Origin of the sequence: Paracoccus sp. S-4012, from assembly GCF_009674885.1 — a bacterium.
Lineage (GTDB): Bacteria > Pseudomonadota > Alphaproteobacteria > Rhodobacterales > Rhodobacteraceae > Paracoccus.
Map to the genome: position 1 here is coordinate 499,058 of NZ_WKKA01000001.1, position 55,256 is coordinate 554,313.

56 protein-coding genes (2 of these 56 running past the window's edge) are annotated in these 55,256 nt (G+C 71.2%); 34 read left to right on the top strand and 22 right to left on the bottom strand.

The window, feature by feature from the left end:
• Positions 1-108, bottom strand: the start of a protein-coding gene (locus GI374_RS02460; RefSeq protein WP_154335407.1) for an alpha/beta hydrolase. The gene continues 675 nt to the left of window position 1, outside the view; 108 of the gene's 783 nt are visible here — the first part of the coding sequence; the start codon lies at positions 106-108; its stop codon lies beyond the left edge, outside the window.
• Positions 109-154: 46 nt separating this feature from the next.
• Here GI374_RS02460 and kynU point away from each other — a divergent pair, with 46 nt between their 5' ends.
• The 10 genes from kynU to GI374_RS02510 all read left to right on the top strand — a co-directional run bounded on the left by kynU (position 155) and on the right by GI374_RS02510 (position 8,905).
• Positions 155-1,345, top strand: a complete 1,191-nt coding sequence (gene kynU, locus GI374_RS02465; protein WP_154335408.1) for a kynureninase — start codon at positions 155-157, stop codon at positions 1,343-1,345.
• 4 nt (positions 1,346-1,349) lie between these two features.
• Positions 1,350-2,183: a BadF/BadG/BcrA/BcrD ATPase family protein gene (locus tag GI374_RS02470; protein WP_154335409.1), complete on the top strand. Its 834-nt coding sequence runs from the start codon at positions 1,350-1,352 to the stop codon at positions 2,181-2,183.
• Positions 2,180-3,298: an N-acetylglucosamine-6-phosphate deacetylase gene (nagA, locus tag GI374_RS02475; RefSeq protein WP_154335410.1), complete on the top strand. Its 1,119-nt coding sequence runs from the start codon at positions 2,180-2,182 to the stop codon at positions 3,296-3,298. Before GI374_RS02470 ends, nagA begins: the two co-directional genes overlap by 4 nt.
• Positions 3,299-3,338: 40 nt before the next feature.
• A complete protein-coding gene (locus tag GI374_RS02480) occupies positions 3,339-4,709 on the top strand; it encodes an MATE family efflux transporter (protein WP_154335411.1) in 1,371 nt (456 codons plus the stop codon).
• A gap of 27 nt (positions 4,710-4,736) precedes the next feature.
• The gene (locus GI374_RS02485; RefSeq protein WP_154335412.1) at positions 4,737-4,973 is read left to right on the top strand and encodes an Lrp/AsnC ligand binding domain-containing protein; all 237 of its coding nucleotides are present in this window, start codon (positions 4,737-4,739) and stop codon (positions 4,971-4,973) included.
• A 142-nt stretch (positions 4,974-5,115) separates the two neighbouring features.
• On the top strand, positions 5,116-5,532 hold the full coding sequence (gene rsfS, locus GI374_RS02490) for a ribosome silencing factor (protein WP_154335413.1): 417 nt from the start codon (positions 5,116-5,118) through the stop codon (positions 5,530-5,532).
• Between the two features lie 10 nt (positions 5,533-5,542).
• Positions 5,543-6,010, top strand: coding sequence for a 23S rRNA (pseudouridine(1915)-N(3))-methyltransferase RlmH (gene rlmH / locus GI374_RS02495; RefSeq protein WP_154335414.1), 468 nt, complete (start codon positions 5,543-5,545; stop codon positions 6,008-6,010).
• 57 nt (positions 6,011-6,067) lie between these two features.
• Positions 6,068-7,261, top strand: coding sequence for an MFS transporter (locus GI374_RS02500; RefSeq protein WP_154335415.1), 1,194 nt, complete (start codon positions 6,068-6,070; stop codon positions 7,259-7,261).
• Entirely contained in the window at positions 7,251-8,285 is a 1,035-nt protein-coding gene (locus GI374_RS02505) for a glycosyltransferase family 4 protein (protein WP_154335416.1), read from the top strand. The genes GI374_RS02500 and GI374_RS02505 overlap by 11 nt, the downstream gene beginning before the upstream one ends.
• The gene (locus GI374_RS02510; RefSeq protein WP_370515099.1) at positions 8,282-8,905 is read left to right on the top strand and encodes a glycosyltransferase family 29 protein; all 624 of its coding nucleotides are present in this window, start codon (positions 8,282-8,284) and stop codon (positions 8,903-8,905) included. The genes GI374_RS02505 and GI374_RS02510 overlap by 4 nt, the downstream gene beginning before the upstream one ends.
• 48 nt (positions 8,906-8,953) lie before the next feature.
• On the opposite strand, the gene GI374_RS02515 is transcribed toward GI374_RS02510, so the two are convergent.
• Complete coding sequence (locus GI374_RS02515; RefSeq protein WP_154335417.1) at positions 8,954-9,952, bottom strand: DUF808 domain-containing protein; 999 nt, start codon at positions 9,950-9,952, stop codon at positions 8,954-8,956.
• Positions 9,953-10,103: 151 nt separating this feature from the next.
• Between GI374_RS02515 and cobS the strand changes: the two genes are divergently transcribed.
• On the top strand, positions 10,104-11,075 hold the full coding sequence (gene cobS / locus GI374_RS02520; protein ID WP_154335418.1) for a cobaltochelatase subunit CobS: 972 nt from the start codon (positions 10,104-10,106) through the stop codon (positions 11,073-11,075).
• A gap of 105 nt (positions 11,076-11,180) precedes the next feature.
• Here cobS and GI374_RS02525 read toward each other — a convergent pair whose 3' ends face one another.
• Positions 11,181-11,726: a hypothetical protein gene (locus GI374_RS02525; protein ID WP_154335419.1), complete on the bottom strand. Its 546-nt coding sequence runs from the start codon at positions 11,724-11,726 to the stop codon at positions 11,181-11,183.
• Between the two features lie 209 nt (positions 11,727-11,935).
• Entirely contained in the window at positions 11,936-12,535 is a 600-nt protein-coding gene (locus tag GI374_RS02530) for an NADPH-dependent FMN reductase (protein ID WP_154335420.1), read from the bottom strand.
• Between the two features lie 82 nt (positions 12,536-12,617).
• Between GI374_RS02530 and GI374_RS02535 the strand changes: the two genes are divergently transcribed.
• Positions 12,618-12,998 (top strand): helix-turn-helix domain-containing protein, encoded by a 381-nt coding sequence (locus GI374_RS02535; protein WP_154335421.1) that lies wholly within the window; start codon positions 12,618-12,620, stop codon positions 12,996-12,998.
• On the opposite strand, the gene GI374_RS02540 is transcribed toward GI374_RS02535, so the two are convergent.
• Positions 12,983-13,465 carry a hypothetical protein gene (locus GI374_RS02540; protein ID WP_154335422.1) on the bottom strand — a complete coding sequence of 161 codons (483 nt, stop codon included), beginning with the start codon at positions 13,463-13,465 and terminating at the stop codon, positions 12,983-12,985. The two genes, GI374_RS02535 and GI374_RS02540, sit on opposite strands and share 16 nt — an antisense overlap.
• A gap of 130 nt (positions 13,466-13,595) precedes the next feature.
• Here GI374_RS02540 and cobT point away from each other — a divergent pair, with 130 nt between their 5' ends.
• The gene (gene cobT / locus GI374_RS02545) at positions 13,596-15,464 is read left to right on the top strand and encodes a cobaltochelatase subunit CobT (protein ID WP_154335423.1); all 1,869 of its coding nucleotides are present in this window, start codon (positions 13,596-13,598) and stop codon (positions 15,462-15,464) included.
• Positions 15,465-15,479: 15 nt separating this feature from the next.
• Here the strand turns inward: cobT and GI374_RS02550 are convergent, their stop codons facing one another.
• Entirely contained in the window at positions 15,480-15,695 is a 216-nt protein-coding gene (locus tag GI374_RS02550) for a DUF2945 domain-containing protein (RefSeq protein WP_154335424.1), read from the bottom strand.
• 19 nt (positions 15,696-15,714) lie between these two features.
• Here GI374_RS02550 and GI374_RS02555 point away from each other — a divergent pair, with 19 nt between their 5' ends.
• From GI374_RS02555 to GI374_RS02575, 5 genes are all read left to right on the top strand, one after another.
• Complete coding sequence (locus GI374_RS02555) at positions 15,715-16,242, top strand: DUF488 family protein (RefSeq protein WP_154335425.1); 528 nt, start codon at positions 15,715-15,717, stop codon at positions 16,240-16,242.
• Between the two features lie 60 nt (positions 16,243-16,302).
• On the top strand, positions 16,303-18,111 hold the full coding sequence (locus tag GI374_RS02560) for an aminopeptidase P family protein (RefSeq protein ID WP_154335426.1): 1,809 nt from the start codon (positions 16,303-16,305) through the stop codon (positions 18,109-18,111).
• A 207-nt stretch (positions 18,112-18,318) separates the two neighbouring features.
• Positions 18,319-19,698 (top strand): FAD-binding oxidoreductase, encoded by a 1,380-nt coding sequence (locus GI374_RS02565; RefSeq protein ID WP_154335427.1) that lies wholly within the window; start codon positions 18,319-18,321, stop codon positions 19,696-19,698.
• Positions 19,699-19,796: 98 nt separating this feature from the next.
• Positions 19,797-20,588 (top strand): GH25 family lysozyme, encoded by a 792-nt coding sequence (locus GI374_RS02570; protein ID WP_154335428.1) that lies wholly within the window; start codon positions 19,797-19,799, stop codon positions 20,586-20,588.
• Entirely contained in the window at positions 20,552-21,232 is a 681-nt protein-coding gene (locus tag GI374_RS02575; RefSeq protein WP_370515100.1) for a CPBP family intramembrane glutamic endopeptidase, read from the top strand. Before GI374_RS02570 ends, GI374_RS02575 begins: the two co-directional genes overlap by 37 nt.
• Here the strand turns inward: GI374_RS02575 and GI374_RS02580 are convergent.
• Positions 21,202-22,482: a cyclopropane-fatty-acyl-phospholipid synthase family protein gene (locus tag GI374_RS02580; protein ID WP_154335429.1), complete on the bottom strand. Its 1,281-nt coding sequence runs from the start codon at positions 22,480-22,482 to the stop codon at positions 21,202-21,204. The two genes, GI374_RS02575 and GI374_RS02580, sit on opposite strands and share 31 nt — an antisense overlap.
• A gap of 153 nt (positions 22,483-22,635) precedes the next feature.
• On the opposite strand from GI374_RS02580, the gene aspS (GI374_RS02585) reads away from it, so the two are divergent.
• From aspS (GI374_RS02585) to GI374_RS02615, 7 genes are all read left to right on the top strand, one after another.
• Positions 22,636-24,408 (top strand): aspartate--tRNA ligase, encoded by a 1,773-nt coding sequence (gene aspS / locus GI374_RS02585; protein ID WP_154335430.1) that lies wholly within the window; start codon positions 22,636-22,638, stop codon positions 24,406-24,408.
• Positions 24,409-24,457: 49 nt separating this feature from the next.
• Positions 24,458-25,852: a DUF1800 family protein gene (locus GI374_RS02590; RefSeq protein ID WP_154335431.1), complete on the top strand. Its 1,395-nt coding sequence runs from the start codon at positions 24,458-24,460 to the stop codon at positions 25,850-25,852.
• Between the two features lie 8 nt (positions 25,853-25,860).
• Positions 25,861-27,015: a DUF1501 domain-containing protein gene (locus tag GI374_RS02595; protein ID WP_154335432.1), complete on the top strand. Its 1,155-nt coding sequence runs from the start codon at positions 25,861-25,863 to the stop codon at positions 27,013-27,015.
• 115 nt (positions 27,016-27,130) lie between these two features.
• Positions 27,131-28,165 (top strand): type III polyketide synthase, encoded by a 1,035-nt coding sequence (locus GI374_RS02600; protein WP_154335433.1) that lies wholly within the window; start codon positions 27,131-27,133, stop codon positions 28,163-28,165.
• Positions 28,162-28,650 carry an isoprenylcysteine carboxyl methyltransferase family protein gene (locus GI374_RS02605; RefSeq protein ID WP_154335434.1) on the top strand — a complete coding sequence of 163 codons (489 nt, stop codon included), beginning with the start codon at positions 28,162-28,164 and terminating at the stop codon, positions 28,648-28,650. Before GI374_RS02600 ends, GI374_RS02605 begins: the two co-directional genes overlap by 4 nt.
• A gap of 57 nt (positions 28,651-28,707) precedes the next feature.
• Positions 28,708-30,480 (top strand): aspartate--tRNA ligase, encoded by a 1,773-nt coding sequence (aspS, locus tag GI374_RS02610; RefSeq protein ID WP_154335435.1) that lies wholly within the window; start codon positions 28,708-28,710, stop codon positions 30,478-30,480.
• A gap of 6 nt (positions 30,481-30,486) precedes the next feature.
• Entirely contained in the window at positions 30,487-31,173 is a 687-nt protein-coding gene (locus GI374_RS02615; RefSeq protein ID WP_154335436.1) for a GNAT family N-acetyltransferase, read from the top strand.
• Positions 31,174-31,175: 2 nt separating this feature from the next.
• Here GI374_RS02615 and GI374_RS02620 read toward each other — a convergent pair whose 3' ends face one another.
• The gene (locus GI374_RS02620; RefSeq protein WP_154335601.1) at positions 31,176-31,898 is read right to left on the bottom strand and encodes a response regulator; all 723 of its coding nucleotides are present in this window, start codon (positions 31,896-31,898) and stop codon (positions 31,176-31,178) included.
• A gap of 143 nt (positions 31,899-32,041) precedes the next feature.
• On the opposite strand from GI374_RS02620, the gene mce reads away from it, so the two are divergent.
• The gene (mce, locus tag GI374_RS02625; protein WP_154335437.1) at positions 32,042-32,446 is read left to right on the top strand and encodes a methylmalonyl-CoA epimerase; all 405 of its coding nucleotides are present in this window, start codon (positions 32,042-32,044) and stop codon (positions 32,444-32,446) included.
• Entirely contained in the window at positions 32,446-32,718 is a 273-nt protein-coding gene (locus GI374_RS02630; protein ID WP_154335438.1) for a DUF1467 family protein, read from the top strand. Before mce ends, GI374_RS02630 begins: the two co-directional genes overlap by 1 nt.
• Here GI374_RS02630 and GI374_RS02635 read toward each other — a convergent pair.
• Complete coding sequence (locus GI374_RS02635) at positions 32,672-33,382, bottom strand: EI24 domain-containing protein (RefSeq protein WP_370515102.1); 711 nt, start codon at positions 33,380-33,382, stop codon at positions 32,672-32,674. The genes GI374_RS02630 and GI374_RS02635 overlap by 47 nt on opposite strands.
• Before the next feature lie 4 nt (positions 33,383-33,386).
• Positions 33,387-33,956, bottom strand: a complete 570-nt coding sequence (locus tag GI374_RS02640; protein ID WP_154335439.1) for a nitroreductase — start codon at positions 33,954-33,956, stop codon at positions 33,387-33,389.
• 93 nt (positions 33,957-34,049) lie between these two features.
• On the opposite strand from GI374_RS02640, the gene GI374_RS02645 reads away from it, so the two are divergent.
• Complete coding sequence (locus GI374_RS02645) at positions 34,050-34,298, top strand: DUF167 domain-containing protein (RefSeq protein WP_154335440.1); 249 nt, start codon at positions 34,050-34,052, stop codon at positions 34,296-34,298.
• Here GI374_RS02645 and GI374_RS02650 read toward each other — a convergent pair.
• The gene (locus tag GI374_RS02650) at positions 34,295-34,546 is read right to left on the bottom strand and encodes a hypothetical protein (RefSeq protein ID WP_154335441.1); all 252 of its coding nucleotides are present in this window, start codon (positions 34,544-34,546) and stop codon (positions 34,295-34,297) included. The two genes, GI374_RS02645 and GI374_RS02650, sit on opposite strands and share 4 nt — an antisense overlap.
• Positions 34,547-34,683: 137 nt before the next feature.
• On the opposite strand from GI374_RS02650, the gene GI374_RS02655 reads away from it, so the two are divergent.
• On the top strand, positions 34,684-35,418 hold the full coding sequence (locus GI374_RS02655) for a M48 family metallopeptidase (RefSeq protein ID WP_229582457.1): 735 nt from the start codon (positions 34,684-34,686) through the stop codon (positions 35,416-35,418).
• A gap of 108 nt (positions 35,419-35,526) precedes the next feature.
• Positions 35,527-35,862, top strand: coding sequence for a hypothetical protein (locus GI374_RS02660; protein WP_154335443.1), 336 nt, complete (start codon positions 35,527-35,529; stop codon positions 35,860-35,862).
• A 9-nt stretch (positions 35,863-35,871) separates the two neighbouring features.
• Here the strand turns inward: GI374_RS02660 and ilvN are convergent, their stop codons facing one another.
• The 3 genes from ilvN to GI374_RS02675 all read right to left on the bottom strand — a co-directional run bounded on the left by ilvN (position 35,872) and on the right by GI374_RS02675 (position 39,190).
• Positions 35,872-36,429, bottom strand: a complete 558-nt coding sequence (ilvN, locus tag GI374_RS02665) for an acetolactate synthase small subunit (protein WP_154335444.1) — start codon at positions 36,427-36,429, stop codon at positions 35,872-35,874.
• Positions 36,430-36,442: 13 nt separating this feature from the next.
• Positions 36,443-38,206 (bottom strand): acetolactate synthase 3 large subunit, encoded by a 1,764-nt coding sequence (locus GI374_RS02670; protein WP_154335445.1) that lies wholly within the window; start codon positions 38,204-38,206, stop codon positions 36,443-36,445.
• Between the two features lie 156 nt (positions 38,207-38,362).
• Positions 38,363-39,190, bottom strand: a complete 828-nt coding sequence (locus GI374_RS02675; RefSeq protein WP_154335446.1) for an arginyltransferase — start codon at positions 39,188-39,190, stop codon at positions 38,363-38,365.
• Between the two features lie 176 nt (positions 39,191-39,366).
• Here GI374_RS02675 and GI374_RS02680 point away from each other — a divergent pair, with 176 nt between their 5' ends.
• Positions 39,367-42,171 carry a glutamine-synthetase adenylyltransferase gene (locus tag GI374_RS02680; protein WP_154335447.1) on the top strand — a complete coding sequence of 935 codons (2,805 nt, stop codon included), beginning with the start codon at positions 39,367-39,369 and terminating at the stop codon, positions 42,169-42,171.
• 14 nt (positions 42,172-42,185) lie between these two features.
• On the opposite strand, the gene GI374_RS02685 is transcribed toward GI374_RS02680, so the two are convergent.
• Complete coding sequence (locus GI374_RS02685) at positions 42,186-44,252, bottom strand: glycosyltransferase (RefSeq protein ID WP_229582459.1); 2,067 nt, start codon at positions 44,250-44,252, stop codon at positions 42,186-42,188.
• 58 nt (positions 44,253-44,310) lie between these two features.
• Positions 44,311-45,474: a glutamine-hydrolyzing carbamoyl-phosphate synthase small subunit gene (gene carA / locus GI374_RS02690; RefSeq protein WP_154335448.1), complete on the bottom strand. Its 1,164-nt coding sequence runs from the start codon at positions 45,472-45,474 to the stop codon at positions 44,311-44,313.
• A 117-nt stretch (positions 45,475-45,591) separates the two neighbouring features.
• Here carA and GI374_RS02695 point away from each other — a divergent pair, with 117 nt between their 5' ends.
• Together GI374_RS02695 and GI374_RS02700 are read left to right on the top strand one after the other, a co-directional pair.
• On the top strand, positions 45,592-46,062 hold the full coding sequence (locus tag GI374_RS02695) for a GatB/YqeY domain-containing protein (protein WP_154335449.1): 471 nt from the start codon (positions 45,592-45,594) through the stop codon (positions 46,060-46,062).
• Complete coding sequence (locus tag GI374_RS02700; protein WP_154335450.1) at positions 46,062-46,250, top strand: DUF3008 family protein; 189 nt, start codon at positions 46,062-46,064, stop codon at positions 46,248-46,250. The genes GI374_RS02695 and GI374_RS02700 overlap by 1 nt, the downstream gene beginning before the upstream one ends.
• A 36-nt stretch (positions 46,251-46,286) precedes the next feature.
• Here GI374_RS02700 and GI374_RS02705 read toward each other — a convergent pair whose 3' ends face one another.
• From GI374_RS02705 to GI374_RS02730, 6 genes are all read right to left on the bottom strand, one after another.
• Entirely contained in the window at positions 46,287-46,823 is a 537-nt protein-coding gene (locus tag GI374_RS02705) for an adenine phosphoribosyltransferase (protein WP_154335451.1), read from the bottom strand.
• Positions 46,820-47,419, bottom strand: a complete 600-nt coding sequence (locus GI374_RS02710) for a flavin reductase family protein (RefSeq protein WP_370515104.1) — start codon at positions 47,417-47,419, stop codon at positions 46,820-46,822. The genes GI374_RS02705 and GI374_RS02710 overlap by 4 nt, the downstream gene beginning before the upstream one ends.
• 68 nt (positions 47,420-47,487) lie before the next feature.
• Positions 47,488-49,467, bottom strand: coding sequence for an ATP-dependent zinc metalloprotease FtsH (gene ftsH, locus GI374_RS02715; protein WP_229582462.1), 1,980 nt, complete (start codon positions 49,465-49,467; stop codon positions 47,488-47,490).
• 125 nt (positions 49,468-49,592) lie between these two features.
• The gene (locus GI374_RS02720; protein ID WP_154335453.1) at positions 49,593-50,921 is read right to left on the bottom strand and encodes an aspartate aminotransferase family protein; all 1,329 of its coding nucleotides are present in this window, start codon (positions 50,919-50,921) and stop codon (positions 49,593-49,595) included.
• On the bottom strand, positions 50,918-52,438 hold the full coding sequence (locus GI374_RS02725; protein WP_154335454.1) for a trimethylamine methyltransferase family protein: 1,521 nt from the start codon (positions 52,436-52,438) through the stop codon (positions 50,918-50,920). Before GI374_RS02725 ends, GI374_RS02720 begins: the two co-directional genes overlap by 4 nt.
• Before the next feature lie 90 nt (positions 52,439-52,528).
• The gene (locus GI374_RS02730; protein ID WP_154335455.1) at positions 52,529-53,512 is read right to left on the bottom strand and encodes a LysR family transcriptional regulator; all 984 of its coding nucleotides are present in this window, start codon (positions 53,510-53,512) and stop codon (positions 52,529-52,531) included.
• Positions 53,513-53,651: 139 nt separating this feature from the next.
• On the opposite strand from GI374_RS02730, the gene GI374_RS02735 reads away from it, so the two are divergent.
• Positions 53,652-55,256: the 5' portion of an FAD-dependent oxidoreductase gene (locus GI374_RS02735; protein ID WP_154335456.1), read on the top strand. It continues 789 nt past the right edge of the window; 1,605 of the gene's 2,394 nt are visible here — the first part of the coding sequence; the start codon lies at positions 53,652-53,654; the stop codon falls past the right edge of the window.

A 55,256-nucleotide genomic window follows, 5' to 3' on the forward strand; every position in this document is an offset into this window, starting at 1 on the left:
CTGGCGGAAGGCGGCGGCGTCGCGCTCCCACCGCGCCGGGAACTCGGCCCCGCCCGCGATATGCTCACTGTTGCGGTATTCGTCGTCCCAGTCGGTGATCGCTTCCATCAGGCCCGTTCCATTGCTACGCCTCGCGTCGAAACGGAGGCCCCAGATGACGGACTTTAGCCAGACGCGCGCGCTGTTCCATATCCCGGAGGGCGTGACCTACCTCGACGGCAACTCGCTCGGGCCGATGCCGCGCACGGCGGCCGCGCGGGCGAAGGCGGTGATCGAGGCGGAGTGGGGCGAGCGGCTGATCCGCGGCTGGAACGATGCCGGCTGGTATGTCCAGCCCCGGCGCGTCGGCGACCGGATCGCGCGGCTGATCGGGGCCGGCGCGGGCGAGGTCGTCATGGGCGACACGCTGACGGTGAAGGTGTTCCAGGCGGTCAGCGCCGCGCTGCGTCTCGCGCGGGAGGGGCGGCGGGTGATCCTCTCGGATTCGGGCAACTTCCCGTCCGACCTCTACGCCGCGGACGGCCTCGCGCGGGCGGTCGGCGCGGAGCTGCGGGTGGTCGAGCCGGAGGCGGTCGAGGGCGCCATCGGCGACGATCTCGCGGTGCTGATGCTGACCGAGGTGGATTATCGGACCGGGCGACGGCACGACATGGCCGCTTTGACGCGAAGGGCGCATGAGGCGGGCGCCCTGACGGTCTGGGACCTCGCCCATTCGGCGGGCGCGGTGGACGTGGACCTGACCGGCGCGAATGCCGATTTCGCGGTCGGCTGCACCTACAAGTATCTCAACGGCGGCCCCGGTGCGCCCGCCTTCATCTGGACCCACCCGCGCCATGCGGATGCCGCCCAGCCGATCTTGCAGGGCTGGATGGGCCACGACGCGCCCTTCGCCTTCGACCTCGACTACCGCCCGGCAGGCGGGATCGAGCGGATGCGGGTCGGCACGCCGCCGGTGATCGGCATGGCCGTGCTGGACACCGCGCTGGATGCCTTCGACGGCGTCGATATGGCCGCGATCCGCGCCCGCTCGATCGAACTGACGCAGCGCTTCATCGCCGGTGTCGAGGCCGCCTGCCCCGAGGTGACGCTGAACTCCCCCCGCGAACCGGCCGGGCGCGGCAGCCAGGTCAGCTTCCGCCACCCCGAGGCCTATGCCGTCATGCAGGCCCTCATCGCCCGCGGCGTGATCGGCGACTTCCGCGCGCCGGACGTGCTGCGCTTCGGCTTCACCCCGCTCTACATAGGCGAGGCCGAGGTGGACCATGCGGTTGCGGTGCTGCGCGAGGTGCTGGAGGGCCGCGAATGGGACCGGCCGGAATACCGCAGCCGCAACGCCGTGACCTGAGGCAATGGAGCTTCTCCTCGGCCTCGACGGCGGCGGCAGCGGCTGCCGGGCGGTGGCGGCGGACCGCGCGGGCCGGGTGCTCGGCCGGGGCGAGGCGGGGCCGGCGAACATCATGTCCGATCCCGAGGGCGCGCGGGCGAGCATCATGGCGGCCGCCGGTCGGGCACTGGGCGGACGCGATCCCGCGCGGGCGGCGGCGTGCCTCGGGCTCGCCGGGGCCAACATGTCGGGCGCGCGCGAGTGGCTGGCGCCGCTGCTGCCGTTCGGGCGCTCGCGCGTGGTGCATGACGCGGTGACATCGGTGGCCGGCGCGCTCGGCCCCGCGGACGGGATCGTGGCCGCGCTCGGCACCGGCTCGATCTTCGCCCGCCAGTTTGGCGGCGAGGTCGTGACGCTCGGCGGCTGGGGGATGGTGCTGAGCGACGAGGCGTCGGGCGCATGGCTGGGCAAGCGGTTTCTGGCGCAGGCGTTGCGGGCGGGCGAGGGGCTGGCGCCGCAGGGGCCGCTGGCAGATGCGCTTGTCGCGGAGATGGGCGGCCCGGCGGGGGTGGTCGGCTTCGCCCGGACCGCCACAGGGGCGGAGTTTGCCGCCCTGGTGCCGCGCATCGCGGCTGCCGTGGACGATCCCGCGGCCGAGGCCGTGCTGGCCGAGGGGACCGGCCATGTGATCGCGGCGGTCGAGCATCTGCGCGGAGGCCGGGCGCTGCCGGTCGTGTTCCTCGGCGGCCTCGGCCCGCTCTATGCCGCGCGTATCGCGGGGCGGTGGGAGGTCCGCGCGCCGCTCGGCACCGCGCTCGACGGTGCGCTGCGACTGGCCGCGGCGCTGGCCGGGCCATGATCCTGCGCGGGGCGCGGCTCTTCGACGGCACCGGCTTCCGCGACGGTCTGGCGCTGGCGGTCGAGGGCGACCGGATCGCGGCGCTGCGGGAGGATGACGGTGCGGGCGAGACGCTGCCCGGCGGCATCTTGGCGCCGGGCTTCGTGGACCTGCAGGTGAATGGCGGCGGCGGGAGCATGCTCGACGGCGCGGCGGATGCGGAGCGGATCGCCACGATCTGCGCCGCCCATGCGCGGCTGGGGGCGACGGGCATAATGCCGACGCTCATCACCGACACGGCTCGCGCCACCCGCGCCGTGATCGAGGCGGGGATCGCCGCTGCCGAGGCCCGCGTGCCGGGCTTCCTGGGCCTGCACCTCGAAGGCCCGCATCTCGACCGCCGCCGCGCGGGCGCGCATGATCCGGCGCTGATCCGGTCCATGACCGGGTCCGACCTCGCCCTCTACCGCAACGCCGCCCGCCGGCTGCCCGCCCTGATCGTCACCCTTGCCCCCGAATCCGCCACGCCCGGGCAGATCGCCGCGCTGGCCGAAGCGGGCGCCATCGTCAGCCTTGGTCACAGCGATTGCACCGCGGCCGAGGCCGAGGCCGCCTTCGCCGCTGGGGCGACGATGGTTACCCATCTCTTCAACGCCATGAGCCCGCTCACCCACCGCGCGCCGGGGCTGGTCGGCGCGGCGCTGGACGGAGCGGCCGACTGCGGGCTGATCGCGGACGGCCTCCATGTCGATCCGGTGGCGCTTCGCATCGCGGTCGCGGCCAAGCGCCGGGGCCGGATGTTCCTCGTCTCCGATGCGATGGCCGTGGCCGGAACACACCTTGATGGCTTCACCCTGGGCGGCCGCCGCATCCTCCGATCCGACGGCCGACTGACGCTTGAGGACGGCACCCTCGCCGGGGCCGACCTGACGCTGCCGCAGGCGGTCGCCCTGATGGTCCGCGAGGGTGCGGCCGCGCCCGAGGCGGCGCTGGCCATGGCCTCCCGCATCCCCGCCGACGTCATCGGCCGCGCCGACCTCGGCCGCCTCGCGCCGGGCGCGCGGGCCGATCTGGTCTGGCTCGGTGACGACCTGAGCCTGCGCGGCGTCTGGCAGGGCGGGGGGCGGCTCGTCTGAGCGGCTGGCCTTGACCCCGCCGCCCGGCTAGAGCGCCTCCATGCGCCACCTCCGCCCCCACGTTTTCGCGCTGATCGCGCTCGCCCTGCCGCTGATCGGGGCGAACCTCGCGCGCGTCATGATCGGCGTCACGGACACCCTCATCGTCGGCCGCTACGGGGTCGAGGCGCTGGCGGCGCTGGTGCTGGCGACCTCCTACCACTTCATCCTGTTCATGCTCGGCTCGGGCTATGCCATCGGCCTCATGGGCGTCCTCGCCGCGGCGCTGGCGCGGGGCGACGAGGTCGAGGTGCGGCGCGCGACGCGCATGGCGCTGTGGATTTCGGCGCTCCATTCGCTCGCCGTGCTGCCGCTGACCTGGTGGTCGGGACCGATCCTGCTCGCGCTCGGGCAGGAGCCGCGGGTGGCGGAGCTGGCGCAGGAGTTCCTGCGGATCTACGGTTTCGCCACCGTCCCGCTGCTCTGGGGGATGGTCCTCAACAGCTATCTGGCGAATTTCGGCCGGGCCAATGTCGTGCTGTGGGTCACGCTGGCCGGGCTGCCGCTGAACGTGCTGCTGGTGCTGGCGCTGGTCTTCGGCCGCTGGGGGGCGCCGCAGCTGGGGATCGCGGGCGCGGCGATTGCGGGGCTGATCGTCAACTGGCTGATCGTCGCCGCCTTGTTCGCCTATGCCGTCTGGCTGCCGAAGGCCCGCCGCTTCGAGTTGATGCGAAACCCGTGGCGGCCCGACTGGCCCGCCTTCCGGCAGGTCTTCGCGCTCGGCCTCCCGGTCGGGCTGACGCTGGTGGCCGAGACCGGCATGTTCACCGGCGCCAACGTGATGATGGGCTGGCTGGGGCCGACGCCGCTCGCCGCGCACGGGATCGCGCTGCAACTGTCGAGCCTCGCCTTCATGGTGCATCTCGGCCTCGGCAGCGCGGCCACGATCCGCGTGGGCGAGGCGGCGGGCCGCGGCGACACGCAGCGGATACGCGATTCGGCCTGGGCGGCGATCGTCCTCTCGGTCGCGGTGTCGTCCACGGCCGCGGCAGTCTTCGTGCTGGCGCCGCGCTTCCTCGCCGGCCTCTACCTCGAAGAGGTCAACCCGGCGACCCCGGCGATCATGGCGCTCGCGGCGACGTTGATGCTCTGGGCGGCGCTGTTCCAGCTCGCGGACGGGCTTCAGGCGCTCGCGCTCGGGCTTTTGCGTGGGGTGCAGGACACGCGGGCGCCGATGCTGATCGCCACCATCGCCTACTGGGTCGTGGGCCTGCCCGTGGGCTACATCGCCGCCTTCCCGCTCGGCTTCGGACCGCAGGGCATCTGGTTCGGGCTGCTCCTCGGCCTCGCGGTGGCGGCGGTGCTGCTGATGCGGCGCTTCTGGGGCGGGCTCTCGCGCGGGGGCTGGACCCTCGCGGGCAGCGCGGCCTAGTCTCGGCCCACCGCCAAGGAGGCATCGATGCGCCCCGTCTTCGTCCAGTTCCGCTGCGCCCCCGGCAAGACCTACGAGGTCGCCGACGCCATCTACGAGCGCGAGGTGGTGTCCGAGCTCTACTCCACCTCCGGCGACTGGGACCTGATCGCCAAGGTCTACATCCCCGAGGGCGAGGACGTGGGCCTCTACCTCTCCGAGCGCCTGTTCGGGATCGAGGGCATCCAGCGGACGCTGACCACGATGACCTTCCGCACCTTCTGACGCGCTTCAACGGCGCGATTTCAACCGCCGGCATTGAGATGCCGCCGCGCGGTGTTACATTGGGGGTATCCCCTGCGCCGGGGGCACATGGCCGGCGCGATGATCGGAGGATCGACCCCTGAACGGATCCGTCACGCCGGCGCTGCAGCCGGCCGCGACCGAAACCCCCGCGCCGCTCTCGAGCGACGAGCTGCTGACGCGGGTCCTTTCCTCTCTCGACGACGACAAGGCCGAGAACGTGGTCGCCATCGACCTGCGTGGCCGCTCGGCCATGGCCGATCACATGGTGATCGCCTCGGGCCGCAACGCGCGCCAGGTGGCCTCGATCGCAGACAAGCTGGTCGAGCGGCTGAAGATGGCGACCGGCCATACGGCTCGCGTCGAGGGCAAGGAGGCTGGCGACTGGGTGCTGGTGGACGCCGACGACGTGATCGTCCACGTCTTCCGCCCCGAGGTGCGCGAGTTCTACCAGCTGGAGAAGATGTGGATGCCCGCCGACGCGCTGGCCCAGCTTCGCCAGTCGGCGCCTGCGGGCGGGGCGAACGCCGTCCCCGCCTGAGCCGCGTCGCATGCGCCTGACCCTCGCCGTCGTGGGCCGGCTTCGCGCCGGTCCCGAGGCGGCGCTGGTCGGTGACTATCTCGACCGCTTCGCCCGCACCGGGCGGCCGCTCGGCCTGCCCGTCGTCATGGTGGCCGAGGTCGAGGACCGCCGCGGCGGCGGCATGGAGGCCGAGGCCGCTCTGCTGACGCGCGCCATCCCACCGGGTGCCGCTCTCGTGACGCTGGACGAGCGCGGGCTGTTGCTCTCCTCCCCCGACTTCGCGGCCCGCCTCGCGAGCGCCCGCGACAGCGCGCGCGACCTCTGCTTCGTCATTGGCGGCGCCGACGGCCTCGCCCCAGCGATCCGCGCCCGCGCCGACTGGTCGCTCAGCTTCGGGCCGATGGTCTGGCCGCATCTGCTCGCCCGCGTGATGCTGGCCGAGCAGCTCTACCGCGCCGCCACGATCCTCGCCGGCTCCCCCTACCACCGCGCCTGATCCCCTTGCACTCGGCCCTCTGCTGTCCCAAGCCTCGAGCGGGACCGAGGGACATCCATGCGCGCCATGACGATCGGCCTCGCCGCACTGACGGCGGGCTATGTGCTGAGCCAGTTCTACCGGGCGTTTCTGGCGGTGCTCGCCCCGACGCTGGAGGCCGAGCTGGGGGCCACCCCCGGCGATCTCGCCATCTCCTCGGGCATGTGGTTCATCGCCTTCGCGGCCGCGCAGCTGCCGATCGGCCGCGCGCTCGACCGGGCCGGGCCACGGTGGACGGCCTCGGGCCTTCTGGGCCTCGGCGGGGCAGGCGGGGCGGCGGTCTTTGCCCTCGCCACCGCGCCCTGGCACCTGCATGTGGCGATGGCGCTGATCGGCGTCGGCTGCGCGCCGGTGCTGATGGGGGCCTACTACCTCCTCGCCCGCGCCTGGCCGCCCGAGCGCTTCGCGGCCCTCGGCGGCGCGGTCGTCGGCATCGGCTCGCTGGGCAACATCCTCGGCGCCTCTCCGCTGGTCGCCACGATCGAGATCCTGGGCTGGCGGGAGACCCTCTGGTGGCTCGCAGCCGTTACGCTGGCCATCTCCGCCGTCATCGCCGCGGTGGTCCGCGACCCGCCGCGCGCCCACGGCGACCGTCCTGCGGGAAACCTGGGCGAGCTTCTGCGCTTGCGCGGCCTCTGGCCCATCCTGCCCATCCTGTTCGTCGGCTACGCCGCCTCCGCCGCCATCCGCGGCGTCTGGGCGGCGCCGTATCTGGAGACGGTCTACGGCGCCTCCGAGGCCCTGATCGGGCAGGGCGCGATGGTCATGGGGCTGGCGATGGTCGCGGGCAACTTCCTCGTCGGCCCCGCGATACGGCTGGCCGGCACTCCGCGACGCGCCGTGATCGTGGGGTCCATCGGGGCCATCGCCGCCTTGGTCGTGCTGTGGCTGGCGCCGGATGCGGGGCTGGGCGCGGCCTTCGTGCTGCTCGCGGTGCTGGGGCTCTCGGGCATGAACTACGCCCTCGTGATCGCCCACGGCCGCGCCTTCCTGCCGCCGCATCTGCTGGGCCTCGGCATGACCTTCCTCAACATGGTCTCGATCGCGGGCGTGGGCGTGCTGCAGTTCGCCAGCCGCCCGGTCTATGGCGCGGCGATGGCCGAGGCCGGGCCGGTCGCGGCCATTTCGCAGGTGTTCCTGCTGTTCCTCGTGCCCTTGGTCGTCGGCTTCTGCCTCTACCTGCTCTCGCGCGAGCGCCCCGATGGACCCTGACGCGGTCGAGGTCATCGCCCCGAACCTCAAGCGCCGGTTGAGCGGCGTGACCGCGACCGTGGTCCGGCTGCTGCCGGCGCAGGCGCGGATGATCGGCATCGTCGGCACCGGGCCGGGCCTGCCGCCGGGCCTGCCGCATCTGCCGCTGGCGCAGGTGGCGCGGCTGCCGCGGAACCGCTGGCGGGTCTGGCACGCGCGGCGCAACAGCGAGATGGCCATGGGGCTGATGCTACGGGACGTGCTGCGGCTGCCGCTGAAGCTGGTCTTCACCTCGGCGAGCCAGCGGCGGCACACGGGCTACACCAGGGCGCTGATCCGGCGCATGGATGCGGTGGTGGCGACCTCGGCGCGTTCCGCGGCCTATCTCGAGCGCCCGGCCCGCGTGATCCACCACGGCATCGACACGGACGAGTTCCGCCCCGACGCCGACCGCGCCGCCCTGCGCGCCCGGCTGGGCCTGCCGGACGGCGTGCTGGTTGGCTGCTACGGCCGCATCCGGGCGCAGAAGGGGACGGATGTTTTCGTCCGCGCCATGCTGGCGCTGCTGCCCTCGCGGCCCGCGGTCACGGCCCTCGTGATGGGCCGCTCGACCGAGGGGCATGGCGGTTTTCTCGACGGGCTGAAGGCTGAGATTGCGGTGGCGGGGCTGACGGATCGCATCCGCATCCTGCCCGAGGTGCCGGTGGACGCGATGGCCGACTGGTATGCCGCGCTCGACCTTTACGTCGCGCCCCAGCGATGGGAGGGCTTCGGCCTGACGCCGCTCGAGGCAATGGCCTGCGGCGTGCCGGTGGTGGCAACGCGGGTGGGCGCCTTCGAGGAGTTGGTGGCCGGGGGCGAGACCGGCGCTCTGGTCCCGCCCGACGATCAGGCGGCCATGGCGGCCGCCATTGCTGCATGGCTGGACGATCCCGCCGGGCGCGAGGTCGCCGGTCGCGCGGCCCGCGCGCGCGTGGAAAACGGCTTTCGGATCGAGGATGAGGCCGCGGCCCTCGTCGCCCTCTACCGCGAGCTTCTGGCGTGACCCGCCTTGGTTTCCATCTCGCGCGGCTGACGCGCGACGAACGCGCGCTCGCCGGGTTGTCGGCACCGCTCGCCGATCTCCGCGCGGAACTCGACGGCAAGCGCGTGGCGCTCATCGGCAACGCCCGCGCCCTTGCCGGAACCCGCCAAGGCGCCGAGATCGACGCCCATGACGTCGTGATCCGCATCAATCGCGCGCCGATCCCGTCGCCCGAGAGCCACGGCACCCGCACCGACTGGCTGGGCCTCGGCATCAGCCTGCCCGCGGAGGACCGGGCCCGGCTCGCGCCTCGACGCAGCCTCTACATGGCGGCCAAGCGTCGGCACCTCGACTGGTGCACCGCCTCCTCGTCCGGCTTCTACCTCCACCCGCGCTCGGCCGTGGCCCGGCTTGCCGCCGCCCTTGGCGCGAAGCCCACCACCGGCGCGCTGCTGATCGACCTGCTGCTTGCCAGCCCGCTCGCCGCCCTCGACCTCCACGGCTTCGACTTCTTCGCCTCGCGCTCCCTCTCCGGCCGCCGCAGCGCCGCGCAGGTGCCGCACGACTTCAGCGCCGAGGCCACCTGGGTCGAGCGCCTCATCGCCGCCGACCCAAGGCTGCGCCTCCACCCTTCGCCTTGATCCAAATATCCTCCGGGGGTCCGGGGGTGGAAAACCCCCGGCTTCGCCTCACGCCTCGCGGCGGCGCCCGAAGAGGCCCTTCACCGCCCCCATCGCCGGCACGATGGTCGCCTGCGCCACCGGCAGGATTATCCATTGCGAGAGCGGGATCAGGATCATCCCCAGGATCAGCCCGAAGATGCCGTCGAAGAAGGCGGTCACGAACCAGCGGACCAGCCCGCCCGGCAGCGCCGGCAGCAGTTGCGCGGCCAGCACGGCCCGGTCGTGGATGCCCTGATAGGGCTGGTGGATGCCCAGCTCGTGCAGCCCGTGGATCACGATGTTGCCGCCGACCCAGATCATTGCCGCCGTGCCCACGATCATCAGCACGGTCATGAAGCCCGGCATGAACTTGACGATCCCGCGGCCGAAGCGCGCAAGCCCGCCGCCGCGCTGCGCCAGATGCATGCCGAAGTCGTCGGCTTTCACGACGAGCGCGACGAAGCCATAGACCGCCGCCGTGATCGCCACCGCCACCAGAAAGAGCGTCATCGCCTTCATCAGAAGGCCCGCATCCAGCGGGATTGTCGAGAGCGCGATGGTCATGATCTCGGCCGAGAGGATGAAGTCGGTCTTGATCGCGCCGGCGACCTTCTCCTTCTCCAGCTGGGTCGGATTGCCGCCGCCCTGATAGTGATCCATCGCATCATGCGGGGGCGAGAGGGCGTGATAAACCTTCTCGGCCCCCTCGAAACACAGATAGCCGCCGCCGAGCATCAGGAGCGGCGCGATGGCCCAGGGCGCGAACTCCGACAGCAGCAGCGCCACCGGCAGCAGGATCACCACCTTGTTGAAGATCGAGCCCTTGGCGATCTTCCAGACGATCGGCACCTCGCGGCTGGCGTCGAAGCCGTGGACGTATTTCGGCGTCACCGCCGCGTCGTCGATCACCGCGCCCGCCGCCTTGACCCCGGCCTTGGTCGCGCCGGCCGCCACGTCGTCCACCGAGGCGGCCGCGATCTTGGCGATCCCCGCCACGTCGTCGAGAAGCGCGATCAGTCCGCTCATGCCGTCTCCCCCGGGGCCGCGCCCGCTTGTCCCTGCGAACGCGCGGCCCCGCAAGTGGTTCGCTGAGCCCGCGGAAATCGCACCCGCCGCTCGCCTTGCACCCACCCCGCCGATGCTCCATCTAGCGGGGGTTCTTTCGAGGGGGCCGCAGATGCTCGACGCGCAAGCCAGACCGACCGAGGAAATCGACCTGCGCGAGGTCTTCGGCCTCGAGTCGGACATGAAGGTCAAGGGCTTCGCCGCGCGCGCCGAGCGCGTGCCGGACATCGATCCGACCTACAAGTTCGATCCCGACACCACGCTCGCGATCCTCGCCGGCTTCGCCTACAACCGCCGGGTGATGATCCAGGGCTATCACGGCACCGGGAAATCCACGCATATCGAGCAGGTGGCCGCGCGGCTGAACTGGCCCTGCGTGCGGGTGAACCTCGACAGCCACATCAGCCGCATCGACCTGATCGGCAAGGACGCGATCAAGCTGGTGGACGGCAAGCAGGTCACGCAGTTCCACGAGGGCATCCTGCCCTGGGCGCTGCGAAACCCGGTCGCCATCGTCTTCGACGAATACGACGCCGGGCGGCCCGACGTGATGTTCGTGATCCAGCGGGTGCTGGAGCATGACGGGCGGCTGACGCTGCTCGACCAGAACGAGATCATCACCCCGCATCCGAGCTTCCGGCTGTTTGCGACCGCCAACACCGTGGGCCTCGGCGACACAACCGGCCTCTATCACGGCGTCCAGCAGATCAACCAGGCGCAGATGGACCGCTGGTCACTGGTGGCGACGCTGAACTATCTCAGCCACGACGCCGAGGTGGCGATCGTGCTGGCCAAGGTGCCGCAGATGAACACCGAGAAGGGCCGCGCCACGATCTCGAGGATGGTGACGCTGGCCGACCTGACGCGGACGGCGTTCATGCAGGGCGATCTGTCGACCGTGATGAGCCCGCGGACGGTCATCACCTGGGCCCAGAACGCGCGCATCTTTGACGATCTGGGGTATGCCTTCCGGGTGACGTTCCTGAACAAATGCGACGAGCTGGAGCGGCAGACGGTGGCGGAGTTCTACCAGCGTCTGTTCGACGCGGAACTGCCGGAGAGCATCGCGGCGCGGGCGAAGTAGAGCCTCGCCCGCGCCGGATTTCGTCCCATCCCGAGGATGCTGCGGATCTCGGGGTCACTTTGGGACCGGTTGTATGCGGAAGCCTGCAACCGTTGGGGCCGAGCGTCAGTGCGCCGAGTTGGTCTCCCTGATCATCTCGTCGGCGGCGGTTCCCGCAAATCGGGCATGGCGAGGCGCTTCGTTCAGGATGGCGCGCGCCTCGGCGGCGTAGCCGTTGCCATCGTGATCCGAGAAGACTCGCGACAGCCGCAGGACGGTGCCGAGGCTCAGCGTCGCTGCATCCACGTCGCGAATGCCCGCGGCTCTCAGGTTCCGGTCGGCCCCGGCGATGAGTTGAGCCGCATGCGCGCTCTCCCCGGCCGGCCTGCCGAGGCGGGCATTCCGGGCAGACCGCTCGATGATGGCCCTGGCGGCGTCGTTCCGTTCGACGGCGCTACCGGACACATGGAGGATGGCGTCGAGTTCGGCCATCTGCGCAGAGGTGAGCGTCGAGAGGTCGTTTGCATCGACATCTGAGCTCAGCAGCTGGTTCCGGGCCGAGTTGCCCAGACCCAGATAGGCCATGCCGTCGGCGAAGCTCGGCGCGGCCGCAATCCCGGTGGCGACGGCGGCGGCCATCGCCAGGACGGAAGATTTGAGAAAGATGTTCATCTGAAGCCTCTTGGACTGATGTCCGTTTCGCATTTCGGGCGATGCTGCCCACGCCGCTGTCATGCGCGCGACTCGTGGATGCGAACGTGGTAGCGACCGTGGAATGCGAAGGCTTCGAGCGTGTTTTTTGCCCGGCGGTCGGTCACGACCGCTGCGCACCGTCGGGCATTGCGCACCCATCTGCGCAATGCCCTCCCGTCAAGCCAGGCTTACGCCGCCTGCTGCAGCTCCTGCCGCGCCGGCTTCAGCGTGCGCGCCCACCAGCTCAGCTCCTTCAGCGTGCCCTGAAGCGCGTTCTCGAGGTTGGCCTCGATCTCGCTGATCGGGGCGTTCGAGCCGAGCGGGTGGACCTTGAAGAAATCCGCGCCGCCGATGTGGATCGCCGAGCGGATCGGCACCATCTCGACCTCGACCGCGATGGCGCGCAGATGCTCGAGCGCGCGGGTGCCGCCCATCGAGCCGTAGGCGAGCGCCGTCATCGGCTTGCGGTTCCATTCGACGAAGGCCTGGTCCATCGCGTTCTTCAGCGCGCCGGTGATCGAGTGGTTGTATTCCGCGACGAGGAACACATAGCCGTCGAAGCTGGCGACCTTCTCCTGCCAGGCGACCGCGCGCGGATCGCTGGACGGCATCCAGGCGGTCGAGGCGGCCTCGTCGAACAGCGGCACCTGCTCCTCGGCGAGGTCCACGAGTTCGAAATCGAGTTCGGGGTGGTTCTTCACCTTCTCCATGAACCACGCGGCCGGCTTGTCGGAGAAACGGGTCTTGCGGGTGGAGCCGATGATGACGGCGATGCGGGGCTTGGACATTCTCTCTCTCCGTAACTAGGTATGGCTTCGATACCTGGAGCGAGTTAGAGAGCAAGGCAGGAGGCCGCAAGAGGGCACCCCGATGAAACCCACAGACACGCAGGACATCGCCACCTGCCAGCGGATCAGCGCCATGCTGAGCCGGATCGGCGACAAGTGGACGCTGCTGATCGTGCGCGCTTTGGGCCGCGAGCCGATGCGGTTCAATGCGCTCAAGCGCGAACTGGGCAGCATTTCGCAGAAGATGCTGACGCAGACGCTGCGCAACCTCGAGCGGGACGGGATGGTCAGCCGCACGGTGACGCCCTCGACCCCGCCGCAGGTGGAATACGCGCTGACGGCGATGGGGCACGACCTGTTCCGCCCGATCGCCGCGCTGGCCGAGTGGACCTGGACTCATGCCGACGCAATCGAGGCAGCGCGGGCGGCCTATGACGGGCGGAGCGGTCAGGATTTGAGATAGGCCATGAGCTCGGCGTAAAGCGCCGGCGGCAGTCGCTCGGCATTGTCGATGACGAGGCGGCTGCCGGGGGCGAGTTGCGACGGATCTTCGGGAAGGTCCGGCGCCTGGGCGGCAGGCGCCGGCATCGGCAGCGTCGTGCTGGCCGCGCCTTCGGTGAGAATCCGCGGCATCGGCGTGTTCACCGCGTCGCGCAGCGCCCGCTCCTGCGCCTCACGCATGGAAGTCGCGAGGTCCGCCTCGTTGCGCGCATGAAGGTGGCCCAGCTGCGCGTCGAGCTGCGCCTGCACCTGGCTCTGCATCACGGCTGTCGCGTCGGCCAACTGCGCCTGGATGTCCTCGACCCCCTGGATGTAGCCCTCGTTGTAACGCTGCTGCAGCGCCTCGGGGGTGCAGCCGTCGGCCACCGGACCCGTGACTGCGAAGGCGGGGGCGGCGAGGAAGGCGAAGAAGGCGAGCAGAGGGCGCATCATGTGTCCTTTCCGGGCAGACGATCTTTCTGCGGAAGATCGAGACGATCCTTCGCAGATCGTGGGGAACGCGCGGGCGAGCGATGGGTTCGCCCCTCGACAGCCGATCCCCGCCGGGGGAGAATGGGGCATGAAGCAGAGCGACAACCCCGCCGACCCGTTCAAGAAGGCGCTGACCGAGGCCACGCGAACGCTGGCCGAGGAGCGCGAGCTGAACGTCACCTACACGGCCGACCCCTCGGGCGTCGCGGGCGACACCATGCGCTTGCCGCAGATCAGCCGCCGCCTCACGCGCGACGAGATCCTGCTGGCGCGCGGCACCGCCGATGCGCTGGCGATGAAGCTGCGCCACCACGAATCGGCGGTTCACGCGAAATACGCACCGCCCGGCCCGATGGCGCGCGAACTCTACGAGGCGATGGAGACCGCGCGCTGCGAGGCCGTCGGCGCGCGCGAGATGCCGGGCGCGCTCAGCAACATCGACGTCAAGCTGGGCCATGAGGCCGAACGCAAGGGCTACGGCCGCATGACCTCCACGGCCGAGGCGCCGCTGGCGGTGGCGGCCGGCTATCTCGTGCGCGAGAAGGCCACGGGGCGCGAGTTGCCGTCCGCGGCCCGGCACCTCGCCGATCTCTGGCGGCCGATGGTCGAGGCCGAGGCGGGGGGCACGCTCGAGCGGCTCGAGGCCGCGCTGGCCGATCAGGCGGCCTTCTCCCGCCTCTCGCGGCAGGTGATCGCCGATCTCGGCTACGGCGACCAGCTGGGCGACGACCCCGACGCCGGCGAGGACGAGCCGGAGGAGGAGTCCGAGCCCGACGAGGAGGCCGGCGACGCCCAGTCCCGCGACCAGGAGGAGCAAGACGAGGCCGAGGCCAGCCCCGAGCGCAGCCAAGAGACCCAGCAGGACGAGCAGCAGGCCTCCGTCAGCATGGACGAGGCGGCCGAGGACGAGATGGCGGACGAGGCCGAGATGCCCGACGCCGACATGCCGCCCGACCTGCCCCCGCCGGTCAGCGACGCCAATCCCGACTACAAGGTCTTCACCCAGGCCTTCGACGAGGAGATCGCGGCCGAGGACCTCGCCGAGCCGGCCGAGCTGGAACGCCTGCGCGCCTATCTCGACAAGCAGCTCGAGCCTTTGCGTGGCGCGGTGGCGCGGTTGGCCAACAAGCTGCAGCGGCGGCTGCAGGCGCAGCAGAACCGCAGCTGGGAGTTCGACAAGGAGGAAGGGGTGCTCGACGCGGGCCGCCTCGCCCGTGTGGTCGCGAACCCGACGACGCCCTTGAGCTTTAAGGTCGAGAAGGACACCGAGTTCCGCGACACCGTGGTGACGCTGCTTCTGGACAACTCAGGCTCGATGCGCGGACGGCCGATCAGTATCGCCGCGATCAGCGCCGATGTCCTGTCGCAGACGCTGGAGCGGTCGAACGTCAAGGTCGAGATCCTCGGCTTCACCACGCGCGCCTGGAAGGGCGGCCAGTCGCGCGAGGCGTGGCTGGCGGCGCAGCGGCCGGCCCAGCCGGGCCGGCTCAACGACCTGCGCCACATCATCTACAAGCGCGCCGACGCGCCCTGGCGGCGGGTGCGTCCGAACCTCGGGCTGATGATGAAGGAGGGGCTGCTGAAGGAGAATATCGACGGCGAGGCGCTGGAATGGGCGCATCGTCGGCTGGTGAAGCGGCCTGAGGTCCGCAAGATCCTGATGGTGATCTCGGACGGCGCGCCGGTGGACGATTCCACGCTGTCGGTGAACCCGGCGAACTACCTCGAGAAGCACCTGCGCGACGTGATCGCCATGATCGAGAAGCGCCGGCAGGTGGAACTGCTGGCGATCGGCATCGGCCATGACGTGACCCGCTACTATCAGCGCGCGGTGACGATCACCGACGCCGAGCAGCTGGCCGGCGCGATGACCGAGCAGCTCGCGGCCCTGTTCGAGGCCGATCCGCGCAAACGCTCGCGGGCGATGGCGGGCGGAGGCGCGCGGCGGGCCGGTTGAGGCCCCCGCGCCGCCTCAGCCCTTCAGCTTCGTCAGCGCCCCGCCCTTGTGGTAGGCGACATGGTCGGTCTTGTCGCTTTCGATCTCGTACTGCGGATCGTCCTCGGAGCAGTGGCGGGTGTAGCCGTTCAGCTGGAAGTCCTTCTTATGGACCTTCACGATCCTGCCGCTGACCCGCCCGGCCTCCGAGTTCCAGCTCACATGGTCGCCGACCTTGTAATGCGCCGCCATTTTGCCCTCCTGTGGTGCAATGACCGTCTTCTACAGCATCGGCCACTCGACCCGCACGATCGAGGAGTTCGTGGCGCTGCTGCGCGCATCCGGGGTGCGCCGCGTGGTGGATGTCCGCACCGTTCCGCGTTCGCGCACCAACCCGCAGTATAACCGCGACGCGCTGCCCGAGACGCTGGCGGGCTACCAGATCGGCTACACCCATATCGCCGCGCTCGGCGGGCGGCGGGGGCGGACGAAGGGCGAATCGCCCAACGGCTACTGGCGGGTGAAGAGCTTCCAGAACTACGCCGACCACACGCTGACGCCCGCCTTCGCCGCGGGGCTGGCCGAGCTGCGCGAGCTTGGCGCGCGCGAGCCCTGCGCCATGATGTGCGCCGAGGCCGTCTGGTGGCGCTGTCACCGGCGCATCATCACCGACTGGCTGATCGCGGCGGGGGAGGAGGTGCAGCATATCCTCGGGCCGGGGCATGTCGACGAGGCGAGCCTCACGCCGGGCGCGGTGGTCGGCCCCGGCGGGGTTGTCACCTATCCGCCCGAGGGGTGAGCCGCTGGAACTCGCGCGACTCTTGCGCGACAGTCGCGCCGGATCGGGGCAGGGGACGCCATGAGCTTTCAGGATTTCACCGGCGCCGCCGGGCCGCATGATGCGGCGGGGCGGCTCGCGGCGCTCCGGGCGCAGATGCGGGCGCAGACGCTCGATGCGGGGATCGTGCCGCGGGCGGATGCCTATCAGGGCGAATACGTGGCCGACTCGGACGCGCGGCTGCGCTGGCTGACGGGGTTCTCCGGGTCGGCGGGTTTTGCGATCGTGACCGCCGACCGCGCCGGCGTGTTCGTGGACGGCCGCTACCGGGTGCAGGTCCGCGCCGAGGCCGATCCGGCGCATTTCACCCCGGTGGACTGGCCCGAGGTGAAGCCCGCCGCCTGGCTGCGCGAGGCGCTGCCCGAGGGGGGGCGCGTCGGCTTCGATCCCTGGCTGCATACGGTGACGGAGATCCGCGCGCTCGAGAAGGGGCTGGAGGGGAGCGGCATTGCCCTGGTGCCGGTGCCGAACCCGGTGGATGCGGTGTGGCAGGACCGGCCCGCGCCGCCGGTCGGCCCGGCGCGGTTGCATGATGACGCCGTGGCCGGGCAGACGGCGGCCGGGAAGCGCGCCGCCATCGCGGCGGAGCTGGAGAAGGCCGGGCAGGGGGCGGCGGTGCTGACGCTGCCCGATTCGATCTCGTGGCTGCTGAACATCCGCGGCTCCGACCTGCCGCGAAACCCGGTGGTGCAGGCTTTCGCGCTGATCGAGGCGAACGGGCGGGTGGCGGTGTTCGCCGACCCCGCGAAGTTCGACGCCGGTCTCCGCGCGCGCCTCGGCAACGAGGTGAGCTTCCTGCCGCCCTCCGCCTTCGCCGCCGCGCTGCAGACGCTGACGGGGCCGGTGCGGATCGACCCCGCGACGGTCCCGCAGGCGGTCGCGGATGAGCTGGAATCGCTCGGCATCGCCATCGCCGAGGCGCCCGACCCGGTGCTGCTGCCCAAGGCGCGCAAGAACCCGGCCGAGCTTCGGGGCATGCGCGACGCGCATCTGAAGGACGCAGTGGCGATGGCGCGGCTGCTGCATTGGCTCGACGGCGCCGCGCCGGGCAGCCTGACCGAGATCGACGTGGTGCGCCGGCTGGAGGGCTTCCGCCGCGAGGCCGGCATCCGCGACATCAGCTTCGACACCATCGCCGGCTCCGGCCCGCACGGGGCGCTGCCGCATTATCGGGTGAGCGAGGCGAGCAACCGCGTGCTCGGCGAAGGCGAGCTTCTGGTCCTCGACTCGGGCGGGCAGTACGACGAGGGCACGACCGACATCACCCGGACGCTTGCCATCGGGCCCGTCGCGGAGGCGGCGCGCGACCCCTATACGCGCGTGCTGCGCGGCATGATCGCGATTTCCCGCGCCCGCTTCCCGCGCGGCCTCTCCGGGCGCGACATCGACCCGCTGGCGCGGCAGTTCCTGTGGGCGGCGGGGATGGACTACGACCACGGCACCGGCCACGGCGTCGGCGCGGCGCTCTGCGTGCACGAGGGGCCGGCGCGGATTTCGAGGCTCTCCGAGGTGCCGCTGGAGCCGGGGATGATCCTCTCGAACGAGCCCGGCTACTACCGCGAGGGGGCGTTCGGCATCCGCATCGAGAACCTGCTGGCGGTGCGCGATCTCCGCCGCGAGGCGAGCCCGGACGGGCGCGACATGCTGGGCTTCGAGACGCTGACCTGGGTGCCGATCGAGACGCGGCTGATCCTGCCGGGGCAGATGTCGGGCGAAGAGGTGGCGTGGCTGGATGCCTATCACGCGGAGGTGCGGGAGCGGGTTGCGCCGCTGCTGGAGGGCGAGGTGCGGGAGTGGCTGGTGCGGGTGACGGCGCCGCTTATGCGCTGACCCCCCACCGTCCCGCGTCCGCAAATGGGACCCTGTGCCCATTTGCGCGCATCGTCAGTCACGGGAGGACCGATCCGCCCGCGGATCGGTCAGCGTCCGCCCTCCCCACGGCGGACGCTGCCCTCTGTTGCGACAGGCCGGCGACGGGCCCCTTTCGGGGCGAATGCGCCTCGCCTATCCTGAGCCGGCCCTCAAGGAACCGCGCCCATGCCCATCCCCGACGACGCCCTCGCGGCCCTTCGCGCCCTTCTCGGCCCGCGCCTCTCCACCTCCGACTCCGAGCGCGCGACGCATGGCGCCTCCGAGACCTACCACCGCGCCCCGCCGCCCGACGCCGTTGCCTTCCCCGAGACCACCGCCGAAGTCTCGGACATCCTGAAGATCTGCAACGCGTACCGCGTCCCCGTCATGGGCTTTGGCACCGGCACCGCGCTCGAAGGCCATACGCTCGCCACCCGCGGCGGGCTGACGGTCAGCCTCATGCGGATGGACCGCGTCCTCGACATCCGCGCCGCGGACATGCTGGCCGTGGTCCAGCCCGGCGTCACCCGCGAGGCGCTGAACGAGGAACTGCGCGCAACCGGCCTCTTCTTCCCGGTCGATCCCGGCGCCAACGCCAGCCTCGGCGGCATGGCGGCGACGCGGGCCTCGGGGACCACCGCGGTCCGCTACGGCACCATGCGGGACAACGTCCTCGGACTGGAGGCGGTGCTGGCGGATGGCCGCGTGATCCGCACCGGCACGCGGGCGGCGAAATCCTCGGCCGGCTACGACCTGACCGGCCTTCTGGTCGGCTCCGAAGGCACCCTCGGCCTCATCACCGAACTGACCCTGCGCCTCCACGGCCAACCGGAGGAGGTCGCGGCGGGCGTCTGCGCCTTCCCCACGCTCGAGGCGGCGGTCGAATGCGTCACCGCCACGATCCAGTCCGGCATCCCGATGGCGCGGATCGAGTTCGTGGACGCCGCCGCCGCCCGCGCCTTCAACCAGACCTCGGGCCTCAGCCTGCCCGACCTGCCGCATCTGATGGTCGAGTTCCACGGCTCCCCGGCCTCGGTCGCCGCCGATGCCGTGGCCTTCGGCGCGCTGGTCGAGGAGTTCGGCGGCCTCGGCTTCGACTGGGCCACGACGCCCGACGACCGCGCCCGCCTCTGGCGGATGCGCCATGGCGCCTACCGCGCCTGCCTCAAGCTGCGCCCCGGCGCCACGGCGGTCGTGACGGATGTCTGCGTGCCGATGTCGGAACTGCCCGCCGCCGTCTCGGCCGCCGCCGCCGACATTGCCGCCGAGGGGCTGCTCGGTCCGATGGTCGGCCATGTAGGCGACGGCAACTTCCACGCGCAGCTTCTCGTCGAGCCGGGCAACGACGCCGAACTCGCCGCGGCCAAGCGCATCGCCACCCGCATGGCCGAGCGCGCCATCGCCATCGGCGGCACGATCACGGGCGAGCACGGCTTCGGCATCGGCAAGCGGCCCCTGATGGCGGCGCAGCATGGCGAGGCCTGGCAGGTCATGGGGGCGATCAAGGCGGCGCTCGACCCGAACGGCATCCTCAATCCCGGCAAGCTGGTCCCGGACATGAACTGACGCGTTCGTGAGCGGGCGGCGACCTGACTTCCGCCGCCTGCGCTGCGATAACCCCGACAAAAGCGCGGGAAGCGCACGGGCAGGACAGGGACAGGCATATGCGGCAGCTCATCGCGATTCTGACGATGCTCACGCTCGTGGTGGTCGCGGGCTGCGCGCGAACCCCGCCGCGCGGGCCGGGAGGGGCGGTCCATGTGGGCGGCACGGTGCCGGAACTGGGCGACACCGCCCCGCATGCCTGGATCGGCGGGCACCCCTACAACCATCAGGTTCACGGCGTCGACGTCTCGCGCTGGCAGGGCGACCTCGACTGGGCGCGGATGCGGCAGGCAGGCGTCAGCTTCGCCTTCATCAAGTCCACCGAGGGCGGCGATCATTCCGACCCGATGTTCCGCCGCTACTGGGCCGAAACCCGTGCCGCCGGCATCCCGCGCGGCGCCTATCACTACTACTACTTCTGCCGCACCGGGCGCGAGCAGGCCGAGTGGTTCATCCGCAACGTCCCGCGCGAGCGCGGCGCGCTGCCGCCGGTGATCGACCTCGAATGGACCGCGTCCCGGACCTGTCCGCGCCGGCCGCCCTCGGCCGAGGTGCAGCGCGAGGCGGCGGAGTTCATGGACATCCTGCACCGCCATTACGGCCAGCGGCCGATCATCTACACGACCGTGGATTTCTACCGCGACAGCGCACTGCGCAACTGGCGGGAGGAGTTCTGGCTGCGCTCGGTCGCGGGTCATCCGAACGTCGTCTATCCGGGCCAGAACTGGAGCTTCTGGCAGTATACCGGCACCGGCACCGCGCCCGGCGCGAGGGGGAACATCGACCTCAACGCCTTCGCTGGCAACCGCACGCAATGGGCGCAATGGCTGGCGCGGCGGTCCCAGAGGTAGCCTCGCCCGCGCGGCGGGCCCGCCTCTGGGCCGAGTTCGCCGTGCTCTTTGTCGCGGTGCCGGTGGCGATCGCCGTGGCGCTGCCGCCGCAGCGGATGTTCCAGGCGCTGTTCGTCGTCACGCTCGCGGGCCTCGTGATCCTGTGGCGCACCGGCGGCTTTGACTGGCGCGGCCTCATGCGCGGCTGGCGCCGCGTGCCGTGGCTGGAGGCCGGGCTGATCGCGCTCGCCGTCCTCGCCGCGGGCCTCGTGCTGCTGACGCTGCTCAGGCCCGAGGCGCGGTTCCTGATCCTGCGCCAGCGGCCGGAGTTCATGCTGCTGATCTGGGCGCTCTACCCGATCTTCTCGGCGCTGCCGCAGGAGCTGGTGTTCCGCGCGCTCTTCTTCCACCGCTACGGCGCGCTGGTTCCGCACCGGCCCTCGGCGCTGATCGTCAATGCCGGGGTCTTCTCGCTCGCGCATCTGATGTACTGGTCGCCCGTGGTTCTCGCCATGACCTTCGTCGGCGGCTGGCTGTTCGCGCGCGCCTATGTCCTGCGCGGCTTCCCCGCCGCCTGGGTGCTGCACGCGGTGGCCGGCAATGCGGTCTTCGCGGTGGGCCTCGGGACCTGGTTCTACTCGGGCAACGTGGTGCGCCCGTTCTGATCCTCGGGAGGGTCCATCATGTAGTTGCGCGTGATCGGCAGCGAGTCGTTGCGCCGCGCCAGCTGCACCTGGAACACCACCAGCCGGTGCAAGCGGAAGGCCATTTCCGGCCCCAGCAGGTAATACCGCCACATCCTGACGAACCGCTCGTCATAGAGCGCCTCGGCCTCCGCCGCCCGCGCCTCGAACCGCGCGCGCCATTCGGCCAGCGTCTCGGCGTAGTGCCGGCGCCAGACCTCGACATCGGTGATCGTGACCCGCTCGCGCTCGCAGGCCGTGGCAATCTGCGACAGCGACGGCAGTGCGCCGCCGGGGAAGATGTATTTGCGGATGAAGCTCGAGGTCGGCGCGGGTGGCCCCGACGAGCCGATGGTGTGCAGCAGCGCCACCCCGTCATCGGTCAGCCGCTCGCGCACGGTGCGGAAGAACTGGCGGTAATGGGGCGTGCCCACATGCTCGAACATGCCGACCGAGACGATGCGGTCGAATTGCCCCTGCACCGCGCGATAATCGAGAAGTTGCAGGTCGATCCGGTCAGCCATCCCCTCCGCCTCGATCCGCCGCCGGGCCCAGGCCAGCTGCTCCTGCGACAGCGTGACGCCCGTCACCCGCGCGCCGTAGTCGCGGGCGAGCGTCAGCGCCATGCCGCCCCAGCCGCAGCCGATGTCGAGGACGCGCATCCCGGGCTCGATCCTCAGCTTCCTGGCGATGTGGTGCTTCTTGGCCTCCTGCGCCTCGTCCAGCGTCATGTCCGCGCGCGGCCAGTAGGCGCAGGAATACTGCCGGTCGCGGTCGAGGAAGAGCTCGTAGAGCTCGCCCGAGAGGTCGTAGTGATGCGCCACGTTGCGGCGCGCGCGGGCGGCGCGGTTCCACTCGGTGAACGGGCGCATGGCGTTCCGCACCGGGGTCAGCCGCCAAAGCGCCCAGCCGCGGGGTTCGACGGCCCGGTTGGCGAGGGCGAGGGTCAGGAAGCCCGCGAGGTCGTCGCCCTCGATCGTCAGCCGGCCATCCATGTAGGCCTCGCCGACGCCCATGTCGGGGTCGCGCAGGATCGCCCGCATGGTAGGCCGGTCGTGGATGCGGATGGCGACCGCGGGCGCCGGCGGCGTCACCGCGCGCGACGATCCGGCCGGCGCCGGCGCCTCGGGGCCCGGCCCGTAGCGGCGTGTCCGGCCGTCGGGATAGGTTACGGTCAACTCGCCCCGTCGCAGCACGCTGCGCAGCAGCGTATCGAGAATCCGGTCCAGCATACGGCCCCTCGGTTTTCCGCGGCCGCTTGCGGGCCGCCTGACCACGGGACTGTGACAAATGTTTTTGGCATGGGGAAGGGCTCCCGCCTGCGCTTGACTTCATCCTTGTTGCGGGTTTGACCCTGCGGCGCGCCACCAGCCCGAGGGTTTCCCATGAGTTCCTATCGCAGCCACACCTGCGGCCAGCTTTCGGCCGCTGATGCCGGGGCGGAGGTTCGGCTGTCGGGCTGGGTGCACCGGGTGCGGGACCACGGCGGCGTGCTGTTCATCGACCTGCGCGACCATTACGGCATCACGCAGGTGATCGCCGACGGCGACAGCCCGGCGTTCGGGTTGCTGGAGAAGCTCAGGGCCGAGACGGTGGTGCGGATCGACGGCCGGGTGAAGCTGCGCGATGCCGCGCTCGTGAACCCGAAGCTGCCGACCGGCGCGATCGAGGTCTATGCGACGGATGCCGAGGTCCTCGGCCCCGCCGACGACCTGCCGCTGCCGGTCTTCGGCGATCTCGACTACCCGGAGGAGACGCGGCTCGCCTACCGCTTCCTCGACCTGCGGCGCGAGTCGCTGCACGCCAACATCATGCTGCGCGCGCGCGTGATCCGCTGGCTGCGCGATGCCATGTGGGACGCCGGCTTCACCGAGTTCCAGACGCCGATCATCACCGCGTCGAGCCCCGAGGGCGCGCGCGATTTCCTGGTGCCCTCGCGGCTGCATCCGGGAAAATTCTACGCGCTGCCGCAGGCGCCGCAGCAGTTCAAGCAGCTGATCATGGTCGCGGGCTTCGACCGCTATTTCCAGATCGCCCCCTGCTTCCGCGACGAGGACCCGCGCGCCGATCGCTCGCCCACGGATTTCTACCAGCTCGACATGGAGATGTCGTTCGTCGAGCAGGAGGACGTGTTCGCGGCGATCGAGCCGGTGATCCGGGGGGTGTTCGAGCAGTTCGGCGGCGGCCGGCGGGTGGAGGCGGACTGGCCGCGGATTCCCTACGCCGAGGCGCTGCTGAAATACGGTACCGACAAGCCGGACCTGCGGAACCCGATCGAGATGCAGGTGGTTTCGGAGCATTTCCGCGGCTCGGGCTTTGGCATTTTCGCCGGCCTGCTGGAGCAGGAGGGGACCCAAATTCGCGCGATCCCGGCGCCGGGCGGCGGCTCGCGCAAATTCGCCGACCGGATGAACGCCTTTGCGCAAGGACAGGGGCTGCCGGGGATGGGCTACATCTTCTGGCGCAGGGGCGAGGCCGGGACCGAAGCCGCCGGGCCGATCGCCAAGGCCCTTGGGGAGGGGCCGACCGAGGCGATCCGGGCGCAGCTGGGCCTTGGCGAAGGCGACGCGGTGTTCTTCCTCGGCGGCCGCCCGGAGCAGTTCGAGGCGGTGGCGGGCCGCGCCCGGACCGAGATCGGCCGCGAGTTGGGCCTGATCGACGAGGACCAGTTCCGCTTCGCCTGGATCGTGGATTTCCCGATGTACGAGAAGGGCGAGGACGGGCGGATCGACTTCTCGCACAACCCGTTCTCGATGCCGCAAGGCGGGATGGAGGCCCTGGAAGGTGACCCGCTCGAGGTGCTGGGCTACCAGTACGACCTCGCCTGCAACGGCTACGAGCTGGTCTCCGGCGCGATCCGCAACCATCGCCCGGAGATCATGTTCAAGGCCTTCGACCTCGCCGGCTACGGCCGCGAGGAGGTGGAAAAACGCTTCGGCGGCATGGTGAAGGCGTTTCGCTACGGCGCGCCCCCGCATGGCGGCTGCGCGGCCGGGATCGACCGGATCGTGATGCTGCTGGCGGACGAGAGCAACATCCGCGAGGTGATCATGTTCCCGATGAACCAGCGGGCCGAGGACCTGATGATGGGCGCGCCCTCCGAGCCGACCGGCGAGCAGCTGCGCGAGCTCAGGCTCAGGGTGGTCAGGGAGGAGTGAACCACGCGCCGCCCGGCGCGTTGAAACGGCGATGCGACGAGGAGCCGGCTTGACCATCCCCTTCCCCGAGCTTGCGGCGATCCGCCTCGGCACCGGCCTGTCACCCCGCCTGGCGCCGCCTCCCGACCCCGCAGCGGTGCTGGCAGACGCCGCGGCTGCCGCCGCCCGGCCGCCGCATGTCACGACGGCCGATGCCCAGACCGCGCATCGCGAGTTCTCCCGCCTCAGCCGCGCCCGCAACGAGGCGGCGAAGGCCGCAGGTGACGGCAAGGTGCCCGAGGCCGAGGCGCAGGCCTTCAAGGACTATCGCAAGTCGCTGTTCCAGGTGTCGGAGGGTTTCCTCACCCTGCGGCTCGCGCAATGCGCCGCCGCGCCGGTCGGCTTTGGCGAGCGGCTGGTCCAGTTCTGGGCCGACCATTTCACCGTCCGCCCGTCGGGGCCGGGGTTGCACCCAATGGCCGTGGCCTTCGTCGAGGAGGCGATCCGGCCAAACATCACCGGCCGCTTCGGCGACATGCTGAAGGCAGCCGCAACGCATCCGGCGATGCTGAGTTTCCTCGACCAGAACCGCTCGATCGGGCCGCGCTCGCCCGCGGCGGTGCGCTCGCGCCAGCCACTGGGCCTGAACGAGAACCTCGCCCGCGAGATCCTCGAGCTGCACAGCGTCGGGGTCGGCGCGGACTACACGCAGGAGGATGTCCGCAGCCTCGCGAAGCTCCTCACCGGCCTCAACTACGAGCCGGGCGAGGAGCGGCGCTTCTTTCCCGCGCGAGTCGAGCCGGGGCCGGATGTGGTCCTCGGGCGCAGCTACGGCGGCACCCGGCCGCCGCAGCTCGACCATATCCTCGAGGCACTGGACGACCTCGCGATCCGGCCCGAGACGGCGCGTCACCTCGCCTCGAAGATCGCCACGCATTTCGTCTCGGACACGCCCGAGCCGGGGCTGGTGGATGCGCTCGCCGCGGAATGGACCGCCGGCGGGGGCGACCTTTCGCGCGTCTATGCAGTGCTCATCGACCACCCCGCCCTCGCCCGGCAGTTCCGCGAGAAGATCCGCCAGCCCTTCGACTTCATCGCCGCCGCGCTCCGCGCGCTCGACGCCGACCCGGCGCGCCTCGCGGGCCTCGGCCCCAAGGCGCGGCGGCGGGTGTTCCTCGGCCCGCTCGACCGCATGGGCCAGCCCTGGCTGGCGGCCTCCGGTCCCGACGGCTGGCCCGAGGCGGCCGGCGCCTGGATCAGGCCGCAGCTTCTGGCCGAGCGCATCGACTGGGTGATGAACATCCCCCAGCAGCTCACCGAGCCGCTGCCCGACCCGCGCACCTTCCTGCAGGCGGCGCTCGGCGATACGGCGGGGGCGGGTCTGGTGCAGGCCGTGCCGCGGGCGGAATCGATCCGCGAGGGGGTGGGGCTGGTCCTCGCCTCGGCGGAGTTCAACCGGCGATGAGGGGCGGCATGAACAGACGCGGGTTCCTGCGCGGCGCGCTGATCGGCTGCTCGGCCGCGGCGATGCCATGGCTGACACCGGTGAGCCTGGCCGCGGTGCCGGGCGAGGGGCGGCTCGTGGTGATCGTGCTGCGCGGCGCGATGGACGGCCTCGACGTGGTGCAGCCCTGGGGCGATCCGGCGCTGCGGTCCCTGCGCGCCACGCTGAGCGCCGGACCTGAAGGCGGCGCCCACGACCTCGACGGCTTCTTCGCGCTGCATCCGGCGCTTGGCGACCTCATGCCGCTCTGGCGGGCGGGGGAACTCAGCTTCGCCCACGCCGTCTCGACCCCTTATCGCAACAAGCGCAGCCATTTCGACGGTCAGGACCTGCTCGAGGCAGGCCTGCCCGGCGACGGGCCGGTGCCGGGGGCGCAAGACGGCTGGCTGAACCGCCTGCTGCAGGTGGTGCCGGGCACCACGGCGGGCACGGCATGGTCCGTCGGCAACCAGCAGATGCTGGTCCTGAACGGCGAGGCCCCCGTCAGCAGCTGGTCGCCGGAGGCCGATCTCGCCGTCAGCCCGCAGGCGCGGATGCTGCTCGAGCGCATCTACGAGGACGACCCCCTCTTTGCGGGGGCGGCGGCGGGGGCCGTCGCGGCCGATGATCTCGACGGCGGCGAGGGTGAGCGGGGCGCCGCCGCGCTCGCCGCCTATGCCGCCGCACGGCTGAACGAGGAGGCGCGGATCGCCAGCTTCTCGATCAACGGCTGGGACAGCCACGGGCAACAGCAGCAGGTGATCGGCACGGCGCTGAAGCAGCTTGGGGCGGCGATCCTCGCCTTGCGCGAGGGCCTCGGGCGCAACTGGGACCGCACCGTGGTGATGGCCGTGACCGAATTCGGCCGCACCGTGCGCCAGAACGGCAATGCCGGGACCGACCACGGCACTGGCGGCGCGATGCTGATGGCCGGAGGCGGGGTCCGCGGCGGCCGGGTCTTCGGCGACTGGCCGGGCTTGGGCGAGGGGCAACTCTACCAGGATCGCGACCTGATGCCGACCGGTGACGTGCGCAGTTATCCCGCCTGGGCGATGGCGGGCCTGTTCGGGCTCGACCGCGGGACACTGGAGCGGGTGGTGTTCCCCGGGCTCGATCTTGGGCGCGATCCGGGGATTCTCGCGTGACAGCCGGTCCGAAGCGTGACGCCGGCCGCGCGGGCGGGCAGACTGCGCCCGGCATCGATTCGGTGGCGGCACGATCTTTCGCAGGAAGGACTGCCGCAATCTGAGGGGACGACGCATGGCGGAACCCGGTCCGGTCCGGCTGAACGGTCTCGGGGTCGCCCTGCCGCCGCATGTCCTGACGCAGGCGGACGTCCTCGCCCGCGCGCGCGCGCTCCTCTCGCCGCGCTTCCCCGGCTTCGAGCGCATCGCCCCCGCCTTCCTCAACGCGGGGATCACGCAGCGCCACAGCGTCGTGCCGCTCGACTGGTTCGGCGAGGGCCACGGCTGGCAGAGCCGCAGCGCCGCCCATCTCGCGGGCGCGACCGCGCTCTTCGAGATCGCCGCCACCCGCGCCCTCGCGGAGGCCGGGATCGAACCCCCGCAGATCGACGCCGTCGTCACCGTCTGCTCGACCGGCGTCCTTACCCCCACCTTGGAGGCCCGCGTCGCCCTCGGGCTGCGCCCGGACGTGCTGCGCCTGCCGGTCTTCGGCCTCGGCTGCGCCGGCGGCGTCAGCGGCCTTTCCGTCGCCCGCGAACTCGCCGCCGCCGCCCCCGGCCGCCGCGTGCTGATGGTCGCGATCGAGACCTGTACGCTGCTGTTCCGCATGGACCGCCTCGCGAAGGCCGACATCATCGCCACGGCGCTCTTCGGCGACGGGGCCGCGGCGGCGGTCGTCTCGACTGCGGGCGACGGCCCGGTTCTCGGCGCGGGGCGACAGCACAAATGGCCCGATACCCTCGGCGTGATGGGCTGGGAGGTGCTCGACGACGGCCTTGGCGTGATCTTCGACCGCGCCATCCCCGATTTCGCCGCCGAGCATCTGCGTCCGGCGATGGACGCCGCCCTGCGCGACATCGCCGCGGTGGACCGCTTCGTCTGCCACCCCGGCGGGGCGAAGGTGATCACCGCGCTCGAGACGGCCCTCGACCTGCCCGAGGGCAGCCTCGACGCCGAGCGCGAGGTGCTCGAGGCCTGCGGCAACATGTCGGGCCCGACGGTCCTCTTCGTCCTCGACCGCATCCTGCGGCGCGGCGCGCGGGGCCGCATGATGCTCGCCGCCCTCGGCCCCGGCTTCACCCTGTCGCTGCTGCCCCTCGACGCCGCATGACCGCGGCCCCCGTCTTCCTCGCCTTCATCCTCGCGCAACGGCTCGCCGAACTCGCGCTGGCCCGTGCCAACACCCGCCGGCTGCTGGGCGCCGGGGCGCGCGAGCATGGCGCCGGGCATTACCCGCTGATCGTCGCCGTCCACGTCGCCTGGCTCGCCGCCCTCGCGGTCCTCGGCTGGGACGGCCCGGTGCATCCCGGCTGGCTTGCCCTCTACGGGCTGCTGCAACTCGCCCGCCTCTGGGTGCTGGCGACCCTCGGCCGCCGCTGGACCACCCGCATCCTCACCCTGCCCGGCGAGGCGCCCGTCACCGCCGGCCCCTTCCGCCTCCTGCGCCACCCGAACTACGCCGTGGTCGCGGGCGAGATCGCCGTCGCGCCGCTGGTCCTCGGCCTGCCGTGGATCGCGCTGATCTTCGCGCTGCTGAACGCCCTCGTCCTGCGCATCCGCATCCGGGCCGAGGCGGCCGCATGGCGCGGCGCTTGACTTCGGGTCTTTTGCGGGCTTGACGCTTGGCCCGCGCCAGCAGCCCGAGGATTTCCCATGAGTGCCTATCGCAGCCACACCTGCGGCCAGCTTTCGGCCGCTGATGCCGGGGCGGAGGTTCGGCTGTCGGGCTGGGTGCACCGGGTGCGGGACCACGGCGGCGTGCTGTTCATTGACCTGCGCGACCATTACGGCATCACGCAGGTGATCGCCGACGGCGACAGCCCGGCCTTTGCGCTGCTCGAGAAACTGCGGGCCGAGACGGTGATCCGCGTGGACGGCCGGGTGAAGCTGCGCGATGCCGCGCTCGTGAACCCGAAGCTGCCGACCGGCGCGATCGAGGTCTATGCGACGGATGCCGAGGTCCTCGGCCCCGCCGACGACCTGCCGCTGCCGGTCTTCGGCGATCTCGACTACCCGGAGGAGACGCGCCTCGCCTACCGCTTCCTCGACCTGCGGCGCGAGTCGCTGCACGCCAACATCATGCTGCGCGCGCGCGTGATCCGCTGGCTGCGCGACGCCATGTGGGACGCCGGCTTCACCGAGTTCCAGACCCCGATCATCACCGCCTCCTCGCCTGAGGGCGCCCGCGATTTCCTCGTGCCCTCGCGGCTGCATCCGGGAAAATTCTACGCGCTGCCGCAGGCGCCGCAGCAGTTCAAGCAGCTGATCATGGTCGCGGGCTTCGACCGCTATTTCCAGATCGCGCCGTGCTTCCGCGACGAGGACCCGCGCGCCGACCGCTCGCCCACGGATTTCTACCAGCTCGACATGGAGATGTCGTTCGTCGAGCAGGAGGACGTGTTCGCGGCGATCGAGCCGGTGATCCGGGGGGTGTTCGAGCAATTCGGCGGCGGCCGGCGGGTGGAGGCGGACTGGCCGCGGATTCCCTACGCCGAGGCCATGCTGAAATACGGTACCGACAAGCCGGACCTGCGGAACCCGATCGAGATGCAGGTGGTTTCGGAGCATTTCCGCGGCTCGGGCTTTGCCATTTTCGCCGGCCTGCTGGAGCAGGAGGGGACCCAAATTCGCGCGATCCCGGCGCCGCGCGGCGGCTCGCGCAAATTCGCCGACCGGATGAACGCCTTTGCCCAGGCGCAGGGGCTGCCGGGGATGGGCTACATCTTCTGGCGCAGGGGCGAGGCCGGGACCGAAGCGGCCGGGCCGATCGCCAAGGCCCTTGGCGAGGGACCCGTCGAGGCCATCCGGGCGCAGCTGGGCCTTGGCGAAGGCGACGCGGTGTTCTTCCTCGGTGGCCGCCCGGAGCAGTTCGAGGCGGTGGCGGGCCGCGCCCGGACCGAGATCGGGCGCGAGCTGGGCCTGATCGACGAGGACCAGTTCCGCTTCGCCTGGATCGTGGATTTCCCGATGTACGAGAAGGGCGAGGATGGCCGCATCGACTTCAGCCACAACCCGTTTTCGATGCCGCAGGGCGGGATGGAGGCGCTTGCCGGTGACCCGCTCGAAGTCCTCGGCTACCAGTACGACCTCGCCTGCAACGGCTACGAGCTGGTCTCCGGCGCGATCCGCAACCACCGCCCGGAGATCATGTTCAAGGCCTTCGACCTCGCCGGCTACGGCCGCGAGGAGGTGGAAAAACGCTTCGGCGGCATGGTGAAGGCGTTCCGCTACGGCGCGCCCCCGCATGGCGGCTGCGCGGCCGGGATCGACCGGATCGTGATGCTGCTGGCGGACGAGAGCAACATCCGCGAGGTGATCATGTTCCCGATGAACCAGCGGGCCGAGGACCTGATGATGGGCGCGCCCTCCGAGCCGACCGGCGAGCAGCTGCGCGAGCTCAGGCTGCGGGTGATCAGGGAGGAGTGAGCGGCAATGGCCTCTGACACGCGCCCCCTCGGCCGCGTGGTCGAGGGCTTCCGCCCGCCGCCGTCGCCCGGACCCGACCGGATCGAGGGGCGATTCGTTACGCTCGAGCGGCTCGATCCCGCGCGCCACGCGGCGGACCTGTTCGAGGCCAATCGCGGCCATGACGCGGTCTGGGACTGCCTCTTCGTCGGCCCCTTCGGGACCCTCGACGACTATCGCCTCTGGCAGGAGACCGCGGCCAAGGGCACCGATCCGTTCTTCTACGCCCTCCGCGACCGCCGCTCGGGGCAGGTCGGCGGCGTCGCGGCCTTCATGCGGATCGACCCGGCGCATGGCGTGATCGAGATCGGCAACATCCAGATCGCGCCGGTCCTGCAGCGCACGCCGGCATCCTCCGAGGCGATCATGCTGATGATCGACTGGGCCTGCGATTCGGGCTACCGGCGGGTCGAGTGGAAGTGCAATGCGCTGAACGCGGCCTCGATGCGGGCGGCGGAGCGCTATGGCTTCACCTATGAGGGCACGTTCCGCCAGCACATGATCGTCAAGGGCCGCAACCGCGACACCGCCTGGTGGGCGATCACCGATGCCGACTGGAAGCGCATCAGGGCGGCGCAGGAGCAGTGGCTCGCGCCCGGCAACTTCGACGAAGACGGACGGCAGCGGCGCAGCCTCGGATCGTTCCGGGCCTGACCTCACACGCCGGCATCGGCGAGGCGCTGCCGGACCATTCCGCTGACCCGCGCGAGTTCCGCCGCGAGCGGCCGTCCCTCGGCATGCTCGCGGGCGAGCGCCGCCGCCGCCTCGCCCAGCCGCGCGTCGTGGGAGGCGCGCGCGAGCCCGGCGAGGAAGCCCGCGACATAGTCGATGCAGCCGGGGCTGTCGGCCGCCGCCAGAACCTCGGCCGCATGCACGAAGTCGTCCCGCAGCGCGCTGCCGTCGGGGATGATGCGGTCGTCGATCACCAGCCGGGGGCCGAGGGGCCGGGCGTCGGCGGGGAGGTTCGACAGGATCATGTGCTGGAAATGGGCGAGGCTCTCGACCGGCTTGGCGAGGAACGCGTCCGCCCCGGCCTCGAGCGCGGCGGCGCGGCTGTCGGGATCGCCCGACATGCCGAGCAGCACCGGCACCCGCGGTGTCGCACGGGCCATCGCGGCGATCAGGTCGGCGCCGTTGCCGTCGGGCAGGCCGAGGTCCACGATCACCACCGCCGGGCGGTAGCAGGCCATGTGCCGCGCCGCTGCGCGCAGGCTGTCCGCGCGCCGGATGCGCGCGCCCGAGCGCAGGCAGAGGAGGCGCACCGCCTCGCTGGCGAAGCGCGAATCCTCGACCACCAGCGCCGTCAGGCCCAGCAATGGCCGGCCGGGCGGTCCCGCCCGCCACGGCAGCACCGCCTGCGCCTGTTCCGCGATCACCATGCTCTCCATCCCGACCTCCGCCGATTCGGTTTCTGTCCCTGGCCGAGACTGTCGCAGGCCGCTTAACCGCCGGTTAATGGCCCCCGGGCTTTCGCCCGCGCGCCCGCGGGGCTAGAGAGACGCGACGAGAAGCGGAGCCTGCCATGATCGGACGCCTCAACCATGTCGCCATCGCGGTCCCGGACCTCGAGGCCGCCGCGGCGCAGTATGCCGGGACCCTCGGCGCCACTGTCGGGCCGCCGCAGCAGGAGCCGGACCACGGCGTGACGGTCGTCTTCATCGAGCTGCCGAACACCAAGATCGAACTGCTGCATCCGCTGGGCGAGGGCAGCCCGATCAAGGGGTTCCTCGACAAGAACCCCTCCGGCGGCATCCATCACATGTGCTTCGAGGTGGACGACATCCGTGCCGCGCGCGACCGGCTGAAGGCCGAGGGGGCGCGCGTCCTCGGCGATGGCGAGCCGAAGATCGGCGCGCATGGCAAGCCGGTGCTGTTCCTGCATCCCAAGGACTTCAACGGCTGCCTGATTGAGCTGGAGCAGGCCTGATGAGCCTCACCGGCGCGCTGATCCTCTACGCGGTGCTGTGGTTCCTGGCGCTCTTCGTGCTGCTGCCGATTGGGCACAAGAGCCAGGAGGAGGCGGGCGAGGTCATGCCGGGCACGCCGCCGGGCGCGCCGCACGACCCGCGTCTGGGGCGCAAGGCGCTCTGGGCCGCGGTGATCGCCGCGGTGCTGTGGTGCGGGGCGGCCTATCTGATCGTCGGCGGCGTCTTCACCCGCGAGGACGTGCTGGGCTGGGACGGGCTGATCCGCCGCTGAGAAACACCAGATGCGTGAAGATGGCGGTCGCGAGCACCGGGACCGCGATGCCGAGAAGCGGCAGGGTCAGGAGCACCGTGACCGCGGCGCCCGCGGCCGTCACCCGCAGGCCGAGGGAGCGGCGCAGGGCCGAGGCCTCGGGGCCCGGCATGTGACGGATTGCAACGGCGTGGAAATACTCGCGCCCGATCAGCCAGCCGTTGCCGAGATAGAAGAGGATCGGCGCCGCGGGACCGAGCACCGGGCTGAGCAGCAGCGAGCCGAGCGAGACGGCGAGCGTGGCGAGAACCAGCCGCGCGGCCTCGGCCAGCCCCTCCGTCAGCGGCACGTCGCGGCCCTTGGCCCAGGGGTAATGCGCGGCCTCGACCGCGCCTGCGACCCGGTCGCTGTAGATGCCGCAGATCGCCGCGGCGACAGGCACCATCAGCAGCATCCCCATCACCGGCAGCAGCGCCAGCGAGCCCCAGGAGAGCGCGGCGCCGATGCCGATCTCGCCCAGCCAGGGCAGGGTCAGCGTCTCGGGGGCGAAGGCGCGGATGGCGGCCGTGACCACCGCCTGCAGTGCGACCAGCAGCAGTAGGCTGAGGCCGATGCCCCGCAGCACGACCCCGGTGAGGGCCGGGCGCAGCATGTCGCCGGTGCCGAGGATCAGCGCGCGGAGCACGGGCTCAGAGGCGGGTGATCTTCGCCGCTGGGTCGGGGCGGGGGCGGTCGGGGACCGGGTTCGCGGGCGCGGTGCCGATATGGATCAGCCCTGCGACCCATTCCTGCGGCCCGAGGCCCAGATGCGCGCGGGCGAAGTCCTCGCCGGCCACGATGCCCGTCAGCCATCCCGCGCCCCAGCCATCGGCGAGCGCCGCCTGCAACAGCGTGAGGCAGACGTTCCCGGCCGACAGGGTCTGCTCATGTGCCGGAATCCGGTCGGTCGCGCCGGGCGAGGCCACCACGGCGACGATCACCGGTGAATCGAGGGCGGCCGTAGCCTTGTCCACCCCGGCCTGATCGTCGCCGCGCGCCCGCGTCGCCTCGGCCACGTGAGGCTTCAGCCGGTCGAGGGCCGCGCGGTCGAGGACGATCAGCCGCCACGGCTCCAGCTTGCCGTGGTCGGGCACGCGCAGCGCGATGTGCAGCAGCCGGTCGAGCGCCTCGCCTTCGGGACCGGGAGCCGAGAGCATCCTCGGCGGGACCGAGCGGCGGGTGGCGAGGAAGTCGAGGACGGCGGGACTGCGCGCGGGCATGGGGGACTCCTGAATGGTTGACGCCGGTTGTCGGTCATTGCCGGTGTGGCGGCAAGGTTGACCCCGTGGCGCCGCAGGGCGCAGGAGGGACGCATGGACCTGACGCATCTCGCCACGCCCGGCGCGCGCCTTGCGGTGCGGGTCTCGCCGCGCGCCTCACGCAATGCGGTGACGCTGGGCGAGGAGGGCACGATCCGGGTCGCCACCACCGCGCCTCCGGCCGACGGTGCGGCCAATGCGGCGGTGACGAAGCTGCTCGCCCGCGCGCTCGGCATCGCGCCTTCGCGGCTGACGCTGCTGCGGGGCGCCTCGTCGCGGGACAAGCTGTTTCGGGTCCATTAACCGGGCGGCGGGCCGAGGCGATAGTTGCCCTCGGGCAGGTTCAGCGCGGCCCTCAACTCCGCCAGCTGCGCCAGCGACAGCGTGATGCGCGCGATCCGCGTGCCCTCGGGGGCTTCGGGCTGTTCTATCACCACGCGGTCGTCGAAGCCGAGGATCGTCACGTCCTCCTGCAACGGCCGGTGCTCGCCATGCTTCTCGTCGATCAGGGTGATGACGGTGGCGTCGAACTCGTGCTCGATCGTGAACATGCGCGCTCCTCCGCGGGGCAGGGGCGAACATTCGCGTGATTGTCGGCCGAGGTCCATCCCGGCAGTTGTGAGCGGGCGCGCCCCCGGCCTATTCTGCGCCAAAGCACGAGGGGCCGATAATGCGACCGTTCCGATCCTTGCTGGCGGGCACAACGCTGCTCGCCCTGGGCGCCTGCGCGGCCGTGCCGGTGGAGGCGCCGTCGCCCGGCCCGGTAACGACCGCCCCGATCCCCGCCGCGGCCGCCGATTTCCCGCGAGACGCCCGCGGCACCGCCCGCGCTTTCGTCGAGGTGATCGCGCGCATGGAGCCCTCGGTCGAGGAGCAGTGCATGCGCCGCCGCCGCGGGCCGATCAGCTGCGACTACCAGTTCGTCGTCGTCGATGACCCGCGGGCCGAGATCAACGCCTTCCAGGACCTCGACAGCCGCGGCCGCCCGGTGATCGGCTTCACGCTCGCGCTGATCGCCGCCACCCGCAACGCGGACGAGCTGGCCTTCGTCATCGGCCACGAGGCCTCGCACCACATCCTCGACCACCTGACGCAGAAATCGGCGTCGGCGCGGACCGGCGCGGTGATCTTCGGCGCGCTTGCCACCGCGACCGGGGCCGACCCGGTCACCGTGCGCTCGGCCTCGCAGGCGGGGGCGGATTTCGGGGCGCGCTACTACTCCAAGGACTGGGAGCTGCAGGCCGATTATCTGGGCGCGATCGTGACCCTGGATGCCGGCTACAACCCTGAGCGCGGGGCGCAGTTCTTCCTGCGGATCCCCGATCCTGGCAACCGCATCCTCGGAACCCACCCCTCGCGCCAGCAGCGGATCGACGCCGTGGCCCGCGCGGTGGCGGACAAGCGCGCCGGGCGTGTGGACTGAATGACGCAGGACGTTGCGGAAGCGCGTCGGCGGGATATTGCCTACTTGAGTTCAACCCCGAATTGTGACGCTATCTGCCGCATTGGGTAGCTTGACAGGAACTTTAGAATGATCGGCGTCGTTGTCTGGAGCTGTGACCGCCGCGAGCAGGCAGTGATCTGGTGTGATGATCACGCGGCCCTCGCGTTCCTGTCGGCCCGCCGCGATTTCTGCGACACGAGCCCCTGGCCGCAGCCCGGTGACATGATGGAACTGGCGGCCGAGACCCTCGGCTCGATCCGGCATGCCCGCGCCGTCCGGCCGCTGGCCGAGGCGCCGCGCCGCTCGCTTCCGGCGCTTCTGAAAGGGCGTCCGGCGCCGCATCTGTCGCTCGTCCACAGCGCCGAGCCGGTCAAGCCTTCAGTCAACGTCGCGCTGCCGCCCGTGCGCGTCTGCACCGGCTGAGCCGCCGCATCAGACCCCGCGCGGAAGCGCCGCGACGCCGGTCCGCGCCATCTCCAGCAGGCCCAGTGGGCGCACAAGCTCGGCGAAGGCGTCGATCTTCTCCGGCGAGCCGGTGATCTCGAAGACGAAGCTTTCCAGCGTCGAGTCGACCACCTTGGCGCGGAAGATCTCGGCGATCCGCAGCGCCTCGACGCGCCTGTCGCCCTTGCCCGCGACCTTGAAGAGCCCGAGTTCGCGCTCCACCGCCGGGCCTTCGACCGTAAGGTCGTGAACCTCATGCACCGGCACGATCCGGCCCAGCTGCGCCTTGATCTGCTCGATCACCGCGGGCGTCCCGCGCGTCACCAGGGTGATTCGCGAGCGGTGGCCGGTGTGGTCCACCTCGGCCACGGTCAGGCTGTCGATGTTGTAGCCGCGGCCGGAAAACAGCCCGATCACGCGGGCGAGCGTGCCCGGCTCGTTCTCGACCAGCAGCGCGAGGGTATGGCGCTCCTCAATTTGGCTATGCGGGTCGCGCAGGTCATAGGCCGAATGGCTGGAGGCGCCCTTTTCGATCGTCAGCGTCATGGCGTCCACTCCCTCAGACCAGAACCGCGCCGTCGGACTTGATGGCGGTGCCGATGTCCTCGGCCGCCTCGCTGTCGCCGAACAGCATCTCGTTATGCGGCTTGCCCGAGGGGATCATCGGGAAGCAGTTCTCGTGCCGCTCGACCAGCACGTCGAGGATGAAGGGCCCGTCATATTCGATCATCTCGCGGATGGCGTCGTCGAGGTCCGCCGGGTCCTTCACCTGCCGCCCGGCGCAGCCGAAGGCCTCGGCCAGCTTGACGAAATCGGGCAGGCTCTCGGACCAGCTCTGGCTGTAACGCTCGCCATGCAGGAGTTGCTGCCACTGGCGCACCATGCCGAGGCGCTCGTTGTTGAGGATGAACTGCTTGACCGGCGCGCGGAACTGCACCGCGGTGCCCATCTCCTGCATGTTCATCAGCCAGCTCGCATCGCCCGCGACGTTGATGACCAGCGATTCGGGATGCGCCACCTGCACGCCGACCGAGGCCGGCAGGCCGTAGCCCATCGTGCCGAGGCCGCCGGAGGTCATCCAGCGGTTCGGCTCGTCGAAGCCGAGGAATTGCGCCGCCCACATCTGGTGCTGGCCCACCTCGGTCGTGACATAGCGGTCCATGCCGCGGGTCAGCGCCTCGAGCCGTTGCAGCGCGTGCTGCGGCTTGATGATCGTGGTCGAGTTGCGGAACGAAAGGCAGTCCTTCGCCCGCCAGCCTTCGATCTGCTGCCACCAGGCGGCGAGGCCCTCGCGGTTCACCGGCCGCCCGCGCTCGGTCCAGAGGCGCAGCACCTCGGCCAGCACCTCGCCCACGTCGCCGATGATCGGCACGTCCACCCGGATCACCTTGTTGACGCTGCTGCGGTCGATATCGACATGCGCCTTGACCGAGCCCGGCGAGAAATCCGCGACCCGGCCGGTGATGCGGTCGTCGAAGCGCGCGCCGAGGGCGATCATCAGGTCGCAGCCATGCATCGCCATGTTGGCCTCGTAGAGGCCGTGCATGCCGAGCATCCCGATCCAGTTCTTGCCGGAGGCCGGATAGGCGCCGAGGCCCATCAGCGTCGAGGTCACGGGGAAGCCCGACGCATCCGCGAAGGCGCGCAGGAGGCGGGACGCTTCGGGCCCGGAGTTGATGACCCCGCCGCCGGTATAGAGGACCGGCCGCTCGGCCCGCGCGATCAGGTCCACGAGCCGCTCGATCATCGCGGGGTCCGGGACCGGGCGCACGCGCGGGTCGGGCGCGGCCGCCTGCGGACCCTGATAGGTGCCGGTAGCGAACTGCACGTCCTTGGGGATGTCGATCAGCACGGGGCCGGGGCGGCCGCCGGTGGCAACCTGAAAGGCGCGGTGGATGGTGGCGGCGAGCTTGTCGGTGTCCTTCACGAGCCAGTTGTGCTTGGTGCAGGGCCGCGTGATGCCGACCGTGTCGGCCTCCTGGAAGCCGTCGGTGCCGATCATGAAGGTCGGAACCTGCCCGCTGAGGACCACGACCGGGATCGAGTCCATCAGCGCGTCGGTGAGGCCGGTGACCGCGTTCGTCGCGCCCGGCCCGGAGGTGACCAGCACCACGCCGGGCTTTCCGGTCGAGCGGGCATAGCCTTCGGCCATGTGGACGGCGCCCTGCTCGTGCCGGACGAGGATGTGGCGGATGTCGTTCTGCTGGAAGATCTCGTCATAGATCGGCAGCACCGCCCCGCCGGGATAGCCGAATACGGTGTCCACGCCCTGATCGCGCAGGGCTTCGACCACCATTCTCGCTCCCGTCATCACCTGGGACATGCCGACCTCGCAGTGCAGCGCACAGGCCCCATGCCCATGCTGCAGGGCCGCTAACTAGTCGGCACCTGCGGCAGGGTCAACGGGCCTTGACGCGATTCATTTCGGGTGGAGGTGTTTTGCCGCAACAATATGTCGCGGGAGGCGCCCTAGGCGCAATCACCGCGCCGACGGCAGCGAGATACGCGTCACCTGTTCGACGATCGGGTCCACCGACAGCGGATGCGCCTCGGAGTCGTGCGCCTCCGGGTCGCCGATGTCCTGCCAGACGCCGCCCTTGTAGATCTCGAGCGCGCCGAACTTCGCCTTGTAGGCCATCTTGCGGCTGCCCGGCACCCAGTAGCCCAGGTAGACATAGGGCAGCCCCGCCGCCCGCGCGATCGCCACATGGTCGAGGATCACATGGGTGCCGAGGCTGCGCCCCCCGAGGTCGGGGTCGTAGAAGCTGTAGACGAGGCTCAACCCGTCATCGAGCACGTCGGTCAGGCAGACCCCCGCCAGTTCCCCCGGAACCGGGGGCGCGGCGGCGTTCGGAAGGCGGTATTCGATCAGCCGGGTGCGGACCGGCGTCTCCTCGATCATGGCCGCGAACTCGAACACGTCCATGTCGGCCATGCCGCCGTCGGCGTGGCGGGCGTCGAGATAGGCGCGGAACAGCTCATACTGCTCCTCCGTCGCCCAGGCCGAGGTCGTGACCCGGTGCAGGTCGCGGTTCTTGCGGTCGATTCGCGCCTGCGTCCGGCTGGGCCGGAAGTCCGCCACCCGGATGCGCGCCGACATGCAGGCCACGCAACTCTCGCAGGAGGGGCGGTAGAGGACGTTCTGGCTGCGCCGGAAGCCCTGGCGCGAGAGGGTGTTGTTCAACTCCACCGCGCCGTCGCCGCCCAGCGCCGTGAACAGCTTGCGCTCTGCCCGACCATGCAGATACGGACAGGGCTGCGGCGCTGTGACGTAGAACTGCGGCGCATGGGTCAGCGAATGGCGCATCATGGCGTCCGTCCGGGGGCGCGTGGGCCGAGGGGAAGGGCGACGGGAGGCGGCATCGGACGCGGGCTGGCTCGGCAGTTTGCGGGAAGTCCGGCTGAGACTAGACCGCCCCGCCGCCCCCGCCAAGCGCCTTGGCCCGCGTTGACGCGGCCGCGGGCGACGATACGCTCCCGCCCATGTTCGCCGACGCCATCCGCCGCCTTCCCCTGGCCCTCGATCCCGAACGAGGCAAGGCCGCCCGCGAGGCGGTCCCCGGCGCCACCGGCGATCTCGCCCGCCTGATCGAGGGCGCGGCCGGGTCCAGCCCGTATCTCGCCGGGCTTCTGGCGCGCGAGGGCGCGTGGCTCGCCTCGGCACTCGATGCCGAGGACGTGGTCGCGGCCGAGACCGAGGGTTTCGAAGCGCTCGACCCTGCCGCCCTCGGCGCCGGCCTCAGGCGGGCCAAGCGGCGGATTGCACTGCTGACCGCGCTTGCCGATCTCGGCGGCGTCTGGCCGCTCGAGCGGGTCACGGGCACGCTGACTGCTCTCGCCGACCGCGCCGTGGACCTCGCCTTTCGCGCCCATCTCGCGCCGGAACGCGCGCGCGGCAGGTTGCCGGAGGGCGGCGCGGATGCCGCCGGGCTGATCCTGCTCGCCATGGGCAAGATGGGCGCGGGCGAGCTGAACTACAGCTCCGACATCGACCTGATCGTGCTCTACGACGACGAGGCCTACGCGCCCGCCGACCGGCAGGAGGCCCGCGCCGCGCTGATCCGCGTGACCCGGCGGGCCGCGGCCACGCTGTCGGACCTCACCGCCGAGGGCTACGTCTTCCGCACCGACCTGCGCCTGCGCCCCGACGCTGCGGTGACGCCGGTCTGCATGTCGGCCTCGGCCGCCCTCGACTACTACGAGGCCGAGGGCCGCACCTGGGAGCGCGCGGCCTATATCAAGGCCCGCCCCTGCGGCGGCGACCTCGGCGCAGGCGTGCGCTTCCTCGAGGCGCTGCGCCCCTTCGTCTGGCGCCGTCATCTCGACTTCGCCGCCATCGAGGACGCCCACGGCATGCGGCTGCGCATCCGCGCCCACAGGGGCCTCGGCGGCGAGATCGCGGCCCCCGGCCACGACATGAAGCTCGGCCAAGGTGGCATCCGCGAGATCGAGTTCTTCACCCAGACCCGGCAACTCATCGCCGGCGGCCGCGACCCCTCGCTGCGCCTGCGCGGCACGGTCGAGGGCCTCGCCGCGCTCGCCGCCGCGGGCTGGGTGCCGCGGGCGGATGCGGAGGAGCTGGCGGACCACTACCGCCATCACCGCGAGATCGAACACCGCATCCAGATGGTGAACGACACGCAGACCCATGCGCTGTCCGCGCCCGGCCCGGCGCTCGACGCCGTGGCGCGGCTCTCGGGCGCCGAGGACACCGCCGCCTGGGCCGAGGGCATCCGCCAGCGGCTGGTCCGCGTCGAGGCGCTGACCGGCGCCTTCTTCGCGCCCTCGCCGGCGCAGCCGCTGCCCGAGCTTTCGGAGACGGCCGAGCAGATCGTGGCCCGTTGGCGCTCCTATCCGGCGCTGCGCGGGACACGGGCGCGGACGGTGTTCCGGCGGATCGAGGCCGACCTTCTCATGCGCCTCACCCGCGCCGCGCATCCCGACGACGCCCTCGCCCGCTTCGACGGCTTCCTCGCCGGGCTGCCGGCGGGCGTGCAGGTCTTCTCGCTCTTCGAGGCCAACCCGCAGCTGATCGACCTCGTGGCCGATATCTGCGGCACCTCGCCGGGCCTTGCGGCGCATTTCGCCCGCCACCCCGGCGTCCTCGATTCGGTCATCGCGGGCAGCTTCTTCGCCCCCTGGCCCGGTGAGCGGGGCCTGCGCGATGCCCTCGCGGCCGCGGTCGCCACGGCGCTGCGCGGCCCCGGCGGCGGCTACGAGCGCGCCCTCGACGCCGCCCGGCGCTTCGCGCATGACTGGCAGTTCCGCACCGGCGTCCATCACCTGCGTGGCCTCGTCGATGCCGAGGAGGCCGCGCGGCAGTATGCCGACATCGCGGATGCGGTGCTGGGGGTGCTCTTTGCCGAAGTGGCGGCGGAGTTCGCCACCCGGCATGGCAAGCCGCCGGGGCGGGGCGCGGTGGTCCTCGGCATGGGCTCCCTCGGCGCGCGCCAGCTCAACGCGGCCTCCGACCTCGACCTGATCGTGGTCTATGACCCCGGCCGGGCGGAGGCCTCGGACGGGCCGAAGCCGCTGCCCGCGCGCACCTATTACGCCCGGCTGACGCAGGCGCTGCTGACCGCGCTTTCGGCGCCGACGGCCGAGGGGCGCCTCTACGAGGTCGACATGCGCCTGCGCCCCTCGGGGCGTCAGGGGGCCGTCGCGACTTCCCTCGCATCCTTCCACGACTACCAGATGACCGAGGCCTGGACCTGGGAGCATCTGGCCCTGACCCGCGCCCGGCCGGTGGCGTTCGCGGGCGCACCGGCGCTGATGGACGAGATCGAGGCGCTGCGGCTGGAAATTCTCGCCGCGCGCGGCACCGATCCCCGCGTGCTGCCAGACCTCGCCGCCATGCGCGCGCGGCTTGCGGGCGCGAGGCCCTCGGCGGGGCCCTGGGACGCCAAGGCCGGGCCAGGGCGGTTGCAGGACATCGAGCTGCTGGCGCAGAGTCTTGCCCTGCGGACCGCGGACCCGGCGCGCGCCAGCACGGCGCAGTTGCGCGCCGGACGGCGGGCCGGGCTGATCGGGGCGGAGGATGCCGAGAGGCTGGCCTCGGCCCGGCGGCTGATGTGGCGCGTCCATGCGGGCACGCGGCTGATCGGCGAGCGGAGGGTTGACCTCGCCGGGCTCGGACAGGGCGCGCAGGCGTTCCTGCTGCGCGAGGCCGGGATGCCGGACCTCGGAACCCTGGCGGAGCGGTTGGAGGAGGCCGCGCAGCACGCGGCGGCGTTGATCGAGGCGCAGATCGGCGAGGCGGCCGCGGCGGCGGGCGGGCCGGGCGGCTGAATGGGCCAAACCTCTCAGCCGATCCGGCCGACGAGGCCGACGCTGCCCGTCCGACCGGGCGACGCGACCGCCACGATGCCGGCGTCCGGGGCAGCCGTCTCCACCTCGGCGGCGGGCATGACCGCGCTGCCGTCATGCAGCCCATGCATGGTCTTGTCCCAGTAGAACGGTTGCGTCACGACCTCGTAGATCGCCTTCCAGGCGGCGAAGGTGCCGAGCGTGAAATAGAGCGGCATTGTCGGGAGCCACAGCGTCAGGTGCCGCCGCGGCCCCTCGCGCGTGGCGGCGAGGCCGATGGCGAGGTTGACCAGCTCCGCCCCGATTACCAGCACCAGCACCGCCGTCAGCGAAGGCGCCCAGAGCGCCTGGAGCGGCCCGGCCAGCGGATGGCCGAGGCCGGCGCTGAGCATCCACCATGTCCAGAGGACCGGCGCGATCAGGAAGGCCGTGACCGTCCCGAGCATCTGCAGCTGGAAGCTCAGGAACGCGCGTGGGCCGATCTCGCGCCAGAGGCGCAGGGGCTCGCGCATATGCGTGGCCCAGGTCATGAAATAGCCCTTGTGCCAACGCGAGCGCTGCTTGACCCAGGGCCGCGGGCGGCAGTTCGCCTCCTCATGCGTGGTGGTGTCGAGCATCTCCGTCCGCCAGCCGCGGCGCATCAGGCGCATGCCGAGGTCGGCGTCCTCGGTCACGTTCCAGGCGTCCCAGGCGCCGATCTGCTCCAGCGGGCCGCGGCGGAAGAACAGGGTCGTGCCGCCGAGCGGCACGAAGAGGCGCAGCCGCGCCATGCCTGACAGGACCACCCGGAACCACGAGGCGTATTCGATGGTGAAGCAGCGCGCGAGCCAGTTGGTCTTAGGGTTGTAGAAATCGAGGTTGCCCTGCAGGCAGACGACCTCCGGCGCGGCGGCGTCGAAGGCGCGGGCGACTTTGTGGAGCTGCTCGGGCTCGGGCCAGTCCTCGGCGTCCCAGACGCCGATGATCGAGCCGCGGCAGAAGTTCAGCGCATAGTTCAACGCCCGCGGCTTGGTCCGCAGCGGCCCGTCGGGCACCACGATCACCCGCATCCAGCGCGGCAGCCGCGCCTCGGCCAGCGCATCGCGGGTCAGGCCGTCGCATTCCTCGACCACCAGCAGGATGTCCATCAGTTCCCGCGGATAGCTGAGGCCCGAGAGGCGGTGGACCAGCCGCGCGGCGATATCCGCTTCGCGGAACATCGGCACCATGACCGAGATCACGGGCAGGGCGCCCTTCAACTCGGGCGGGGTGGCGGCGAGGGCGCCGAGGGCTTCGCGCCCGCGCCTGGCGGCGGCGGCGGCCCGCAGTTGCGCGACCGCGGCGATGGCCTTCATTGCGCTCGCGGCGGCGAGGATGGCAAGGGCCAGCAGCGTCAGTCCCGCCAGCAGCGTCAGGGGCGCGGCGGCGAGGCCTAGGGCCAGCAGGCCGATCAGGAGCACGGCGATCTCGCCGGTGCGGCGCTCGTCCCGCAGGCGGCAGCTGAACGCGGCCGGGGTGCGAAGCTCGGCCTCGCGAATCAGGCGCGTGCGGCGGGTGGCGAGGAGGGCGGCCTCGACCTCGTCCTCGTCCACGAGGACCATGCGGGTGGCGCCGAAATGGCGGGGCAGGGCGGCGGTCGCAGCCTCGAACCCCTCGGGGCGCGAGGTCGCGACCCAGGTGACGCCTCCCAGCCGCCGCCAGGGCACGATCCGGTGAGCGAGGCAATGCGCGATCCCGGCCGCGTCGATGAGGCGCGGATCGGGGGGCGCACTGCCGAGGTCGGCATGGCCGGTCTTCCAGCGGCGCGCCATGGCCTGGCGCAGCGCGGCGGGCGTGACCCAGCTGCGCGCCAGCAGCACCTCGGCCAGCGGCGCGGCCTCGCGCCTCGCGATGACGGTGGCCTTGAGGAGGTTGCCCGGCGCGACGGCATCGGCATCCAGCAGCGCCTGTCCCAGCCAGTCGCCGCGCGGCGCAGGAGCGGGAATCGGCCTCGGCACTCCGGCCCGCCGCAGCGGGACCACGTTGCCGACCGGCTCGGCCGCCGCCATCCGCGCCGCCTCGCCCGAAACCGCAGTCACCCGCATCGCAGCCCCCGAGTCGCCCTTACGACCTCAGGTTGCGCCGAGTCGCCCTAACAAACGGTTAAGCGCCCCGGCGCCGCCGCATGTCGTCGGCGAAACGCTGGAACAGATAGGCGCTGTCCTGCGGGCCGGGGCTCGCCTCAGGGTGGTACTGGACCGAGAAGACCGGCCGCCCCTCCAGCTCGATGCCGCAGTTGGAGCCGTCGAAGAGGCTCACATGCGTCTCGCGCACGCCCTCGGGCAGGGTCTGCGTGTCGACGGCGAAACCGTGGTTCATCGAGGTGATCTCGACCCGGCCGGTCTGGTTGCGGCGCACCGGGTGGTTCGCGCCGTGATGGCCGTGGCCCATCTTCACGGTCTTCGCACCGACCGCGAGCGCCAGCATCTGGTGGCCGAGGCAGATGCCGAAGACCGGCAGGTCGCGCTCGATCAGCGCCTGGATCGTCGGCACCGCGTATGCGCCGGTCGCGGCCGGATCGCCCGGGCCGTTCGAGAGGAACACGCCTTCGGGATCATGCGCCAGCACGTCCTCGGCCGTCGCGGTCGCGGGCAGAACCGTGATCTCGGCCCCGCTGGAGGCGAGCGAGCGCAGGATGTCGCGCTTGGCGCCGTAGTCGATGGCGACGACCCGGAAGGGGGCCGCGTCCTTCTTTGGGGCCTTGTCGAAGCCGTCGGGCCAGGACCAGAGGCCCTCGGTCCAGCGGTAGCTCTGGGCGCAGGTGACCTCGCGGGCGAGGTCGAGGCCGACGAGGCCCGGCCAGTTGCGCGCCTTGCGCAGCATCGCCTCGATGTCGAAGATCCCGTCGGCGCGATGCGCCAGCACCACATGCGGCGCGCCGCCGTGCCGGATCGCTCGGGTCAGGCGGCGGGTGTCGACGCCGCCGATGCCGATGCGGCCGCGTTTCGCCATCCAGTCGGTGAGCTCGGCCACGGCCCGCCAGCTTGAGGCTTCGGTCGGGTCCCAGCGGACAACGATGCCGGGGGCGACCGGGTCAGGGCCCTGATCGTCCTCGGGGGTGACGCCGGTGTTGCCGATATGAGGAAAGGTGAAGGTCACGATCTGCGACGCGTAGGACGCGTCGGTCATGATCTCCTGATAGCCGGTCATTGCGGTGTTGAAGACCAGCTCCGCCACGACCTCGCCCTCGGCGCCGAAGCCGCGGCCGTAGAAGACCTCCCCCGCGGCGGTGACGAGGCAGGCGGTCGCGTTCTGGGACTCGGGCATGTTGGACACCGGCGTTGGGGCGGCGCAGACCTAGGCCCGGCGGCGGCGGCGGTCAAGCGGCGGGGGAACCCGCGCCCGAGGGGGCCGTTCTGTCGCAAGCGGCCACGGGGGGACGGCATGGAACTGAAGGAGCGCCTCGATGCGGGCATCAAGGAGGCAATGCGGGCCAAGGACGCGCAGCGCCTGTCGACCCTGCGGCTGATCTCGGCGGCGATCAAGGATCGCGAGATCGCCTTGCGGGGCGAGGCGGGCGTGGACGCGCGCTTGAGCGAGGCGGATCTCGCCGGGCTGCTGGGACGGATGATCCGCCAGCGCCAGGAATCGGCGCGGGCCTTCGAGGAAGGCGGGCGGCTGGAGTTGGCCGAGAGGGAGCAGGCCGAGATCGGCTACATCCAGGCGTTCCTGCCGCGGCAGCTGGACGAGGCGGAGGTCGCCCGCGCGATTGACACCGCAATTGCCGGGACTGGCGCCTCGAGCTTGCGCGACATGGGCGCGGTCATGGCGGAGCTACGCGCCCGGCATGCGGGGCAGATGGATTTCGCGGCCGTGGGGCCGATGGTGAAGTCGCGGCTGATGGGAGGGGCGTGATGCCGGCGAAGTCGAAGGCGCAGCAGAAGGCGGCGGGGGCGGCGCTCTCCGCCAAGCGGGGCGAGACGAAGGTGGGCGACCTTCAGGGCGCCAGCGAGGGGATGTATGAGAGCATGACCGAGGAGGAGCTGGAGGAGTTGGCGGCGACGAAGCGGAAGGGACTGCCGGAGAAGAAGGGCGAGGATTGAGCCCGCTTCGCGGCAGGGGTGAGGCGAAGCGAGCCCTTACACCCCCTCGAACTCGCACAGCACCTGCACCGGCACCCCCTGCGCCTCGAGCCGCGTTCTTCCGCCAAGGTCCGGCAGATCGATCACGAACCCCGCGCCGATCACCTCGGCGCCGAGCCGCCGGCAGAGCCTGATCCCCGCTTCGGCGGTGCCGCCGGTCGCCAGCAGGTCGTCCACGATCAGCACCCGCTCGCCCGGCCGGAGCGCGTCGTCATGGACCTCCATCACCGCCTCAGCATATTCCAATTGATAAGCCTCCGAGATCACGGTGCCCGGCAGCTTGCCCTTCTTGCGGACCGGCACGAAGCCGGTCGAGAGCTGGTGGGCCACGGCGCCGCCGAGGATGAAGCCTCGCGCCTCGAGGCCGACCACCTTGTCGATGTCCATGCCCGCCCAGGGGTGCAGCAGCTGGTCCACGGCCATGCGGAAGCCGCGCGCGTCCGCAAAGAGCGTCGTCACGTCGCGGAACAGGATCCCCTCATGCGGGAAATCGGCGATGGTGCGGATGTAGTCCTTGATGCCCTTGGGGGTCATGGCCGCTTCATTTCCCACAGTTCGGTCACGGTCGTGTAGTCGTGATAGCCCAGCCGCGCGAGCCAGCCGCCGGCCGGGCGCGGGTCAAAGCGCCCCTCCACGAGGCAGTCGTCGCGGATGTGGATGCCGGTGGCCACGCCCACCACGAGCCAGTTGCTCTCGCCCGCAAGCGGCATCACCCGCGTCGCCCGGCACTCGATCGAGGCGGCGGCGCGGGCCACGCGCGGGCAGTCGATGGTCTCGCATTCGGCCGCCTCGATGCCGCAGCGCTCGAACTCGGACGCGCCCGCGGGCAGGAAGGCCGAGGAGGCGTTCATCGCGTCCTTCATGTCGGCGGGCGCGATGTTGACGCAGAAGACCCCCGTTTCGGCGATGTGGGTCACGCTGTCCTTGGTGCCGTGACGGTCGTCCTTGGCGCCGGTCGAGCCGAAGATGACCTGCGGCGGGACATAGGCCACGGCGTTGAAGAAGCTGTAGGGGCCGAGGTTGTCGCCGTCGGCCCCGCGGGTCGAGATCCAGCCGATCGGGCGCGGCGCCACGATCGCGTTCCACGGGTTGTGGGGCAGGCCGTGGCCGGCCTCGGGACGATAGAACACCGGCCGTCCTCCCTTCGCTGATGCCGCGCCTTCCCATCACGCCGGGCGCTGCCGCGCAAGCCCGGGGGTCAGTGCGCCTTCGACGCCCGCTCTGCCGCCTCATGCGGCGCCAGTGGCATTTCCGCGAGCGCCGGGGCAGGGGGCAGGCCCGTCACCTCGAGGATCTCGTCCTCGTCGAGCGACTCGCGCTCCATCAGCGCCGCCACGAGGGCGTCGAGTTCGACCCGCCGCTCGCGCAGCAGGCGCCGGGCATCGTCGTGGCACTCGTCGATGATCCGCGCGACCTCGGTGTCGATCAGCCGTCCCGTCTCGTCGCTGTGCATCTTTGGGCCGAAGCCGCCGCCCGCGCCGACCCAGCTGTTCTCGCGCGGCGCGAGTTGCACCATGCCGAGCGCCTCGCTCATCCCCCATCGGGTAACCATCTGCCGCGCGAGGCCGGTTGCCTGCTCGATGTCGTTCTCGGCCCCGGTGGTGCGGGTGCCGTAGACGACCTCCTCCGCCGCGCGGCCGCCGAGGATGCCGATGATCCGCGCGCGCAGGTAGCCTTCGGGATAGTTGTAGCGGTCCGCCACCGGCCGCTGGTAGGTCACGCCGAGGGCCATGCCGCGCGGCACGATGGTCACGCGATGCACCGGATCGGCGCCCGGCACCACGAGGCCGAGGATCGCGTGGCCGCCCTCGTGATAGGCGACGCGCTCGCGGTCGGCGTCGGTCAGCACGATCGGCCGCTCGGGGCCGAGGATGATCTTTTCCAGCGCGTCCATGAAGTCCGCCTGATGCAGGCTGTCCTGTTCGCGCCGGGCGGCCAGCAGCGCGGCCTCGTTCACGAGGTTACGGATGTCGGCGCCGGAGAGGCCGGGCGTCGCCTGCGCGATCCGGCCGAGGTCCACGTCGGGGCCGAGCGGCACCTTGCGGACATGGACCTCGAAGATCGCCTCGCGCCCGGCCTTGTCGGGCAGGTTCACCACCACGCGGCGGTCGAAGCGTCCGGCCCTGAGCAGCGCCTTGTCGAGCACGTCGGGCTGGTTCGTCGCCGCCAGCACGATCACGCCCTGGCGCGAGGAGAAGCCGTCCATCTCGGTCAGGATCTGGTTCAGCGTCTGCTCCTGCTCGCTGGCGCCGCCCATCACCGCTTGGCCCCGCGCACGGCCGATCGAGTCGAGCTCGTCGATGAAGATGATCGCCGGGGCGTGCTTGCGGGCCTCGGCGAAGAGGTCGCGCACCCGCGCCGCGCCGACGCCCACGATCATCTCGACGAACTCGGACCCGCTCATCGAGAAGAACGGCACCCCGGCTTCGCCCGCGACGGCACGCGCCAGCAGCGTCTTGCCGGTGCCGGGCGGGCCGACGAGCAGCACGCCCTTGGGCGCGGTGCCGCCAAGACGGGTGTATTTCTCGGGGTTCTTCAGGAAATCCACGATCTCGACCAGCTCGTTCTCGGCTTCGTCGATGCCCGCCACGTCGTCGAAGGTGACCTTCGTGTCGCTTTCGGTGTCGAAGCGCTTGGCCTTGCTCTTGCCGATGTTCGCGAAGCCCCCGAACATGCCACCGCCGCCCTGCTTCGCCGCGCGCCGGAACAGCCAGACGTAGAAGGCGATGATGAGGAAGGTGGGCAGGAAGCTCCACAGCAGCAGCGTGCCGAGGCCGGTGCCCTGCTGGATGGGCGTGGCCCGGATGTCCACCCGGCGCTCGATCAGTTCGGATTCGAGGCCCGGATCGACGAAGGCCGGCAGCAGCGTCTCGAAGTTCAGCACCGGCCGCGTCTCGGCGGTGCCGGCGGGAGTGTCGGGCGGCGTCCAGTCGATCGCGGCGCGGAAGCGCCCCTCGATCGAGTCGCCGCGGGTGTGGATCGCCTCGATGTTGTCGCGGCCGAGTTCGGCCCGGAAGGTGGTGTAGGAAACCGGGACCGGCGCGTCCTCGGACAGCGACCAGTCGGCGATCAGGTAGTTCACGAGGAACAGGAGCAGGAAGAACAGCCAGATCCGCCCGCCGGGAATCTGCCGGCCTTCGGGGGCGTTGCTGCGCGGAGGACGGTTCGGCTGGGCCATGGACATGCTGCTCGTGCTGGGCTTGGCCTCGTCCAACGCGGCGATCCGGGAATCGTTCGATATCACCGAAGTCCTGAAGCTTCGGTGAAGGCCCCGACGTGCGGGCGGCGGCGCCGGGAGGCAGGCTAGCGGGAGCGGGACGCCCGTTCAAACGCCCGCTCGAAACCGTCCGCCACTGCCTCGACGTCGTCCATCGACAGGCACATCGGCGGCACCAGCCGCAGGCAGGACTGCGAGGGGCCGGATTTCGACAGGATCAGGCCGCTGTCCCGGCAAGCCTCGAAGACGCTGGCAGTGGTCGCCGGGTCGGGCTCCTTGGTCCGGCGGTCCTTGACCATCTCGATCGCCAGCATCAGCCCGCGCCCGCGCACGTCGCCGATGGCGGCGTGGCGCTGCTTGAGGTCCTGCAGCCGCGCGAGGAGCGCTGCGCCGACCACGCGGGCGTTTTCCTGCACGCGGTCCTTGGCGATCACCTGAAGCACCGCGCGGCCGGCGGCGCAGCAGGTGGGGTTGGCGCCGTAGGTGTGGAACATGAACTTCTCGGCCATGGGCGCGGCGACATGCTTGCGCGCGACCACGGCGCCGAGCGGGAAGCCGTTGCCGATGCCCTTGGCCATGACCACGATGTCGGGGGTCACGCCGTCCGCCTCGAAGCCCCACATGTGGTCGCCGGTGCGGCCGAAGCCCGACTGCACCTCGTCGGCGATGTAGAGGCCGCCCGCCGCGCGCACCCGCTCGGCCGCGCCGGTCATGTAGCCGGGCGGCATCTCGATGATGCCGCCGTAGCCCTGCACGCTCTCGACGAAGATGCCCGCCACCTTGCCGGTGGTGGCGGTGGCGATGGTGCGCTCGATCTCGTCGAGATAGGGCGCAGCCCCCGCGTTCTCGCCGAAGATGCCGCGATACTGGTTCGGCTCGGGCACGAAGGCGACGTTGCCGGGCATGCCGGGATGGCGCCATCCCGCGATGCCGGTCAGCGACTGCGCCGCCGCTGTGGGACCGTGATAGGCGGTGCGGAGCGAGAGCACGTCGAGGTTGCCGGTGTAGCCGCGTGCCATGGTCAGCGCGAGGTCGATGGCCTCGGCGCCGGAATTGGTGAAATGCACCACCCATTCGATGTCGCCGCTCTCGCCCTTCGGCATCGTCGCCGCCAGTTCCTCGGCGAAATGCGCCGGGACCGGGTGGTAGAACATCGTCGTGCAATGGGTCAGGGTCTGCGCCTGCTCCATCGCGGCGGAGACGACCTTCGGGTGCGAATGGCCGACCGAGATGCAGACGTTCATGCCCAGCAGGTCGATGTAGCGGCGATCCTCGGCGTCCCAGAGATACTGCATCTCGCCGCGGCGGAAGACCATCGGCTCGCGGAAGGGCACGAAGCGGCGCTGGCTGGCGGCGTAGTAGCGGTCGCGGCGCGCGGCGGTCTCGTCCACGTTCCAGCTGGTCTGCAGGGTCAAGGCTCTTCTCCCTCGATCTCACGGGTGCGGCGGGCGACGTAGTCGTCCAGGGCCTCGCGCACGGCGATGTCCATCGGCGGCGGCTCGTAGCTCGCCAGCAGCCGCTTCACCACGGCGGTGGCGCGCTCATGCTGCCAGGCGGCGCCCTCGGCCGCCCATTGCTCATAGGTGCCGTTGTCGGACATCTCGCCCATCCAGAAGGCGCTCTCGAAATTGGCCTGGGTATGGGCGGCGCCGAGGAAATGGTTGCCGGGGCCGACCTCGAAGAAGGCGTCCATGGCCTGCGCGGTCTCGGAGAAATCCACCCCCTGCACGAAGCGCGCCATGGCCGAGCAGCGCTCGGCGTCCATCACGATCTTCTCGTAGCCGGTGGTCAGCAGCCCCTCGAGGCAGCCGGTGGCGTGGATGATGAAGTTCACCCCGGCCATGGTCGCGCCCATCAGCTGCGCCTGGCTCTCGTAGCCCGCCTGCGCGTCGGGCACCTTGGCGGTGGTCAGCCCGCCGACCGAGTGGAAGGGCAGGCCCAGCCGGTCGGCGAGCGTCTTGGCGCACATCTGGAACTGCGTACCCTCGGGAGTGCCGAATGTGGGCGAGCCCGAGCGCAGGCTGATGGGCGAGAAGAAGGTGCCGAACACCGCGGGCGCGCCGGGTCGGATCAGCTGGATCAGCGCCACGCAGGCCATGACCTCGGCCAGCACCTGCGCCAGCGTGGCGGCGACCGAGACCGGCGACATCGCGCCGCCCAGCACGAAGGGCGAAACGACCGTGCACTGCCCGGCGCGCGCGTATTCCTTCAGCGCCCACAGCATGGTCTCGTCCATCACGAGCGGCGCGTTGGTGTTGACGACGGAATAGAGGACGCAGTTCTGCTCCACGAACTCGGCGCCCATCGCCAGCTTGGCCATCTCGATGGTGTCGCGGGCGCGCTCGGGCGCGGTGACGGCGCCCATGAAGGGCTTGTCGTTCAGCGTCAGGTGCGTGTGGGCCATGTGCAGGTGGCGCACCGGCACCGGCAGGTCCACCGGCTCGACCACCACGCCGCCCGAGTGCTGCACCGCCGCCAACTGGTGGTGCAGCTTGGTGATCTGGCGGAAATCCTCGATGGTGGCGTAACGGCGGCCGCGCTCCATGTCGTGGACGAAAGGCGGGCCGAAGCTCGGCGCATAGACCTGCGCGTCGCCGCCGATCTGGACCGTGCGCGCCGGGTTGCGGGCGTGCTGCATGAAGACGGGCGGCGCGCTCGCGATCTTCGCCCGGCACCAGCCGGGATCGAAGCGCACCCGCTCGCCCTCGACGCGGGCGCCGTGGGCGCGGAAGAGGTCCAGCGTCTCGGCATCGCCGCGGAAGTCCATGCCGATCTCGTCGAGGATACGGTCGGCGTTGCGCTCGATGATGGCGATGGCCTCCTCGTCGATGAGGCTCATGAAGGGGATGCGCCGGGTCACGTAGGGGGCGGCGGTCGCGCCCCGCCCGGAGCGCGCCTGCATCCGCGCGTCCCGGCCTGATCGTCGGCTCATCGTCCTCGTCCCCTCTGCCCGGTCCTCACCGCGCGAGACTAGGGCGCGCAGGCGGCGCGCAGGCAGTGCCAAACCCGTGCATCGCCGATCCTAATGATCGGGATTAGCGGCCGCGTGATAGACGACCTGATCGGCGAAGCCCGGCATGTGGCGGGCCACCGCGGCCTGCATGATGAGCGCGCATTCCCGCGCCAGCCGCGCCGGGATGTCGCCCAGGGACTCGTCCCGCGAGACGACCTGGATGCCGCGCCGGAAGCCCGCGAAGGGCAGGGGGGCGAGGCGCAGGTTCATCCCCTCGGCCAACCCGTCGATCAGCAGCGAGGGCGTCAGGATGGCGAAGCACTTGCCCGTCATCACCCCCGCCACCACCATGGAGGAGCGGTCGGCCTCCATCGCCCGCGGCAGGTCGAGCCGGCAGCGTTGCAGGTGCTGATCGGTGCGCCGCCCGACCGGCGTGTCGGCGCCGAAGCGAACCAGCGACAGGCGCGCGGCGATGGCGTCGATGTCGTCCACCGGCCCGTCGTAATCCTCGGGAAGGACCAGCAGGAACGGCTCGTCGAGGACCGGATGCGCTGCGTGGCCCTCCATCGCGACGAACTGTCCCGAGGTGATCGCGACGTCGATCTGGCGCAGGTTCAGCGCCGCCTGGTGGTCGCTCGCGAGCCCGGCCGAGAGGATCAGCTCCGGCACCCCAAGCCGCTCGCGCACGAGGCGGAACAGGCCCGGCGTCAGGGTCGTCGCGATCGAGGCGAGGATGCCAATCCGCAGCATCGGCAGCGACGAGGCCTGCAGGTGCCGCAGGTCCTGACGCAGGTCCTCGACCACGTTCAGCATGCGGAAGCCGTGCCGCTGCAGCACCTCGCCCTGATGGGTCAGCGTCATGGGCCGCGAGGAGCGGTCGAAGAGCCGCACGCCGAGGGCGGCCTCGAGGTTGCCGATATGCTGCGAGGCGGCCGACTGGGTGATGCCGAGGGCGGCGGCAGCGGCCGTCATCTGCTGCATATCCGCCACCGCCATGAAGACCTCGATGGCGCGGAACATGTTGATGTCGAGATCGCTGCGCGCTCTGGCCAACCCGAGATGCCCCCATGCGGGGCGGCCTGCGCCCTCGTTTTCTACTCATGATTAGTTTTCTTGATGCGCCCGGTCCAGCGTTGAGCGCGGGGCCTTCGGCCGGTCCTATGTCGCGGTTTCGAGGGGGTGTGGCAGGGGCATGGCGACGACGCTCATCGTGGGGGGAGGGGCGATCGGCCTCAGCCTCGCGTATCACCTCACCCGCCGCGGCACCGGGCCGGTCGCGCTGCTCGAGCGCAACCAGCTCACCTCCGGCACCAGCTGGCACGCCGCCGGCATCGTCGGCCCGCTGCGCGCCACGGCGACCGCCACGCGGCTCGCCATGTATGCGGGCGAGCTGTTTCCGCGTCTGGAGGAGGAAAGCGGGTTCCCGACCGGCTACCGCCGCACCGGCGGCTACTGGCTCGCGCGCGAGGTCGCGCGGATGGACGAGCTGCACCGCATCGCCTCGCTTGGGCGGCACCTCGGGCTGAACGCCGCGGTGGTCGGGCCGGACGGGATCGGCGTGCCGGGGCTGGCGCTCGACGGGATCATCGGCGCGCTCAGGGTCGCGGAGGACGCCAGCGTCAATCCGGTGGACCTCTGCATGGCCTATGCCCGGCGGGCGCGGGCGCAGGGGGCGGAGATCCGCGAGAACGCCCCCGTTCGCCGATTGCTAGTGGAGAGCGGGCGGGTGAAGGGCGTCGAGATGGCGGACGGAACCGAACTCCTCGCCGACCGCACCGCGCTCTGCGCCGGGGTCTGGTCGAAGCGGCTGGCCGACGAGGCGGACGTGCCGCTGCCGCTGCAGGCGGTGGAGCACATGTATGTCGTGACCGAAGCCATGCCGGGCCTGCCGACCCCCTATCCGGTCCTGCGCGACCTCGACCAAGGCATCTATGTCAAGGGCGACACCGGCAAGCTGGTGATCGGCGGCTTCGAGCCTCACGCGAAATGCTGGAACGCCCATGGCCCCGAGGGCGACCGGCCGTTCCTCGAACTGTCCGAGGACTGGGACCAGTTCGCACCCTTCATGGAGGCCGCCCTCGCTCTGATCCCGGCGCTGAACGATGCCGGCATCCAGCATTTCATGAACGGCCCCGAGAGCTTCACCGTGGACAGCCGCCCGCTCGTCGGGCGGGTGCCGCAGGTGGACGGGCTGTTCGTCGCGGCGGGCATGAACTCGGTGGGGGTGATGTCCTCGGCCGGTATCGGGCGGGTGCTGGCCGACTGGATGGAGGAGGGCATCGCGCCGCTCGACCTCTGGGACATGGACATCGCCCGCGCCGACCCGCTGGCCGCGAGCGAAGCGCATGTCGCCGTGCGGATGCAGGAGGCGGTTGCGGATGTCTTCGCGCTGCACTGGCCGTTCAAGCAGCCGAAGGCGGGCCGAGGGTTGCGGATGTCGGCGCTGCATGACCGCTGGGCGGCGGCCGGGGCGCAGTTCGGCCTGACGGCGGGGTGGGAGCGCGGGCTGTGGTATGCGCGCGAGCCGGCCGAGCGCGACCTGCCATATTCCGTGGGCGAGCAGCCCTGGCAGGAGATCGTCCACCGCGAGGCGGCCGTGATGGAGGGCGGCGTCGCGCTCATCGACCTCTCGCCTTTCGGCAAGTTCGACGTGACCGGCAGGGACGCGCTCGCGCTGATGCAGCATCTGGCGGCGGCGCAGATGGACGTGGCGGAAGGGGTGGCGATCTATACGCCGATGCTGAACGCCGGCGGCGGGATCGAGGCCGATGTGACGGTCACGCGCATCGGACCGGAG

Bases quoted from the DNA above. Each gene is read 5' to 3' on its own strand.
- kynU (WP_154335408.1), top strand. From the start codon at position 155: ATGACGGACTTTAGCCAGACGCGCGCGCTGTTCCATATCCCGGAGGGC.
- GI374_RS02470 (WP_154335409.1), top strand. From the start codon at position 1,350: ATGGAGCTTCTCCTCGGCCTCGACGGCGGCGGCAGCGGCTGCCGGGCG.
- nagA (WP_154335410.1), top strand. From the start codon at position 2,180: ATGATCCTGCGCGGGGCGCGGCTCTTCGACGGCACCGGCTTCCGCGAC.
- GI374_RS02480 (WP_154335411.1), top strand. From the start codon at position 3,339: ATGCGCCACCTCCGCCCCCACGTTTTCGCGCTGATCGCGCTCGCCCTG.
- GI374_RS02485 (WP_154335412.1), top strand. From the start codon at position 4,737: ATGCGCCCCGTCTTCGTCCAGTTCCGCTGCGCCCCCGGCAAGACCTAC.
- rlmH (WP_154335414.1), top strand. From the start codon at position 5,543: ATGCGCCTGACCCTCGCCGTCGTGGGCCGGCTTCGCGCCGGTCCCGAG.
- GI374_RS02500 (WP_154335415.1), top strand. From the start codon at position 6,068: ATGCGCGCCATGACGATCGGCCTCGCCGCACTGACGGCGGGCTATGTG.
- GI374_RS02505 (WP_154335416.1), top strand. From the start codon at position 7,251: ATGGACCCTGACGCGGTCGAGGTCATCGCCCCGAACCTCAAGCGCCGG.
- GI374_RS02515 (WP_154335417.1), bottom strand. From the start codon at position 9,952: ATGAGCGGACTGATCGCGCTTCTCGACGACGTGGCGGGGATCGCCAAG.
- cobS (WP_154335418.1), top strand. From the start codon at position 10,104: ATGCTCGACGCGCAAGCCAGACCGACCGAGGAAATCGACCTGCGCGAG.
- GI374_RS02525 (WP_154335419.1), bottom strand. From the start codon at position 11,726: ATGAACATCTTTCTCAAATCTTCCGTCCTGGCGATGGCCGCCGCCGTC.
- GI374_RS02530 (WP_154335420.1), bottom strand. From the start codon at position 12,535: ATGTCCAAGCCCCGCATCGCCGTCATCATCGGCTCCACCCGCAAGACC.
- GI374_RS02535 (WP_154335421.1), top strand. From the start codon at position 12,618: ATGAAACCCACAGACACGCAGGACATCGCCACCTGCCAGCGGATCAGC.
- GI374_RS02540 (WP_154335422.1), bottom strand. From the start codon at position 13,465: ATGCGCCCTCTGCTCGCCTTCTTCGCCTTCCTCGCCGCCCCCGCCTTC.
- cobT (WP_154335423.1), top strand. From the start codon at position 13,596: ATGAAGCAGAGCGACAACCCCGCCGACCCGTTCAAGAAGGCGCTGACC.
- GI374_RS02550 (WP_154335424.1), bottom strand. From the start codon at position 15,695: ATGGCGGCGCATTACAAGGTCGGCGACCATGTGAGCTGGAACTCGGAG.
- GI374_RS02555 (WP_154335425.1), top strand. From the start codon at position 15,715: ATGACCGTCTTCTACAGCATCGGCCACTCGACCCGCACGATCGAGGAG.
- GI374_RS02560 (WP_154335426.1), top strand. From the start codon at position 16,303: ATGAGCTTTCAGGATTTCACCGGCGCCGCCGGGCCGCATGATGCGGCG.
- GI374_RS02565 (WP_154335427.1), top strand. From the start codon at position 18,319: ATGCCCATCCCCGACGACGCCCTCGCGGCCCTTCGCGCCCTTCTCGGC.
- GI374_RS02570 (WP_154335428.1), top strand. From the start codon at position 19,797: ATGCGGCAGCTCATCGCGATTCTGACGATGCTCACGCTCGTGGTGGTC.
- GI374_RS02575 (WP_370515100.1), top strand. From the start codon at position 20,552: ATGGGCGCAATGGCTGGCGCGGCGGTCCCAGAGGTAGCCTCGCCCGCG.
- GI374_RS02580 (WP_154335429.1), bottom strand. From the start codon at position 22,482: ATGCTGGACCGGATTCTCGATACGCTGCTGCGCAGCGTGCTGCGACGG.
- aspS (WP_154335430.1), top strand. From the start codon at position 22,636: ATGAGTTCCTATCGCAGCCACACCTGCGGCCAGCTTTCGGCCGCTGAT.
- GI374_RS02595 (WP_154335432.1), top strand. From the start codon at position 25,861: ATGAACAGACGCGGGTTCCTGCGCGGCGCGCTGATCGGCTGCTCGGCC.
- GI374_RS02600 (WP_154335433.1), top strand. From the start codon at position 27,131: ATGGCGGAACCCGGTCCGGTCCGGCTGAACGGTCTCGGGGTCGCCCTG.
- GI374_RS02605 (WP_154335434.1), top strand. From the start codon at position 28,162: ATGACCGCGGCCCCCGTCTTCCTCGCCTTCATCCTCGCGCAACGGCTC.
- aspS (WP_154335435.1), top strand. From the start codon at position 28,708: ATGAGTGCCTATCGCAGCCACACCTGCGGCCAGCTTTCGGCCGCTGAT.
- GI374_RS02615 (WP_154335436.1), top strand. From the start codon at position 30,487: ATGGCCTCTGACACGCGCCCCCTCGGCCGCGTGGTCGAGGGCTTCCGC.
- GI374_RS02620 (WP_154335601.1), bottom strand. From the start codon at position 31,898: ATGGTGATCGCGGAACAGGCGCAGGCGGTGCTGCCGTGGCGGGCGGGA.
- mce (WP_154335437.1), top strand. From the start codon at position 32,042: ATGATCGGACGCCTCAACCATGTCGCCATCGCGGTCCCGGACCTCGAG.
- GI374_RS02630 (WP_154335438.1), top strand. From the start codon at position 32,446: ATGAGCCTCACCGGCGCGCTGATCCTCTACGCGGTGCTGTGGTTCCTG.
- GI374_RS02640 (WP_154335439.1), bottom strand. From the start codon at position 33,956: ATGCCCGCGCGCAGTCCCGCCGTCCTCGACTTCCTCGCCACCCGCCGC.
- GI374_RS02645 (WP_154335440.1), top strand. From the start codon at position 34,050: ATGGACCTGACGCATCTCGCCACGCCCGGCGCGCGCCTTGCGGTGCGG.
- GI374_RS02650 (WP_154335441.1), bottom strand. From the start codon at position 34,546: ATGTTCACGATCGAGCACGAGTTCGACGCCACCGTCATCACCCTGATC.
- GI374_RS02660 (WP_154335443.1), top strand. From the start codon at position 35,527: ATGATCGGCGTCGTTGTCTGGAGCTGTGACCGCCGCGAGCAGGCAGTG.
- ilvN (WP_154335444.1), bottom strand. From the start codon at position 36,429: ATGACGCTGACGATCGAAAAGGGCGCCTCCAGCCATTCGGCCTATGAC.
- GI374_RS02670 (WP_154335445.1), bottom strand. From the start codon at position 38,206: ATGTCCCAGGTGATGACGGGAGCGAGAATGGTGGTCGAAGCCCTGCGC.
- GI374_RS02675 (WP_154335446.1), bottom strand. From the start codon at position 39,190: ATGCGCCATTCGCTGACCCATGCGCCGCAGTTCTACGTCACAGCGCCG.
- GI374_RS02680 (WP_154335447.1), top strand. From the start codon at position 39,367: ATGTTCGCCGACGCCATCCGCCGCCTTCCCCTGGCCCTCGATCCCGAA.
- GI374_RS02685 (WP_229582459.1), bottom strand. From the start codon at position 44,252: ATGCGGGTGACTGCGGTTTCGGGCGAGGCGGCGCGGATGGCGGCGGCC.
- carA (WP_154335448.1), bottom strand. From the start codon at position 45,474: ATGCCCGAGTCCCAGAACGCGACCGCCTGCCTCGTCACCGCCGCGGGG.
- GI374_RS02695 (WP_154335449.1), top strand. From the start codon at position 45,592: ATGGAACTGAAGGAGCGCCTCGATGCGGGCATCAAGGAGGCAATGCGG.
- GI374_RS02700 (WP_154335450.1), top strand. From the start codon at position 46,062: ATGCCGGCGAAGTCGAAGGCGCAGCAGAAGGCGGCGGGGGCGGCGCTC.
- GI374_RS02705 (WP_154335451.1), bottom strand. From the start codon at position 46,823: ATGACCCCCAAGGGCATCAAGGACTACATCCGCACCATCGCCGATTTC.
- ftsH (WP_229582462.1), bottom strand. From the start codon at position 49,467: ATGGCCCAGCCGAACCGTCCTCCGCGCAGCAACGCCCCCGAAGGCCGG.
- GI374_RS02725 (WP_154335454.1), bottom strand. From the start codon at position 52,438: ATGAGCCGACGATCAGGCCGGGACGCGCGGATGCAGGCGCGCTCCGGG.